Genomic DNA, 57,431 nt, shown 5'->3' with positions numbered 1-57,431 from the left:
GGCAGTGATGTTGATCGTCGCCGCGACCCGAATGTGCCCGATCTATTCCATCTTGGGCATCAAGACCTGCCGGACCTAAAAACATGGAAACGGCGTTCACACCTTTCGCGTCCCTTGGGGGCGGTCTGCTCATCGGCCTCGGGGCGGTTCTGCTGATGCTTGGCCTTGGCCGGATCTTTGGTGCCACCGGAATCCTCTCCGGCGCGGTATTCGTCGAAAACCGGGACGAGTTGACGTGGCGCCTCGCCTTGATCCTCGGCATGATCTTCGCCCCCGGGCTGATCTTTGCGGTCACGGGCGCGATGCCCGCGCTGACGGTCCCGGTTAGCCCCGCGATGATCATTGTCGGCGGCGTTATTGTCGGCCTTGGCGCAAGCCAGGGATCCGGCTGCACCTCCGGTCATGGGGTCTGCGGCCTATCGCGGCTGTCGCTTCGTTCGCTCGTGGCTGTACCGACTTTCATGGCGACCGCCACCATTACCGTTTTCCTGATCCGTCACGTGTTCGGAGCCTGAGATGAAGCACCTTTTTTCACTTCTGACCGGCCTTGTCTTTGGCACAGGTATTGCGATCTCTGGCATGATGGATCCGGCCAAGGTTCTGAACTTCTTTGATATTGCCGGGACATGGGACCCCAGCCTGATGTTTGTCATGGGCGGCGCGTTGGTTGTGACATTCTTCGGGTACCGGCTGGTGTGGCGTCGGTCCAAACCGCTGTTCGAACAGCGCTTTCAAGTGCCAACTTCGACGCTCATCGACACCAAACTCATCGGCGGATCGGCCCTGTTTGGCATCGGATGGGGCATCGCGGGCTTTTGCCCAGGCGCTGCCATCCCCGCACTCGGGACAGGCCGATGGGAAGTCGCCCTTTTTCTGATTGCCGTGACAGCAGGTTTCTACGTCCGCCGTCTGCTTCCCGCCGCGCCAGAAAAGGCCGCTACCTAGACACTAGACTTTGCTTTTGGAGGAAACAGCATGACGTACCCCGTCAATATGAGCATCAAACCTCAGGTTCAGGCCTTTTTCGACGAGGCCACGAACACGATCAGCTACATCGTGAAGGACCCATCATCGAACGCCTGCGCCATCGTCGATAGCGTCATGGACATCGATTATGCGGCTGGACGGATTACCTATGACCATGCGGACGAATTGATCGGACAGATTAAAGCGCAAGGTCTTAAACTGGAATGGATTATCGAGACCCATGTCCATGCCGACCACCTGAGTGCTGCCCCTTACATCCAAGACAAATTGGGCGGCAGGATCGGCATCGGATCAAAGATTATGATGGTTCAGGATACCTTCGGCAAAGTCTTCAACGAGGGCACCGAGTTCCAGCGTGACGGGTCGCAGTTTGATGCGCTATTTGAAGATGGCGACACCTACCAGATCGGCAATATGCAAGCCTTCGCGATGTACACACCGGGCCACACGCCCGCCTGCATGGTTCATGTGATGGGGGATGCGGCCTTTGTCGGCGATACGCTGTTTATGCCTGATGGCGGTTCTGCCCGCGCTGACTTTCCCGGAGGTGACGCGGGTGAGCTTTACGACAGCATCCAGAAAGTGCTCGCCCTGCCTGACGAGACGAGACTGTTCATGTGCCACGACTACGGCCCGAACGGGCGCGACATTCAGTGGGAAACCACGGTCGGCGAAGAAAAAGCGCACAACATCCACGTAGGCGGCGGCAAGACGAAGGAAGAGTTCGTTAAGTTCCGCACCGAACGCGATGCGCAGCTGGATATGCCAAAGCTGATCATCCCGTCCTTGCAAGTGAACATGCGCGCGGGCGAGGTGCCGACCGACAAGGACGGCAACCCGATGCTCAAAGTGCCCGTAAACGGACTGTGAGGAGCAAACAGATGGATTTCAAAACCCTCACAAACAAGACGTCAGTCACCCCGCAGATCACCGCCGACGATATGGCCGAGATCAAGGCTGCAGGATTCCGCGCCATTATTTGCAACCGCCCGGATGGCGAAGGCGCGGATCAGCCAAGTTTCGAAGAAATTGAGGCAGCTGCGAACGCCGCCGGAATCAAAGCGGCATACGTTCCTGTGCAATCGGGTATGGTGCAGGATGCCGATGTAGAAGCCTTTGGCACAGCGCTTTCGGTTCTGCCGCGTCCCGTCCTGGCCTATTGCCGGACCGGCACGCGCTCGGCCACGCTTTGGTCCTTTCATGAAAGCAAGAAGCGGCCCATGCCCGAAATCCTCGCGGCGACCAAAGCTGCAGGCTACGACATGAACGGTGTCGCGAGGCGCATTGCGAATGGGGGCAAAACCCCAACTGATACTGGCGACGCCCAGTATGACGTGGTGATCGTTGGCGGCGGTGCGGGCGGTGTCTCTATAGCAGCGAGCCTTCAGTCCCGTAAATCGAACCTTTCTATTGCCATCATCGACCCAGCGGACATTCACTATTACCAGCCCGGCTGGACGATGGTTGGCGGCGGCATCTTTGAGGCGTCTGAGACCGCGAAAACAATGGGCTCGCTCATTCCGCGTGGCGTGAAATGGATCAAGTCAGCGGTGGCTGCGTTTGAGCCTGAGAACAACGCGGTCATCCTCGACGGGTGCCGGGTCGTGAAATACGACCGGCTCGTCGTCTGTCCCGGTCTGAAGCTGGATTGGGAGGCGGTTGAGGGCTTGGAGGAAACTCTCGGCCGCAATGGCGTGACCTCGAATTACCGCTACGACCTTGCGCCTTACACCTGGCAGTTGGTTCGGGAGTTGAAAGAGGGCCGCGCGCTGTTCACCCAGCCGCCGATGCCGATCAAATGCGCCGGTGCGCCGCAAAAGGCGATGTATTTGTCCGGTGATGCATGGTTCCGCAACGGGGCACTCAAGAATATCGACATTCAGTTCATGAATGCAGGCGGTGTGCTGTTTGGGGTGAAAGACTACGTGCCAGCCTTGGAGAAATACGTCGAGAAATATGACGCCACCTTGAACTTTTTCCATAATCTGGTGGCCGTAGATGGCCCTGCCAAGACGGCGACGTTCAAGATCGCCAAGCCAGACACGGACCCCGAGACCGTCACGGTTGATTTCGACATGATGCATGTCTGCCCGCCGCAGGTCGCCCCAGACTTCATCCGCGTGTCGCCCCTTGCAGATGCGGCAGGCTGGGTTGATGTCGATCAGGCCACGCTGCGCCATAAAAGCTTCGACAACATCTGGTCGCTTGGCGATGTGATGAATGCACCCAATGCCAAAACGGCTGCTGCGGCGCGCAAGCAGGCACCCACGGTCGCAGACAACATCGTGGCTGATATCGCGGGCCGCTCCCCTACGGCAGCCTATGACGGATACGGGTCGTGCCCGCTAACAGTCGAGCGAGGTAAAATTGTGCTTGCGGAGTTTGGCTATGGCGGTGTGCTTAAGCCCAGCTTCCCATCCTTCCTTCTGGACGGAACAAAGCCGACACGATTGGCCTGGTTCCTGAAGGAAAAAATGCTGCCGCCGATCTATTGGAAGGCGATGCTGAAGGGCAAGGAATGGATGGCCAAGCCTGAAAAACTCAAAGTTGCGGCAGAGTAGGCTGCGAGGATATGGCGCGTGCTCGTTCCCGACCTGCAGCGCGCCTCTGGCGGGTGGGTCCTTATGCGAACAGATGAGCCCACCTGCCAAATTTGGATAGAACGATGACCCACCCTCTGCGCCGATATATGCCCGTTTTCGACTGGGGCCGGACCTACGACCGCAAAGCGTTTTCCAACGATATGATCGCGGCGGTGATCGTCACGATCATGCTGATTCCGCAAAGCCTCGCCTATGCACTCTTGGCAGGTCTGCCGCCCGAGGCTGGGATCTACGCCTCCATCGCGCCCATCGTGCTCTATGCGCTGTTCGGGACCAGCAGGGCGTTGGCAGTGGGGCCTGTTGCCGTCGTCTCGCTTCTGACGGCTTCAGCCATCGGTCAGGTCGCAGAACAAGGTACGGCGGGTTATGCGATTGCAGCCCTCACGCTCGCCTTTCTGTCGGGCGGTTTTCTGGTGTTGATGGGCGTGTTCCGGCTGGGGTTTCTGGCGAATTTCCTTAGCCATCCGGTGATTGCGGGGTTTATCACAGCCTCGGGCATTCTGATTGCGACCAGCCAGTTGAAACACATTCTTGGCGTCTCAGCTCATGGGCATACGCTGCCTGAGATACTGTTAGCCATCGGGGCTCATCTGAACGAGGTGAACTGGATCACGGTGATTATTGGCGCAACGGCGACGGCTTTCTTGTTTTGGGTTCGTAAGGGCCTGAAACCATTTTTAACGCGGCTTGGAGCCTCTGCAACGATGGCTGATATCGCGACGAAGGCGGGGCCTGTTGTCGCCGTCGTTGGCACGACTGTCGCAGTCTGGGCATTCGATCTGGCGGGGCAAGGGGTGAAGATCGTGGGCGAAGTCCCACAAAGCTTGCCCCCACTGACTTTGCCTGGGTTCTCTCTGGACCTCTTGCAAGCGCTCTTGGTGCCTGCGATCCTGATCTCGATCATCGGGTTTGTTGAATCTGTGTCGGTTGCCCAAACCCTTGCTGCGAAGAAACGCCAATGCATCAATCCCGATCAGGAGTTGATCGGTTTGGGTGCGGCGAACCTTGGGGCGGCGTTCACAGGCGGTTACCCAGTGACCGGTGGGTTCGCACGATCTGTTGTCAACTTCGACGCAGGCGCAGAAACACCAGCCGCCGGGGCCTTCACTGCTATTGGTCTTGCGATTGCAGCTGTCTCGCTCACACCCTTGGTCTTCTTCCTGCCGAACGCCACACTGGCCGCGACAATCATCGTGGCGGTGCTATCGTTGGTTGACCTGTCGATCCTCAAGAAAACATGGGCCTACAGCCGCGCCGATTTTACGGCCGTGGCCGCGACCATCGTGCTGACCCTCACGCTTGGCGTGGAGGTCGGCGTCGCGGCGGGGGTGATTACATCCGTCCTGCTGCACCTTTACAAGACGTCACGCCCCCATGTGGCCGAGGTCGGTCGTGTCCCCGGCAGTGAGCACTTTCGCAACATTTTGCGCCACGAGGTCGAGACCGATCCGCGCGTGCTTTGCCTGCGGGTGGACGAGAGCCTCTATTTCGTCAATGCGCGTTTTCTAGAAGATCTGATCCAGTCCCGCGTGATCGAAGGCTGCAGCATTGCACATGTCGTCCTGATGTTCTCTGCGGTTAATGAGGTGGATTATTCCGCCCTAGAAAGCCTGGAGGCAGTGAACGCGCGCCTTAAGGATATGGATGTCGGCTTGCATCTCTCCGAGGTCAAAGGCCCCGTGATGGATCGTTTGAAGCGGTCGCACCTGATCGATGATCTAAACGGCCAGATATTCCTGTCACAGAACGACGCATGGACCACCCTGGCAGATCACCCGCGCGCCGCAGCAGAGTAGATCTCAGCACATGACAAAATCATACGGAGGCCTATTTATGCGCCCTTTCATCCCACGCAAACTTGAGCATATCGCCTTCGGCTTTCTTTTGTCCTGCTTCATGTCGCTTCTGATTTCTGGCGTGGCAACATTTCTGGCAGTCGGCTTCGCACCAGGTTTTGTAATGAGTTGGCTATCCGCATGGCTATCATCCTGGGCCATTGCATTTCCTACAGTCCTCGTTATCGCACCTATAGTACGACGTATCCTGCATCGGTTCGTTGTAACGTCAGGTGCGTGATAGAGGGCGAGAGAGTGGCACTTTGCAAGAAGCAAGGCTGTGTGCATATAAGGTTGATTGGCCCCTCAGTCCGCGTCTTTCTTGATTAAACTGGTTGCGGCGAAAACTTAGGTTCGGTTTGGGTGAGAAAGCCCTACTCGAACGGCAGGTCTGGTGACATGCGCTGCACAGCAGCGATTTGGTTGCCTCAGTCGCGAAGAAAGGCTGCGTCAGCAATAGCCGCGCTTGCACGCGTCCGCTTCGTCCCGCATACTGTGAGCTCGCTTGCAACGGAATTTTGCATGCGCAGCGAATGACCGGTCCGACGGGCCGCACCGTAGGATGAGAGTCTCAGGCTGAACGGCATGTGTGGATGGCTCCTGCATTGCAAGAGATTTCTGTGATTGCGATGGTCTGTCAGTACAGTCGTGTGTCCGGCCTGTTTGCGCGGCAGTTGCCACTGGCCTTGATGAGTTCCGCAAGTGAGGTTCCTATCGGCTAAACGACCTCTTAGGCCATGCCGTTCGACGGAGTGTCCTTACTCTTGGTTGACTTCGTTTCGCATCATCACTTCATGCGTCTTGCATCTCGTAGCAGGATCAGACGATCGGCTGCCGGTATTCCTCTTGTTTGGTCAATAGCGCCCAGATGATCCGGGCGGATTTGTTGGCCATTGCCACAGTCGCCAGCCGGAAGGGTTTCTCGTCCAGTAGTTTAGCAGTCCAGGTGTCGGCTTTCTCAGGCTTATTCTTCGCCATCAGCGCTCGTGATGTCATTCAGACAATCAGTAGCTTTCGGATGTATCGGTCACCCTTCTTGGTGATCCTTCCGAGGCGTTCTTTACCGCCACTGGACTTGTTGAGCGGTATCAGCCAGGCGGCCAGATCACGACCCGTTTTGAACTGCTGAGCATCACCGATAGTGGCAACAACAGCAGAGGCCGTGATCGGTCCAATTCCGGGCATACGCATCAGGCGTCTTGCATCATTGTCCAGCCACGCGTGCTGTTCGATCAATTTGGTCAGACCATCGATCCGCGTATTTAGTCCACTTAGTTGGTGGCGCATCACGCCGAGAATGCCGTCTGCAATCTCGGGCATCTCCAATTGGTCTTCGGTGCCGTACTCTCTGGCAAACTTGGACACAGCCTCGATGCCCGTTGGCAGGATATGTCCAAACTCTCGGAGAATGCTGCGGATCATGTTTGCGATCTGAGTGCGTTGTCGGACGACCAGATCCCGCGCCCGGTGAATAGCAAGGACTGCCTGTTGATCTTCGGACTTGATCTCGACGAACCGCATGGTCGGGCGCCGCACTCACGCCACGCTTCGTCACCAATTCCAACGCTTCCTGCTTGAACTCGCGGCTGAACATCCTTCTCGTCATATATATCCTCCAGTTTCATAAACACCTTATCTCGGTGTCCACGAAACCGGCAGCAGACCATTGATCGGTTTCGCGTCCGAACTCAGAAACGTGGGCGTGTGGCGCATATTCCAGTGATGCCCGAGCTTCGGGAGTTGATCGATGAAACGCCTACGGATCGGCTTTTTTTGTTGGTCAATGACAGAGGGAAGCCGCTCCGGCCAACATCAGCCAGCCGAGCCATCACACGATACCGGGACCGCATAGCCGACAAGCTGAGCGATCCGACTCTAAGGCTCCAAGATACATGCGGCACGGCAGCCACAAGGCTTCTCCGGGCAGGTTTGGGCCTAAATCAAATCGCAAATCACATGGGGTGGTCGCTTCGCTACGCCGCCGCCGTGATCGAACATTATGCCGCCGTTTCGCCTGCTGAGAGCGCGGAAAGCAGCGATGCAAATCGTCCAAAACCTTGGCATCATCCTCTCGTTTGGTCCCGGCGAACGAGAAGCTGAGCTCAGTTTTTCTCAACTTTCCGATGCATGTGAACGTGGTTTCAGAGCCATATCCAGAGGTAAGAAAGGTCTTTGGATGGAGTTGGCGGAGATACAAGCGAGATCTGCAAGCCCCAATCCTGGCTTCTACACAGACTTTGGAATGTTTGCGAGATGGTGTGTGAGAGTATCCGAAGATAGCCGGTTCACGGTAGTCATTGACGAAATTACCCAATTTGCCTTTCAAAATTACGCCATGCGGAAAGATGAAGAGCTGTGTGGTCGTCTTTGTCCAGAGCGGAAATGGCATAATTGTAGTTCTGCCTCAATAGAGTATGGCGCATCTCCCTCGCGGATGTTTCGATTGCTCGAAGCATTGGACCTAGGTGTTAAAAGAAATGGAAAAAATAGGGTACTTCGCGTTGAAGATGGCGATACAGTCCTTCCGGACATCCTGAGGTGCATTCGTCGAATTGAATGCATCCGAAGACACAGTATCCATCACGACATGTTCGATAAGCTTGTTGCAAGTAATTTCATCAGACCCGCTTATAAAACACCAAAGGTTGCACCACTTTTTAATCCCGATGAGATCAACCTCTTTATGTCACAACTACAGAAAAAATCCCGGCCGGTTGTCACCGCTTCGGCCGGCATGTTGACATTACGATCGACATGCAACGCCGCGATATGCAACTTTGAAGAGTTACTACCGAAACTGCTATCGGGCGCGCTCAAAAAGACAGAATGGGTGAGCTCAGAAACTGGGCTTCGTGCACTTCGTTTCGATCTGGAAGATGCCCGTGACGCTTTAGAAGATGCACCGGCGGCTGGTTTTACCAAAGAGATGCTTCCGGCGACGCTGTGTGTGAATGGACCAACAGTGAAGATGCTCATCGATACGCAAAAATTAAAAGCACGAGACGTTAAACATCATCGAAGTCGCCGTCCTATGAAAGTCGTCGAAGAAGCAGAAGTTTACAGCTTTCTCGACATCTATGTATCTCTCGGTGAACTTGCCAAAAAAGCAAGGTATTCAGGCCAACTGGGTTGCAGCAAAGCTCGCAAGGGACAACATTCACCCCATTCCGATGCCTTCAAAATTTAGCAAACTTTATTTGCGATCAGATATTGAAGCATAGCCCTTTATGGCAAGCCCCAAACCTGAAACCGGCCCATTTTTTGGCCGGTTTCTTTTTATCCGACGTGAATGGACAGTAAAACTAATTCTAGTGGCCATATTGGCGATTCACTTTAATAGAAAATCAATAACTTAGGCTATTTGAGAGGCCAAATTGAGTGACTCATCACAGAAAACTGACGCCTGGTCGTTACGACAGGTCTTTGTTCTTTCGAGGACAGTTCCGACCCCAGAAGACAAAAGCCCGGACCATGCAAATTGAGATCATCCCGGGGGCTAATCACTCAATGCTGAAAAACATAGTCCTTGTGCCACTCGAAAAAAACTCGATGCTTTGTGTTCAACTTGATGGGCGCTGCAAAATGCAAATGTGATTGTGTCAACTCACTTAAGCGTCCCGAGAAAATCGGGATGCCCTCAGCATCAACGTCAAGGTCGGGACGCCGTTTTGCGGATTGTGCTATCCATGTCCTCCATCACGTGTTCAGTACAAATGGCCCGATCGGGATTATCTCCGGCTTGAGCGGTGGCGATTTGGGGAGGCGCGGCGGACATTTCAATCTCTTGACCAACGAACAGCCATTTCCCATTTCGCTCGCGAAAATAGCAAAACGACCAACTGCGAAAACTTATGAGATGCAAAGAGAAACCGTTTCGACATCGGTGAGTGTCGCCATCGCGCCAGCCCTTGCCGCAGTTGCGCTTTTGACCTTGGGACACGGACGACAAGGTACCTTGCTTGGCATCTGTGGTGGTCGTGAAGGCATGTCGGCGGGAGACATCGGCCTCGTCATGTCGGCTTGGCGCTTGGTCCAGTTGCGAGCGGCATGCTCATTGAGGCATTCGGTCCCAAGACCTTTTTTGCGGCCACGGCTGCCCTTCAATTAGGTTTCGCCGTCAATGTCATTTGGCGCCCGCTGACCGACAGCCGCCAGCCAGAGGGCGACAAGCAGGGCTTTGTTGCAATGCCCGCAAATGCCACGGGCCACATGGCGACAGAGTTGCATAAGCACGGGAACGCAGGAGAGAAAAAAATTGCCAGGCAGCCCTCTTGAAATCGTTTTTGGCCCAACAAATCTCTGCAGCGCGCGGGAGGATGGGCCTCCCATAACTCAAACAGGAGATACGCAAATGCGTCGTTTAGCAGTAGGAGCAACCGTTGCCGCTCTGTTGGCGGCACCCGCTTTCGCTTTTTCGGTGTCAGATGTCGACACGGATGGCGACAGCCTCATTTCTTTCACCGAGATGGCGGAGCTTTACCCCGATCTGACTGAAGAGACCTTTGCCGAGGTCGACACGGGCGGTGATGAATTCGTCGATGAAGGCGAACTGACGGCCGCACTTGAGGCTGGTCTGATCGAAAAACCCGCTGAGTAACCGGCGTTGTACAAACGTCAATCTGAAGCAGGAGGACACTGCACATGGCTTTGACTGAAAAGCTCCCAAAGCAGATCAACTGGAATATCTGGGGCGCAGTTGCCGTCGCCGCGATGATCATTCTTGGTGGCGCGGGATACTATTTCGACTGGTTTGGCTCCGGCGCGACAGAAGCCGTGGCTCCAGCCGTTGAAGAGGCGGCACCGGCTGGCGAATAAACGCCATGCCGCCGATGTCGAGGGCCCGGCGGACAAAACCGTCGGGCTCTTTTGTTTCTTGGTTATGGCGGTAGTGCCCGGACTGATTTCTCTTGAGTTTTTTTCCTACAGGTACGTTGCCTTTGGCGCGCCCCGTAATAAGGCAAGCTGAACAGTTATCCCATTTGTTCCATCTTTTCGATCTCATCTCGCCAACGTTTCACTGAAATTGGATGCGATTGAAGAAACTCATTGCAGTTCGGACGCTTATTGTCGGTGATATCGGCCACGCCTATATTCGGGGCGTAAACACGCGGAGGAAAACGGATGGTTCGCACCTTCATGCTTATGGCTGCTATGACCGCCTTTGTGGGGGTTGCCGGGCTTATGCTTGGCGGTGAGGCGGGGCTCATCATTGCGCTCGTCATCGCGGCGGGCATGAACTTTTTTGCCTACTGGAATTCCGACCAAGCTGTGCTGCGGATGCATGGCGCACGGCGCGTGGATCAAAGATCGGCACCCGAGCTTTGGAAGATGACGTCAAGCATGGCACGGCGGGCGGGGATGCCCATGCCGGCGCTCTACATCATCGAGACGGAGCAACCCAACGCTTTTGCCACGGGGCGAAACCCCGAAAACGCTGCTGTCGCCGTCACACGCGGACTCCTGCGCAATATGAGCCGGGAGGAGGTCGCGGGCGTCGTGGCCCATGAGCTGGCGCATATCAAGAACCGCGACACGCTCACAATGACGATCACCGCTACGCTGGCGGGCGCGGTGTCGCTGCTCGCCAACTTCGCCGTTTTCTTCGGCGGCGGGCGGGACCGCCCGCTCGGGATGATCGGCACGATCGCCATGATGATCCTGGCACCCCTCGCGGCTGCGATGGTGCAAATGGCGATCAGCCGGGTGCGCGAATACGAGGCGGACGCGGAGGGTGCCGCGATCTGCGGAAACCCGGAATGGCTGGCCTCTGCACTGAACAAACTAGGGGTTCTTTCAGGCCGGATCGACAACATCGCCGCCGAAAGAAACCCGGCCACTGCACATATGTTCATCGTCAACCCGCTGCACATGCAGGCCGTCGACAGCCTCTTTGCCACGCATCCGCCCATAGAGAAGCGGATCGCGGAACTGCGCAAACTCAACGGTGCATCCGTGCGTCGTGCACCGCGGGCACAGTCAAGCGGCGGTCCGTGGGGGTGAGCGACGCCCGTTGAAGGCCCCGCACGTGGTCCCCAAATCACCGCCACGCACGAAACCGGAGGAGAAAGCATGACCGAAGTTCTTGAGAAAGAGACCTTTTCTTTCCAGACCGAAGTAGGCCAGATTCTGCAGATTGTCGCGGGGTCGCTTTATTCCAACCGCGAGGTGTTCTTACGCGAGATTGTCTCTAACGCATCTGGCGCCTGTCACAGGCTCCGCGATGCGGCGCTGACCGATTCAAGCCGCGGCCTTATCGGCCAGTTTGGCTTGAGCTTCCATTCGGCGTTCATGGTGGCTTCACAGGTTGACGTGCTGACCCGCAAGGCCGGTGAGGACGAGGCCTGGGTCGGGTCCTCTGACGGCAAGGAATTCGCTGACACCGCCCGCATCCGCCAGATGATCAAAACCTGTTCGGAACATATCAGCTTTCCGGGTATACTCACGGTTGAGACCCTCAACCCGGCGCAAGCGCTTTGGACGAAGGCACCAAAAGACATCACCGAGGACCAGTACGCCCAGTTCTACAAACAAACGCACATGTCATCCGAGGGGCCGTGCGTGCCGATATCCACCTGTCTGACGGGCGCGTCTTGCCTGCACAACTTGTCGGGACAGCACCGCAGTTCGATCTCGCCGTGCTCCGGGTCGATCTTGATGGCACGTCTGCGCAACCGTTGGAAAACGGCAACAGCGCTGATCTGCGCGTCGGTCAAAGCGTTCTGGCGATCGGCAACCCCTTTGGGCTCGACTGGACGCTGACGACGGGGATCGTATCCGCGCTTGATCGCGATATCCCGATTGGGAACGGGGTGATCGAGGGGCTGATCCAGACTGATGCGGCGATCAATCCCGGGAATTCCGGCGGGCCGCTTCTTGACAGTTCAGGCCGGTTGATCGGCGTGAATACCGCGATCTTCAGCCCGTCCGGCGCAAGCTCCGGGATTGGATTTGCCGTTCCCGTGGATCTGGTAAAACGGGTTGTGCCGCAGCTGATCGCGACCGGTGTGTATCGCCCGCCCGTGCTTGGTATCCGGTTCGACCCTCGCATTGACACGTTGGCGCGCCGGAATGGCATCGAAGGGGCCGTCATATTATCCGTCGATCGTGGTGGCCCCGCTGATGTGGCGGGGCTCAGACCGGCCGAACGCAGCCCGAATGGCGGCATCGTGCCGGGAGATGTCATTCAACGCGTGGATGGCCGACGCATCACTTCGGGCACAGACCTTGGCGCGATCCTAGATCGCTATGAACCCGGAGACCGGATCACGCTGACCGTTTGGCGAGACGGTGAAACCCGTGAAGTGGCCGCGCAATTGGCCGCCCCATAGGCCACGATGTGAGCCGAAAGACACGGCTCCTTCGACGCCATCCCTGCGGCTTGACATGTGCGACACGTACGAACGCGGCGCTGCGTATCGAGGCAGCTTGACTGAGCGCTGCCATGACATCACTGCGCCAATTATGTGCAAAATATTGATTTTAATGTACTAAAAATTTTTCCAAAGCGTCTTGAAATCACAAAGCCTGCTTACGATCTACGTCTGGTTGGCACTCTGTCGACGTGAGTGCCAAAGGCATTGACACTTTAACGGAGGACCTTTGTACATGACGTTTACCCCTCTGCACGACCGCGTTCTGGTGCGCCGCGTTGACAGCGACGAAAAGACCGCCGGCGGGTTGATTATCCCCGATACTGCCAAGGAAAAGCCCGGTCGCGGTGAAGTCATCGCGGTTGGCCCAGGTGCGCGTGACGCGCATGGCAACCAAATCGACATGGCGGTGAAAGCAGGCGACCACATCCTGTTCGGCAAGTGGTCGGGCACCGAGATTACCCTCGATGGTGAGGAGATGCTGATCATGAAAGAGAGCGACATCCTCGGCATCATCGAAGACACGGAAATCGCAAAAGCCGCATAATTCAACAAGAGACACAGGAGAGATACGAAGATGTCTGCAAAGGACGTCAAATTCGATACCGCCGCCCGCTCCCGGATGCTGCGCGGCGTGAACACTTTGGCCGATGCGGTGAAAGTGACGCTCGGCCCCAAAGGCCGCAATGTGGTCATCGACAAGAGCTTCGGCGCACCCCGCATCACCAAGGACGGCGTGACCGTCGCCAAGGAGATCGAGCTTGAGGACAAGTTCGAAAACATGGGCGCGCAAATGGTCAAGGAAGTGGCCAGCCGCACCAACGATCAGGCCGGTGACGGCACCACGACGTCGACCGTTCTGGCGCAGGCCATTGTCAACGAAGGCATGAAGGCCGTGGCCGCGGGCATGAACCCGATGGACCTCAAGCGCGGCATCGATCTGGCCACATCGAAGGTCGTCGAAGCCATCAAGGCTGCTGCCCGTGACGTCAAAGACAGCGATGAAGTTGCGCAAGTCGGCACCATCTCGGCCAATGGCGAAGCGGAGATCGGGCGTCAGATCGCCGACGCCATGCAGAAAGTGGGCAATGACGGCGTGATCACCGTCGAAGAAAACAAGGGCCTTGAGACCGAGACCGAGGTCGTCGAAGGCATGCAGTTCGACCGCGGCTACCTGTCGCCTTACTTCGTGACCAACCCCGACAAGATGACAGCAGAGCTCGAGGATCCGTTCATCCTGATCCACGAGAAGAAACTGTCTTCGCTCCAGCCGCTTGTGCCACTGCTTGAGTCCATCATTCAGGCAGGCAAGCCGCTTCTGGTCATTGCCGAGGACGTGGAAGGCGAAGCGTTGGCGACGCTGGTAGTCAACAAGCTGCGCGGCGGCCTGAAGATCGCAGCCGTGAAAGCACCGGGCTTCGGTGATCGTCGCAAAGCCATGCTGCAGGACATCGCGATCCTGACAGGCGGCCAGGTGATCTCCGAAGACCTCGGCATGAAGCTAGAGAGTGTTACCATCGACATGCTCGGGACCGCGAAGAAAGTCGCGATAACCAAGGATGAAACCACTGTTGTAAATGGTGCCGGTGAGAAGGCCGAGATCGACGCGCGTGTCAGCCAAATCCGCACGCAGATCGAAGAGACCACCTCCGACTACGACCGCGAGAAGCTGCAGGAGCGTGTGGCCAAACTCGCAGGAGGCGTCGCCGTGATCCGTGTCGGCGGTATGACTGAGGTCGAGGTGAAGGAACGCAAGGATCGTGTCGACGACGCGCTCAACGCAACCCGCGCCGCTGTGCAGGAAGGCATTGTCGTCGGTGGTGGTGTCGCCTTGGTTCAAGGTGCCAAGGCACTCGATGGCTTGCAAGGCGCAAACCCCGACCAGAACGCAGGCATCGCCATCGTGCGCCGCGCGCTGGAAGCACCGTTGCGCCAGATTGCCGAGAACGCGGGCGTCGATGGTTCCGTGGTTGCTGGCAAGATCCGGGAAAGCGATGATGCCACCTTCGGCTTCAACGCGCAGACCGAAGAGTATGGCGATCTGTTTTCCTTCGGTGTGATCGATCCGGCAAAAGTTGTGCGCACGGCACTTGAAGACGCGTCATCCGTTGCGGGCCTGCTCATCACCACCGAGGCGATGGTAGCGGTCAAACCTGCCGGGAAAGGCGCTGCATCCCCCGCCATGCCTGACATGGGCGGCATGATGTAGGTCGAGTTCGCATCGCGATATCTGGCCAGCCCGCCAGTCGTTTTCGATCCAAAAACGGTGAGAGGGCATAGCCACAACCAGATAAAAACGGGTGACGCGGGCCCTGCCTGCGCCACCTCACGAGACCGTCCAGAAGAGGCGGCCCCGTGTTTCAGGGAGCACCTCCAAGTTCGGTCTGATCTCAACCGCTGGCGTGGCCGGTTCCGGGCACGCCGGCCCGAACTGGAGGCAAAGACCAATGACGACGCTTGTTGCAGCCCGCGGGCTGAAAAAGCGCTTCGGGGATATGACCGCCGTCGACGATGTTTCTCTGTCCGTTTCACGGGGAGAGGTTGTCGGGTTTCTAGGTCCGAACGGGGCGGGTAAATCCACCACGATGAAAATGATCACCGGGTTTCTCGAGCCCGACACCGGCACGGCTGAGGTCGGCGGCCACGATGTCTGGCGCGATCCGGCGGCGGCAAAGGCCAAGCTGGGCTACCTGCCGGAAGGCGCGCCCGCCTATGGCGACATGCCTGTTGCCGATTTTCTGAGCTTTGTCGGTAAGATGCGGGGCCTGCGCAAAGCCGAGCTGACCAACCGCCTTGCCGAAATGGCCGAGCGCGTGCGCCTGACGGAGGTCTGGTCGCGCCCCATCGAGGCGCTGTCAAAGGGCTACCGCCGACGCGTCGGCATCGCGCAGGCGTTGATCCACGATCCGGACGTGCTGATCCTCGACGAGCCGACAGACGGCCTTGACCCGAACCAGAAGCACGAAATGCGCAACCTCATCCGTGAGATCGCGCCCAACAAATCCATCATCGTCTCGACCCACATCCTCGAAGAGGTTGAGGCCGTGTGCTCCCGCGCCGTCATCATCGCGAGCGGCAAAATCGTCGCCGACGCCACACCACGCGATCTTGTCGGCTCGAAAGACGATGGGCGCGCCATCCAGATCCGCATTGGCTCGCCGGAAGAGGCCTCGGTCATCGAGAAGATCAAGCCACTGGCCGAGGGCGCAGAGCTTGAGGTAATGGAGCGAATGAATGGCTCGACCCGCGTACTGCTGCGCTACAATGACAAGCCAGAGGACACGCACGCGATCGAGACACGCCTGAAATCGGCGGATCTGCCCGTTGAGGATGTTGGCATCTATCGCCCGCGCCTAGAAGACGTGTTCCGCGATGTGACCACCCGTATTCACTAAGAGAGGACTTGACCCATGACTGCTTCGCTTTCTTCGGTGAGCGTCGTCTTTGGCCGTGAGTTCCGCGCCTATTTTGCGACGCCGCTTGCTGCGATTTTCCTTGTTGTGTTCCTCGCGCTTGCCGGGGCCATGACCTTCTTTGTCTCCGGCTTCTTTGCCCGGGGCAGCGCCGATATGGCGGCCTTCTTCACATGGATGCCATGGCTTTTTCTCGTGCTGCTTCCAGCCATTGGCATGCGCCTTTGGGCGGAGGAACGCCGCTCTGGCACCATCGAGCTCTTGATGACCATGCCGGTTGCGCCATGGACCATCGTGCTGGGCAAGTTCCTGGCAGGCTGGGCCTTTACCGGCGTTGCTCTCGTGCTGACCACGCCGCTTTGGGTCACGGTCAATTGGCTGGGGAGCCCCGATAACGGCGTCATCGCGGCGGGCTATCTGGGCACCTTCCTGATGGCTGGGGCCTTTCTGGCCATTGCCGCCTGCATCTCGACACTGACGAAGAACCAGGTGATCGCCTTCATCTCGGCCGCCATCGTGACCTTCCTTCTGGTCACCGCAGGGCTTGAGCTTGTGCTGGGCGCGATCCGCGGCTGGGCACCCTACTGGCTGACGGAAGCGGTCGCGGCCCTGTCGGTGCTCGAACACTTCCAGCGCATCACCCAAGGGCTGATCGAGGCGCCGACGCTGATCTTCTTCGGCTCGCTCATCGTCCTTGCACTCATGATCAACACGTTCCTCGTGGACCTGAAGAAGGCTCAATGACAATGGACCGTTTTACAAAACTCACAAATTGGATCGGCGGCCTGTCGCGCCGCCAGAGGGTCGGGACCTCCATCGCGCTTTGCGCCGTGCTGTTTGTCTCGATCAACATCTTCGCCGCCCGCGCCCTTGATGGATGGCGCGCGGATGTCACCGAAACCCAAGTCTGGACGCTGTCCGAAGGGACGGAGACTTTGCTCTCCGATCTCGCTGAGCCCCTGCACCTGCGGCTCTATCTGTCTGACGGTTTGACGGAGGCTGCACCGCAACTGGCCAGCTACGCCGACCGCGTGCGGGGCATGCTGCAATCCTACGCCGATCAAGCGGAGGGGCAGATCACGCTCGAAGTGATTGACCCTGAGCCCTTCTCGGATGCAGAGGACCGCGCCGTGGGCTTTGGCATCAACCGCATCGCACTGGCGGGCGCGCCTGAGCCAATGTTCTTCGGGCTTGCTGCCACGAATTCCACTGACGGGCGCTCCACGATCCCGGTCTTCTCGCCGGATCGCGAGGCTTGGCTGGAATACGATCTGACCCGGCTCGTGGCCGAGTTGGGCCAGCCCAAGAAGCCCAAGGTCGCGCTGCTCGATGGTATTGGCCTCTCTGGCAATCCGATGATGGGCGGGGCCGAGCAGCAGAGCCTTGCGATGCTGCGCGAGCTTTATGACGTCGAGATACTGTCGGGAGATGTGAACAGCTTCCCCGAAGGCACCGAAGTCGTCGCGGTCGTGCATCCGCAGGGGCTGACCGAGCCGACGCTCTATGCGCTCGATCAGTGGGTGATGGGTGGCGGCGCCCTGATGGCCTTCGTGGACCCCCATGCCGAGACGCAGATGGGCCCGCAAGGCATGCCCGCGCCGGATGCAGCGTCGGACTTCGCGGCGCTTTTTGAAGGCTGGGGCGTCGGTTTTGATGCCACGCAAGCTGTCGCCGATCCGACCTACGCGCTTGCCACGAACCGGCGCGTTCAGGGGCGGGACGTGAATGTCGGCAACCCGGCCTGGCTGCGGCTTGATGCAAGCGCGCTCGATCAGGACAGCCCTGCCCTTGCGCGGCTCTCGGCCATGGTCATGACAACGGCCGGTAGCTTCACGACTGACGAGGATGGTCCGACCCTCACCCCTCTGGCCACCATGTCCGATGCGGCTGTGCTGGCGAGTGCGGCGGATGCATCGAACCGCTTCGGCGATCCCCGCGATCTGCTCACCAGTGGTGAGACGGTTGATTCGGCCCCTGTCGTGATCGCCCGCCTCAGCGGTGCGGTGTCATCGGCTTTCCCGGATGGCAAACCCGAAGGCTCCGAATGGGAGGCCGATCATATTGCCAGCACCGAGGCCGCCAATGTGCTGCTCTCGGGCGACGCTGACATGCTGATGGACCGCAACTGGATCCAACAGCGCAGCATCTTCGGCGCGCAGATCCCGCAGGCCTTTGCCAACAACGGTGATTTCTTCCTGAACGCCGTTGAGCAGATGGCCGGTGGGGCAGCATTGGCCGACCTGCGCGGCCGGGCCGTGGATTGGCGTCCGCTCACCCGGATCGAGGCGATGGAACGCGCCGCGGAGGCCGAGTACCGCGCAACCGAGCAAGCCCTGCTCGACCGCATTTCCGAGACCGAAGCCGCGCTGCGTGACCTTGCGCCGCAGGAGGGTGAAGGGAACGGTCTCTTCAGCGCCGAGATGGTGGCTGAGGCGGAAAACCTGCGTGCCGACCTGCTCGCCGCCCGCGCAGAACTGCGTCAGGTTCAATACGACCTGCGCAGCGATGTGGAGGCGCTTCAGGCCAGTGTGACGACGCTGAACGTGGGCCTCGTGCCCTTCCTGGCAGCCGTCATTGCGCTGTTCTTCGCCCTGCGGCGTCCAAAGCGGACACTGCCGACCCGTTCTGCGGCATAAACAGACATTCAAAGGAGACATCTCATGAACCAGAAGTCTTTTCTGATGCTTGGCGGCGCCACAGCCCTGTCGCTGGTCGCCGCAGGCGCAACGCTCTTTGGGGGTGGCAACGCCCCCGCCTTTGCCGAAGCTGGCGAGCCCCTCTTCCCGGGACTTGCCGACGCCAGCGCCGATGTGGCGAGCTTGGAAATCCGGGAAGGTGATTTCGCCATCACCATCGAGTCCCGGGACGGCGTATTCGTCGACGCAGCCTCCGGTTTCCCAGTTGATCCTGAACCCTTGCGCGACCTTGTCAGCGGCATGACCATGGCCACCATTGCAGAGGCCAAGACCGCCGATCCGGCACGTCATGCTGATCTGCAACTTGCCTCCGTCGGGGCTAACGAAGGTGCCGGAAACGAAATCATCCTGCTGGACGGGGATGGCGACACCCTTGCCCATGTGATCGCCGGCCAAAGGGATTTCACCCTCGGCGGTGTCACCGGCGGTCAATACGTCCGGCGTGGCGATGAAGACGCGACGTGGCTCGTCCACGCGCGGCTTGACCCGCCAAGCTCACGCGCGGGCTGGTTCGACACGCGCTTGATGGAAGTGGACGCTGTCGAGCTCAGTGGCGCGACCCTCACCACAGAAGATGGCAGCGTGATTGCCATGTCGGGCGAAGACGGCACGCTGACCATCGACCCGCTGCTGATGACAGGGCGGGTTCCCGCAGAGAATCAGTTGAACCGGATCGTCCGGCTCTTCGAGACGCTCGACTTTGCGGATGTCCGCACGGGCATGGCGAGCGATAGCGAAGCGGCGGGGCCGTCCCTGCAAGCCAGCCTTGAGGACGGAACAACAATCACTCTATCTCAAGTCAGCGGGTCCGAGGGTGAGGATGAAACACGCTGGTTCCGCATCGACGCAAGCGGCGGCACCGAGATCTCCGAAGAACTCGCCGCGACAACCGCCGGATTTGAGTTTTCGATGTCGTCATCCGACGCCGAAGTCCTTAGCTGGACTTTGGAGGATCTGACCGAGGAAACCGCCAGCTGATTGGAAAGCCGCAGCCAAACGACTTGGCTGCGGCTCAATGTCTGAATTTCAGAGTTGCACACTGAGCAGCGTCCGGACCACGCATGTCGCGCGCTATCAGAAACTGGTTGACGATCCCATTCGAACCAAGGGCGCTGGAGGAGCGCCAAGCATCAGTGTCCCTCGCGCTGATGGGTAGCAGTTCAGGCGAAGCGAACGAGGGTCGCGCCTTGAGCCTCACCGGGCTTTAGAGTGCTGCGCCTTCTCAAGTCTGCATTGAACCCTAACTGACCGATGCTGGACCGAGCAGCAATGACCGCGCTGGCACCCAAGGTGGAAGCCACCAAAAGATAAACGAGGTTCTCCATGAGCTTATGAAAAAGGTCTCTTGCGCAGCAATGGGCTCTTTGACGCCAGCGAAAGAAAACGGCCATATTTTATGCCTGTACTCCCAGACGCGTTGTGCATCCCGACGCCACTGTTCGCAGCGTTGCTTTTACAAAAAGTTCACAAAACTGAAACACGGTTAACTTGAACCTGTATCATTTAAGTTCTCGTTCAACTGACAAAAGGTGCGCTGCCATGCAAAAGAAAGACATCATTCAAGATCCGGCATACGGCAATAAAGCCGAAGCCTTTGAAGCCTTTGACGACATCCCGACCAACCCACACCTCGGGAACACGATCGGTGATGTCATCCACCGTCGCTACGGCCGCCGCGATGTTCTGCGTGGAGCCCTTGGCGTCACCGCAACAACGGCGCTGTTTGGGACCTCTGCCCTGGTCGCGCCCAAGACCGCACAGGCAGCGACGGCCGCGGATAGCCGATACAGGTTTGACGAACTCCAGTGGGGTAATGACGCCTCGCACCATATCGCAGACGGCTATAACGCTGATATCCTCGTCCGCTGGGGTGATCCGATCACGGCAGATGCGCCTGAATTTGACGTGATGAACCAAACGCCTGAGGCTCAGTCCCAGCAGTTTGGCTACAACAACGATTATGTCGGATTTGCCGAAATTGAGCCGGGCCGTGGCATGCTCTGTGTCAATCACGAATACACGAACGAAGAGGTCATGTTCCCGGGTCTGGGACGGCAGGACCGCGCGGGGTTCGAGGGGATGACCGAAGACCTTGTGAACATCGAAATGGCTGCACACGGCGGCTCTGTTTTCGAGATCCAGAAAGACGCAACTGGAAAATGGTCGATCAACCGCAACAACCCGGCGAACCGCCGCATCACGGCCAACACCCCCATGACATTTGACGGCCCGGCCGCAGGCCACCCGCGCCTGCGCACCTCGGCTGATCCGGCGGGCATGACCGTTCTGGGCACCATCAACAACTGCGCAGGCGGCATGACGCCCTGGGGGACTTACCTGATGGCCGAAGAGAACTTTCACGGGTACTTCTGGTCCGACAAGCTGGACGCTGACGGCAAAGTCGATGTCTCGGAACAGCCAGAAGGCGAAAAGATGGCGCGCTACGGCGTGCCCGGGCGCTGGTATGCCTGGGGTCAGTACCATGACCGCTTCAACATCGATAAAGAGCCGAACGAGCCCAACCGTTTTGGTTACATTGTCGAGGTCGACCCAATGAACCCCAACGCAATGCCGATCAAACATACGGCCTTGGGGCGCTTCCGTCACGAAGGGGCTGAGACGACGGTAGCGTCTGATGGTCGTCTGGTGATCTACTCGGGCGACGACAACCGTTTTGACTATCAATACAAATGGGTGTCAGCGGAGCCAGTCACCGAGGCCAACAGCCATTTCGGGTCAAGCCTGTTGTCCGAAGGCACGCTCTTCGTGGCCCGGTTCAACGATGATGGTACGATTGATTGGTTGCCACTCGTCCACGGCGAGGGCCCGCTGACGGCCGAGAACGGGTTTGATAGCCAAGCTGATATCGCCATTGATACACGGCTTGCTGCAGATGCTCTTGGCGCCACCCCGATGGACCGTCCCGAAGACGCGCAACCCGGCCCGGATGGGACGGCCTACCTGATGCTGACCAACAACTCGCGCCGCAAGCTGGATCAGGTAGACGCGGCCAACCCGCGCCCCGAGAGCAACTTTGGCCATATCATAGAAATCAAGGAAGAGGGCCAGAACCATTCCGCGACCCGTGGCACTTGGTCCATTCTGGTACTGTGTGGCGATCCCACGATTGAAGAGGTCGGGGCGATGTGGAACCCGGAAACCTCCGAAAACGGTTGGTTCAGTTCGCCTGACAATTGCGCATTTGATGCATCCGGGCGTCTCTGGATCTCTACCGATCAGGGGTCGGGCTGGGGCCGCACCGGCAAGTCCGATGGTCTGTACGCGCTGGAAACCGAGGGCGACCTGCGGGGGCACTCAAAGCTGTTCTTCCGCTGCCCGGTGGGCGGGGAGCTGTGCGGGCCATATTTTGCGGATGAGAGCCGGACGCTGTTTCTCGCTGTGCAACACCCCGGCACAGATGGCACGAGGGACCTGAAGGGCTTTGAGCGCGACTCGACTTTCGAAGACCCAGCAACCCGGTGGCCCGACTTTGATGATGCCATGCCGCCGCGCCCATCTGTCGTTGTGGTAACCAAACAGAATGGCGGCGTTATTGCGGTGTGAAGGGAACATTCAAGACCCCAGCTCTCGCCGGGGTCTTGAGCCTGCGCGAGATTCATTGACTTCACCAGTCAAAAGCCAAACACGCCTCGGTTCGCTCTTGCTCGTATTCCAATTTCTACGAAAAGCTCCCGAAAACACGCGAGCAAAGCCGCTAAACCTTAGGTCCGCTCACGATCTTTCGTGACCGGCCCATGCCCGCCATTGAGCGCACCATGCCGCCGCTGCCCGTCAAACCAACCGTTCGCTGCGACCGCGAAAAATGAAAAAGCGCGAACTCACAGACTGCGGGACAAAACCGCCCGATGCTGGCGCAGCTAAAATGACTTTGACCAAACAGCCAAGCCGACACATTTGGTTTCGAGCTAGGCTTGCCCTACGATAATTTCGTTCTTGCGCTACCAAATCCCTGAACAAAGACTGGCTTTCCACAAGCAGAAAAATGCAGATAAAAAGTTGCAAGAGCCTTTTCTATGCCGCAATGCAGCATAGGTTAAAAATTTTCTATACTGCCAAACAATCGGGTCGTCGTCTTTGCCAAGCAAGAAAGTTGATATCGCACTGCAAGGGGGAGGCTCTCATGGTGGCTTCTCTTGGGGTGTTATTGACCGCCTACTTGAGCTTGAAGATATCGAGATCGTGGGAATTACGGGAACCAGCGCAGGCGCAATGAATGCTGTCGCACTGGCACAAGGCCTGACGCAGAACGGGCCACAGGGCGCGCGCGACCTGCTGCGACGGTATTGGACGAATGTGAGACGAGCCAGTCGGGTGAGCCCCTACAAAAGGACAATCTGGGATCGATTGCGGGGCACCTGGAGCTTCGAAAATTCTCCCGGTTTCATCATGTCGCAGTTCGCGCGACAACTCGCGTCGCCCTATCAGTTCAACCTGATGAACATAAATCCGCTGCGCGACATCGTCCGGGGCTGTTTTGATTTCGACGTGATCAACTCAGATGCAGGCCCCCGTGTGTTTCTGTCGGCAACAAATGTCAGAACGGGTCGGTCAAAAATTTTCCGCCAACCCGATCTAAGCGCCGATACGGTTATGGCGTCCGCCTGTCTTCCGCATGTTTTCAAAGCGGTTGAAATTGATGGGGAAGCCTATTGGGACGGCGGATACATGGGCAATCCACCACTCTTTCCGCTGGTCGACGAGACAGATGCGCTCGATACGATCTTCGTGCAGGTCAACCCGTTTGAGCGCTCAGATATCCCGACAACCCCGTATGAAATCGAAAACCGACTTAATGAGATCACGTTCAACGCAAGCCTGATGCGGGAATTGCGCGCGCTTGGGTATCTCTGGGAAGTCATCCAGCATGAGGGTCTTGACCGCGCCGCCTACAACGATGGTCACATGCATCGCATTCACGCAACCCAAGCGATGAGTGAGCTTCGCGTGTCCAGTAAAATGAACACTGAGATGGAATTTCTCGAGTGCCTTTTCGAGTTGGGCCGCGACACAACAGAAGAATGGATCAAAACGACCTGGTCAGATGTCGGCAAAAAAACGACATGGCGTGCAAAGGAGATATTCGAGGAAAGTGTAAGGCCCGCCCATTTGCGCGGTGGGGTCAGACAAAGGCCCGACCCATAATGGATATTTTCGCTGTTCTTTTCTGCCTCGGCCTATTGATGTTCCTCGCGTTTCGAGGCGTAACGCTCTTGATCCTGGCACCCGCGCTCGCAGTCTTGGCAGCGGCGCTGACTGGGGCATTGCCCCTGCTTGCCACGTTCACGCAAGTTTTCATGACCAGCACCGGCGACTTCATCGTATCGTTTTTCCCTCTTTTCTTCCTCGGCGCGATCTTCGGGAAATTGATGGATGACAGCGGGTCGGCCCGGTCGATTGCACAGTGGGTGATCGCAAGACTTGGGACGGACAAGGCAATCCTCGCCGTTGTGCTTTGCTGCGCGGTCCTGACCTATGGTGGCGTGTCGCTTTTCGTTGTGGCCTTTGCAATCTTTCCTATTGCTGCGGCCCTTTTTCGGGATGCAGACATCCCCAAACTGTTGATACCAGGGACATTGGCGCTTGGTGCATTTACATTTACGATGTCGGCCCTGCCCGGCACACCGGCAATCCAAAACGCGATCCCGATGCCCTTCTTTGGAACGACCGCCTTTGCTGCACCGGTTCTAGGGATCGTAGCTGGCATCGTGATGGCTGGATTGGGTATGGCATGGCTCAACCGTCGTGCATCGCAAGCAGCACGGGCCGGTGAAGGATACGGTGACCATGATGATGCGCCGAAGCCGGTTGACACCGAAACACACGCGCGGTCCCAAGGCGAGGGTTTCGATATCAACGAGATTGATTTCGCAATGGATGAGAAAACGGATTCGCCCGGTTTCGCCACAGCCATCGCACCGGTCATATTGGTTGTGGTGACGAATTTTCTGTTCTTACAAGTTGTCGTACCGCAGATGGAGACAGGCTATCTGGCCGAACCCCTCTTTGGTCAGATCACGATCGAAGCCGTACGCGGCATATGGTCGATTGTCTTTGCCCTCACCATGTCGATTCTGTTTCTGCTTGCTGTGAACTGGCGGCGCCTGAAGAGCATTAAAACGAGCCTGAACAAAGGCGCGGATGCAGCCGTTCTTCCGATCTTCAATACTGCAAGCCTTGTGGGGTTCGGAGCGGTCATTGCCGCTTTGCCCGTTTTTCAGTCCCTCACCGATGCGATGCTGGGGTTTGGCGAAGGCAATCCCCTCGTGGCTGTCGCTGTTTCGGTCACAACGCTGTCGGCGATCACTGGTTCGGCCTCGGGCGGCATGAGCATCGCGCTTGATGCTTTAGGGTCTCAGTTTGTCTCTCTGGCCGCGGCCACCAACACGTCACTTGAAGCGATTCACCGCGTGACATCCGTGGCGTCGGGGGCGCTTGACGCCCTGCCTCACAACGGTGCAGTCATTACCGTCCTGGGCATTTGCGGTCTGTCCCACAAGGAGGCGTATGGCGACATCTTTGTCGTGGCCGTGATTGTCCCTATGCTTGCCCTCGTGGCAGTAATCTTGCTGGCGACATTCTTAGGTGGAATTTGACACGGGCAAACAGAGAATGATCCGCCAATAACGAACCTTGCCAGCCTTGCCGAACTTGTCGCCGACATTGTCGACGCGGGCGTGATACTGCTTCTCACCGTAGGTCTGTTTAATCTTGTTGTGCGAACCGTCAGGCTAAAGATGGCCGGAGAAAGCCCGGCAGTCGTGTTCATAAGGTTCAGGATCAATCTCGGCCAACTGATTTTGCTTGCGCTTGAAATCCTTATCGTCTCGGATATTTTGCACAGCATTGCACATCGAACGTTGGAAGATCTCATCGTTCTTGGCGCGATCGTAGTCATCAGAATTCTGCTCGCCTATTTCCTCGACCGTGAACTGTCACGTCTGGATGCGCGAATATCCACGATCGCGAGCTTGCGCGAATGAGCAAACGACGGCCCTCTTGGGCTGTTGTTGCATGTGGCGACAAACTATAGGAAAATCTGTTCCAGCACATGGCATGTCGACGGGCATGCGGCTACAACAGGTAATCGTATCGTGTTGAGAAAAGCCCTTTTGGCGACCGCTCTTACCTGCGCCGGCTGCACCGATATCCCGGACCATGTGGCTTTTGGTGCGCCTTATGTGAATGCACGGATCGAGCAAATCTTTGTGACGGGTGGACGTGTACCGAGCGCGATAGAACCTGACCTAAGGCAAGACCGTAGTGCGGAGCCGCGCTCTGCGCGTTTCGATGTGTCGATTCCACCAACGCATTAACTGGGGCAGATCGAGTGGCCTGACGGGACGGCTGATACGGCGACCGATTTCGCGGTTGTGGCGCAACAGGATTTCTCCTCGACACAGACCTTTATTAGGACAATCGCGCAAAAGCCCGGTCGGGAAGTAGTCTTGTTCATACACGGCTACAACACGACCCCCTCAGAGGCACTTCACCGTTTTGCTCAGGTCAGCCATGACTTGCAGATTTCGATCCCAAAGCTGTTGTTCGCATGGCCCTCCGCCGGCATTGCCACGGGGTATGTCTACGACCGCGATAGCGTCTTGTTCTCGCGCGACGCACTGGCCGACCTGCTCACCGCGCTCAGTCGCGAAACAAATAAAGAAGTCCGACTGATTGCGCATTCCATGGGCGCACATCTGACGATGGAGGTCCTGCGTCAACTTGCGATTTCGGGGCGGCGCGATGTGCTCAACAAAATCAGTTCGCTTGCACTATTGGCACCAGACAGTGACCCTGACATCTTTCGCGCGCAAGCGCAGGCTACGATGCCACTGCCTGATCCTTTCGTTATCATGACGACACAGAATGATCGTGCGCTGAATGCCTCGGCCTTTATCAACATTGGTCGCCAAAAGGTCGGAGACCTCAGCCGGGCCGAAGATATCGAGGCGTTTGACATCACCATCTTTGATTTTACTGCGCTGGCTGACGGATCAAACCGCGATCATCTGGTACCCTTCACCTCGCCCGCGGCGATTTCGGTTCTGCGTAATCTCGTGCAATCCGGGGAACGCGGGCGTCCTGACCTGTCTCAGTTTACGCTTGGGGTAGACGGAATTTTCCGTGCAAAACCATCGGGCGCGCGCGGATAAATCCGCGCAGTCGACGCCGGCTTTTGTGTGTCATGCCATGCCGTCCGTTGTGTTTTGGACAAGAACAGATCAGGCGCTCTTTTCCTGGCGGCTGGTTGGCACCTCCTTGGACATCGGCGTATGCATCAGCAACGTATAGAGCACCGGCACGAAACCAAGGGTAAAGATCGTCCCGACAATCAGTCCAAAAGCAATGACGCTCGCCATCCCGTAGAAGAGGGCGCCCCCGAACAGGATCAGAGACACCAGCCCCAGCACCGTCGTAAGCGTGGTCATCAGAATAGGCCGCAGACGTGCAAGGCAGGCCCTTACCACTGCTTCGCGCGGGGGATGACCTGCTGCGTTCTCAATCTCGATCCGGTCGATCAGAACACTGCCGTTATTGATCAGAATGCCGGCGAGACTGAAAAAGCCCAACAGCACCATGAAACCGTAAGGTGCTCCCATGATGACAAGGCCCAGCGTCCCGCCGATCATGACAAGCGGAATCGTCGCAATGATGATCCCGCCGCGTCGGAACGAATTGAACTGCCCCACGAGAAGGATCACGATCCCCGCGAGTGCGATCGGCAATAAGCCGAACAGGTTTTCGTTGGCCTCGGCCTGATCCCGGATTTCACCTCCCACTTTCCACCTGTGCCCGGCAGGCAGGTTGAGCGCTTCCAGCGTGGGTTGCAACGCCTCTAACAATTCTGGAGCCGTCAGCGTTTAGTGGCGCGCTTCGACGGTGAGCGTCCGCTGCTGGTCAAGCCGTTTGATTCGGTTGGGCAGCCACTCCCCTTCGAAGGTCGCGACCTGACCAAGGCTCACGAAGTCGCCCGTTGCAGGCGCGTAGACCTGCGCCCGCTGCAAGGCCGCAATAGAAAACCGCATATCATCAACGCCGCGCAAGACGATTGGAATAACACGATCCCCTTCGCGGTAGGTGCTGACAACCGTGCCCGAGAATATGGTTTCAAGCGCACTGGCCACATCACTGGATGTCACGCCTGCACGCCTTGCACGGGCCTGATCTACATTGACCGACAAAGACAGAACTTCGTTTTCCCAATCCTGCTTGATGCCAACCGTGCGAGGGATGTCGTATAGGCCGTTCACGATGGTCTCGGCTGCCGATGTGAGAGCTTCGGCGTTTGGACCGATCACTTCGATTTCAATGATGCCCGGTTCGGTCGAGCCGAACCACATCCGTTTGGCGTCACCGACAGCGCCGGGAATGCTTGCATCCATGAAAGCGTTCACACGGTCACGAACGGGTCCAACGTCCTCTACGCTTTCTGTATTGATCAGCGCAAACGCCCGCTGCGGGTCTGGATCGACGGGGCTGATGGCCAAAAAGAACCGCGGACCGTCGTAACCGACGTAGGCAACATGTGAGGTGATTTCCGGGTTCTCCGCCGGGTCGGCCAGCCAGCGGGTGAGTTTCCTCAACTCGCGTTCGGTTTCGCGCTGGTCTGTCCCCGCCTCGAAGTCGAGGTAGACTAGGATCTGGTTCCGGTCGCCCAAGGGGAAGAACTCGGTCTTCACTGTTCCAAGCAACTGGATCGAACCCACGAAGGCGGCAATCGTTACCTCGACCACCGCAAGGCGTGCATTAAGCGTCAGCTCTAACAGGCGGCGATAAATCTTGTAGATCGCCCCATCAAAACGGCCGTCATCCGTCTGGTTCTGTTTTGGTTCCACCCTGAGAAACCAGGCACACATCGCGGGTGTCACGGTCATTGATAAAAACCAGGACCCCAGCGGAAGGATCGCGACGACCTGTGCCAGCGACCTTACAAAGTCGCCTGTCCCGCCCGGTGTCAACAACATGGGCAGAAAGGCAAAGATCGTTGTAAGAGAGGACGTCAAAAGCGGTACGGCAAGCGCCGCGACGGATTCGGAGACGGCCTTGACCCGGTCAACACCCTGTTCCAGCCGCACGCGGATATCCTCGGCAACAACGATCCCATTGTCCACCAGCAGGCCGAGGGCAACGATCATCGCGGCAATCGACATGCGTTGCAATTCGACGCCGGCAAAGCTCATGACAACCACGCCCAAAAGCATCGTGAGCGGCACGAATGAGCCGACGATCAGCCCGGTGCGCAGCCCCAGAAAAACCATGACAACGGCCAGAACGATTGCAAGCGTCTGATAGACGTTCGACACCGCCGATTGCACCGCCGCCTCGATCAGGTCTGGCTGGAAGGTTGCGTAATCAAGGACAAGACCGATGGGCAATTCTTGCTCTGCTTCATCAAGCAGGGCTGTCAGTTCAGGCCCTCTTCGTCGTTGACCGTTGGGCCACGCGTGCCTTCGGGCAGATTCGGGCGCAGATCATCGATCTTGTTGCGGATGTCCTGAAACACAGGCTCCAGATCGTTTACCTCGTCATGAATATCGACAAAAACCTTGACCGCTCCGGATTTTGACGTGGACCGGATTTCGTCAATCTCCGCGATTTCGCGCATCGCATTCTCAATTGGAACGGCGATAAGCTCTTCGGCTCGCGTTGCCGACATGCCCGGGAAAGATGCGTCAATACTGGCCGTGCGGATAGCGATGCTCGGGTCCTCAGAGCTGGGATAGTTTAGGAACATCGTGATCCCCATGGCCACAAGCAGGAAAATACCAATGATGGTGATGCGCGAGTTCTCGATCGCGATACGTGCAAAGTTCATGGCCTCATTCACCCAATAGCTTCACAGATTGCCCGTCGTGCAAAAAACTGACACCGGCGGACGCAACGACGTCCCCGGCTGAAACACCCTACACGATGCTCACCAGATTGTTTAACGCGGTGTCCGCGCCCCTTACCGGTGTTTTGCGAACTACGCGTGCGGCAGGATCAAAAATGAACACATAACCGGGGGCGTTTTCGTCACCCGGCGCGATGGCCGTCAGGGGCACCAGATAGCCGGTTTCACTTGAGGCGCTCTCCACTGTGATCTGTATTTCTGCGGACATACCGGGGATGAGCCCGGCGGGCCCATCCAAAAGGGCGGCGCGGATTTCCACCGCGTTTGCAGACCCAGATGCCTGTCCGATCTCAATGGCCCTTGCAGTGCATCCGCATCCCGCCACGGTTGGAACACTGACGTCAGCCGTCGTTCCAAGAAAAATGCGACTGACCATGGCGTCCGGCACAGATGCGACGATCTCAAGCGCGCCTTGTGCGTTTAGCTGAAACAACGCCTGCCCCGCTGGCACATCCTGAAATGGATCGACATCGCGGCTTGCGACCACACCGTCAAAGGGCGCGGTCAGAACCGCATTATTCAAATTGCGTTCTGCCGTACTCAGCCGTGATCTTGCGAGATCCAGCTGTGCATCCGCGCCTTCTGCGGCGGCAATCGCCTGATCCAGGGCCGCCTGCGCAACCCAGCCCCTTTCGAAAAGTGTGCTTTGACGGTCCAACTCCGCCTGTTTCTCTGCCCGACGCGCTTGTGCACTCACGAGTTCAGCCATGGCAGCGTCGCGATCAAACTCGAATGGACGATTATCCAGTGTCGCAAGGACGTCGCCGCGCAATACCTTTTCACCGGCTGTGACGTTCACACTTTCAACGGTGCCCGTAAGAGAGAAACTCAACGCAGATGTGTCGGAGGCGACGAGTGTGGCAGAGTAACTGCGCATGTCACCGCTCGCAGGTTCGGTCACGGTGTAAGTCTTGATGGCGCGCACACGTTCTTGGGTGACCTCGGTTTCGTTTTCCTCTTTGCAGCCCGAAAGAGCGAACGATACGATGGCCAAAAAAATATTGCGGACCATTTTTGGTCAACCTCCAGTTGGCCGCTCCTGCGGTCACTAACTCTGTTAATGCGGTCAACGGGCGTTCGGTCCACCACAGGTCTGTCTTGGCGTCCAAAAGCACGTGAATTCTCAGGGTGGCAGGTAACACAGCAGTGCAAAGTGGCAACGTTGGCGTAGGTTATTGGCAAGCTGAGGAGGGTAATCGTATCGAGGCCTTCTCTCGCGCATGATCGCTTGACCCCCTGAAACTGCAAAGATTTGCTGTTCGACGATGTTCTGTGGGTAGAGCAGGCGCGCAGGGACCATGCCGAGTTTGTTTCCAATATGCAGCAACGCGGCGTTGAAGTTCTCGATATACAAGATCTCTTGGCTGAGGCGCTGAACGACGCGAAAGCCCGGTCCTTCATGCTCGACCGGATCATTGCGCCAGAGACTGTCGGTATTGGCTTTGCCAAGCGCATGCGCCCGTGGCTGGACGAGATGGAGGCGGCGGATCTGGCGAGCCACATGTTGGGGGGCATCGTCTTTGCCGATCTGCCTGAGCAGATTATTCCCTCTCAATTCAGGCACATGATCCCGAATAATGACTTTGTCCTACCCGCCGTGCCAAATGCCCTGTTTCAAAGGGATCCATCATGCTGGATGTTTAATGGCGTTACCATGAACCCGATGTTCTGGCCTGCGCGAAAGCCTGAAACGCTCATCATGCGGACGGTGTACAGGTTTCACCCTATGTTCAAAGACGCCGAATTCGAGGTCTGGTGGGGTGACGAAGACAAAGACTACGCCAACGCGTCGATTGAGGGGGGTGACGTGCAGCCTGTCGGAAACGGTACTGTTTTCATCGGCATGGGGGAACGCACAACCCATAAAGCGGTGACGCTTGTCGCAAAATCTCTGTTAGCCAAGGGCGGCGCACAAAGGGTTGTCGCCTGTGCCATGCCAAAAAGCCGCGCAGCAATGTATCTCGATACTGTTTTTTTCGTGCCTTGCTTACGACAAAGTCACGGCATTCTCCGAAGTTGCGGACCAGGTGACATGCATTTCGCTACGCCCGGACGACAAAGGCGGTCTGGATGCGCGTGTAGAAGAAGGGCATCTCTTCGATGTTTACAAAGACGCCTTGAATTTGAAAGACCTATTGGTCATTCCCACGGGTGGAGACGCGTTTCAGGCGGAACGCGAGCAATGGGACGACGGTAACAACGTGGTCGCGATGGAGCCAGGCGTGGTCATCGGGTACCGCCGAAACACCTACACGAACAAGCTGATGCGCGATGCCGGCGTCGAAGTGATCGAAATTTCCGGGCAGGAACCGGGACGAGGTCGTGGCGGCGGACATTGTATGACCTGTCCTATTGAACGCGACCCCGCTTACTAAAACGCGCGTGTTCAGATTTTTTGTGACACGCGCGCGGCCAGGCTGCGGCGCTTTGGGAACACCAGGAAGCAGACCATGACAGACACCACGAGAGCAAACGCACAGTCGACTCCGTCTGCGCGCAAAATATCGCTTCCGGCGCTCACGGCTATGGTCGTTGGTTCAATGGTCGGGGCGGGTATTTTCAATCTGCCCGCCCGTTTCGGGTCTGCGACAGGTCCTTTCGGCGCAATCATCGCATGGATGATTGCCGGAACCGGAATGTACATGCTGGCGCGTGTGTTTCAGTTTCTGGCGCAGCGACGTCCCAATCTGGATTCGGGCGTTTTTGCTACGCCAAGGCGGGTTTTGGCAGCTATGTGGGCTTTTTATCTGCATCTGGCTATGGGGCCAGCGCGATGCTCGGCAACGTGTTTTACTGGGTGTTGATCAGTGCGACGTTAAGCCTTTTCTTCCCCGCCTTTGGTGACGGCGGTACAATTCTCGGGATTGTCGTTTCGCTCATCGGCATATGGACGTTCCACTTTATCATTCTGCGGGGCATCCAAGAAGCGGCTTTCATCAACACTGTTGTTTCAATCGCCAAACTTGTCCCGCTTTTCGTGGCGATAACCGCGATGGTTTTTGTGTTCAACTGGGACACATTCAGCGCAAATTTCTGGGGCGGGGCCGACATGCCCGAGAAGTCACTGCTCCTTCAGGTGCGGGATACGATGCTGATCACGGTCTTCGTTTTCATCGGCATTGAAGGCGCAAGTGTCTATTCACGGTATGCCAAAACACGTCGGGACGTCGGCAGCGCGACCATCTTGGGTTTTGTCGGCGTGTTGGGCATCATGGTCGCCATCACGCTTTTGCCCTATGGAATCATGCCCCAGTCCGCGGTGGCTGATCTGCGCAAGCCCTCCCTTGCAGGCGCTTTAGAGGCCACTGTGGGCGCGTTGGAAACCCTGTTCATCTCAATCGGAGTTCTGATTTCGGTTCTGGGCGCTTATCTTACCTGGTCGCTGCTGGTTGCCGAAGTGCCTTACGCCGCCGCGAAATCAAAGGATATGCCAAGCGTGTTCGGACGCGAGAACGCGCAAAATGTGCCGGCGAATTCACTGTGGCTCTCGAACAGTATCATATCAGTTTTTCTGATCTCGACCTATTGGTCCGCTGATGCGTTCAACTTCATGCTGGACATGGCGACCGTCGCATCTCTACTCCCATACTCGCTGGTCGCTGGCTACGGCATCCTTCTCACCCGTTCCAACGAGATTTATGGCGATGAACAGGGCAAACAGAAACGCGACAGTATTTTCGCATGGGTCGCCGCGGTCTATGTGGTGTTCATGTTCGTCGCTGCAGGGTTGAAATACATCATCCTGGTGGCGGTCATCTATGCGCCTCTGACCGTTCTCTACTTTTGGGCACGTAAGGAACAAAACCTGCCTTACTTCACAAAAGTGGAATTGATCGTTTTCGGCATCGTTCTTCTAGTGGCCGCTATCGGCGTCTATGGCCTTTTTTCGGGTGCTATCACTCCGTGAACACAGCAATGGTTCGGTAAGATGAACACCCTAGCATGCCAACCGATCCTTGTCGCACTTCGCCAATAAGCTGTTGTATCAAGAAGGACGACTGCCTTCAGGATGCGGGCTCGTGTATGACCTTTGACGCTTTTGACCTGCTCCCCTGAGACGTCCGGCATTTGGGGTTGGCCTGTTCTCCAACTAAGGAGATCGGAAATACCTCAACAACCGGATCGGAGCTGATGGTGCCGTGCTGAAACTGTTTCAGAGGTCGAAGCGGAGCTTTAGATAACTCGCAGCCGCAAGGAACACGCTTAAAAGCATCGCAACCCATCGCGCAATCAAGAAAGTTGAGCCGGCAGCCTGATAGGTGGTCGGCGCAACATTCCGGTACAAAGCGGACCCATGCAACAGGGCCGTTCAAACTCGTTAAAAGCGCGAAACTCAAACCATTTTTTTGCGGCAGCCAAAATATTTTTTCGAAGAACGGGACAGAGTTGCCTCTGACTTTTCCATCGTCGCCAATGCTGCGTGCACAAGCGGACATGACATGTGATGCGGCTTTCAATTCGCGCCGATCAAGACCCTTCCGGGCGGTCCAATGTCTTTTCGCACAGTTTATTCACGGCGCCATGTAGCAGGATCGTCAGAACTGCAAGCACGATCAGAGCGGCGAACATAAGGTCTGTTTTGGCCCGGCCATTGGCCAAAAGCATAAGATACCCCAAGCCCTTTGACGCACCGACCCATTCACCAATGATAGCACCGATGGGGGCGTAAACCGCCGCGAGCCTCAAGCCGGATGCAAATCCCGGTAAGGCTGCGGGAATCCTGATGTGCCACATAATGCGCGCAGGACTTGCGCCCATCACCTTGGCCAAACCGATCCAGTCGCGGTTCGTGCGCATCAGGGCGTCAAAAAAGGACGACGTGACGGGAAAGTAAATGATGATTATGGCCATCGTGACTTTGGACCAAAGGCCGAAGCCCAGCCAAAGGGTCAAGATCGGTGCCAGTGCAAACACCGGCACCGCTTGGCTGAACACCAGGATAGGACGTACCAGCGCGCGTGCCGTTGGGGACGCGACCAGCCCGATGGCGGACACGAACCCAAGTGCGGCACCCAGCACGAGGCCGATGAGCACTTCGGCCATCGTGACCAACGCATGCTCCGTCAGAAGGGCACGGCTTTCCCAGATTGTCTGCCCGACCAGCGCAGGGGGCGGCAGGATGAAACGGGCGACACCCGTGGCCCAGATCACCGTCTGCCAGAGCACCAAAACCAGACATGTCGCCGCCAGGCCTGCCCGCCATCCGGTCATTTTGCGACCGCAAAGCCGGCCCATGAGGCGTCAAAGAACGCACGCTCCAAACGCACCGCTTCAGTGAAGGTCGCAGTGACATCTTCGCGGGCGTCATCGTCAAGCGTCTCCCAAATTACATCCAGCTGATCGCGCAAATAGGCGACGACCTGCGCAAATCCATCGCCCGAATGCAGGGATATCCACTCCCCCAGCCAAAACGGCAGATCGTCTGCGCGGCCTTCAACCGGGGTGGCCCAATCGAGATAAATCCATTCGGCAACCACGAGAACCGACAGCATAATCTCATAGCGGCCCGAGCGGCGGGCTTGATCCATCAGGTTTTGAAACGCGATCGTCTCAGGTGCTGCCGGCGCACTCATCGAAATCTCCAAGGCCTGTGCAGATCGCAGGAAATAGGTGTTTTCCGGGCCACAGATCACACCCAGAAACTGCGCGCCGGGCACGGCGTCTTGCAGTGTGGGCGCATGAGCCACGGCGGATGCCAAAAGCCGCACAAACCCCTCGATGAATTGGTAGTCCTGTTGCAAGTATCCCGACATCTTTTCACGGCTCAGGCTCCCATCGGCCAAGGCATTGGTGAACGGATGATACGTGGCGGCGTGCCAGTCCTGCGCCACAAGTGATTGCAGATATTTTGTTGCGCTCATGTCGGCCTCCGAAGTTGATCAAACAGATCTGTTTGCGTGCGCACGACATCCGGTGCGTAGATGTCGCGCGGAATGGTGGTGCGCGGGGCAGCGACCTCGACAAGACCTGATGGGGTCATGATGAGGATTTTCTGGCCCAATCGCGCGGCTTCGTTCGGGTCATGTGTGACCAGCAACACTGTGCGGCCCGTCAAAAGCTCTGCTGTGAGTTCCTGCATCTGCGCACGGTTTAGCGCGTCGAGCGCTGAAAACGGTTCGTCCAGCAACACAACCGCGCGGTCCTCCATCAAGGTACGGGCCAACGCCACCCGTTGACGTTGGCCGCCTGACAAAGCCCGGGGCAGTTTGTCAGCATGATCCGCCAAGCCCACTTGAACAAGCCTGTCGCGGGCTCGGTCCTTGTCCGGACGCTCCCCCCGCAATCGCGCGCCAAGCATGACATTGTCCAACACGCTCAGCCAGGGCATCAACAAATCCTGCTGCGCCATCATGGCAACACGACCGGGATCGCTGAGGCTCCCGTCAAAGGTAACGCCCTCGGCCAGCCCCGCAAAGAGGCGCAGTACCGTGGATTTGCCAACGCCACTTGCTCCCAATAGGCAGGTCCAGCTCTGCGGTGTCAGAACCAAATCGAGCTGCGAAAAAATCGGCATGCCGTCGATTGTCGCGGATCCTGTCATTCGCAAGGGTTGGTTCACGGATCAAGTCCCATATCCCAAAACCCGACCTCCAGCTGTGTCGCCATCGCGAACCGCGCCTGAAGACTTGCCCAACGGGGGCTGGTTGCCGGATCATTTCCGATGCGTTGCGCGACTGCCCCATCCATCAGCTCGCCCACATCGTGGCAAACCTGCTGATACTCGGCACTGGCATAGGTGTTGATCCAGTCGGCGTAGGTGTCCGACGTCTTGGTGGCGGCCAAATGCGTGCCGATTTCACCGTAGCCCATGACACAAGGGGCCAAGGCCGCCAGCAAGTCCAACAGATCGCCGGAATGGCCCGCATCCAACACATAGCGGGTGTATGCCAGATTTTCCTGCCGTTCCTGCGTGGCAAACAGCGTCTCCTCATCAATCCCGGCCTCTGCGCAGATTTTGATATGCAGGGCGAGTTCCTCATTGATCAACCCGTTCACCGTACCAGCGGCCAAACGCATTTCCGCGACCGTATCCGCCTTGGTCACCGCCAGAGCCCAAGCGCGCGAAAAGTGGATCAGAAAGACGTAATCCTGTTTCAGATAATGCAGGAAGGCGGCGTGAGGCAGCGTACCGTCGCCCAAGCCCTGCACAAATGCATGACGGGTATAGGCGGGCCAGACAGGCGTGTTATCCCGCAAGGCCGCGAAGGTTTTACCGTAGGTCATTCTGCCCCCAGATCGACGGCAAGGGCCGAGACAGGGCGCGTGCCTTCAACCAGACCACTCTCGGCAAGAAACGCTTCGAACCGTGTGTAGCGCCCTTCATCCAGCGCTTCAGGGCGCAAGGCAAAACGGGGCAGCGTATCAACCCACGCCCTTGCGTTCAGTTCGTCGTCCAGCTCGGGCGCGTAGCCTTTGAACAGCTCCCATGATGCCTGCGGGTTGTTGACGATATATTGTGTTGCCAGTTCCGTCGCACGCAAAAAGCGGCGGACCTGATCGGTATCCATCCGGTCGGGATTCGCCACGTAGATCAATTCGTCATAGGTCGGCACGCCCTCTTCCTCGACGTAAAAACAGCGTCCCTCAACGCCCTCGATTTCCATCTGATTCAGCTCAAAATTGCGGTAGGCTCCGATGACTGCATCAACCTGACCCGACATCAACGACGGGCTGAGCGAGAAGTTCACATTGACCATCTCGACATCGTCCAGCGCGACACCATGGCGACCCAGCATCGCGCTTAGAACCGCCTCTTCGACGCCCGCCACGGAAAAGCCGATCCTGCGGCCCTTGAGCTGGCTGATCTCTGTGATGGGGCCGTCTTTCAGAACCAACAAGCAGTTGAGCGGCGTTGCCACCAAGGTGCCCACACGGATCAGCGGCAGACCTTCGGCAACGTGCAGATGTTGGCTCGGTTGATAGCTGACGGCGATGTCGCCTTGGCCAGCCGCCACGAGTTTCGGCGGGGCAGATGGATCAGCGGGGGGTATGATCTCGACCTCAAGGCCTTGATCAGCGAAATAGCCCAGTTCTTCGGCCACGATGATCGGACCGTGATCGGGGTTTATGAACCAATCCAGCAGCAGGGTCATCTTGTCTTGAGCGAAGGCTGGTGTCGCGACACATAGCGCCGCTGCGGTGATGATGTATTTCATGGGGGTTTCCTTATTCTCCGAGAGCGAGAAGTTTGATCTCGCCCTGCCAGTGTTGTGAAAGCCGGTCCGCCGCCTGCCAGGCACGCAGGCCAGAACGGCAGGCCAGAACGGCACGTTGGTTTGCGTCAGGTGTGGGGCCATGTGGCCCAAGATCGGACACGGCATGGCGCGTTGCCTGCGGTAGGATTGGCCCCTTTTCATCTTTCGCGCGCAGGTCGATCAGAAAATCAGTCGCGGCGATGTCGCGCGGGGCGATAAAGGCGGGATTGGGCGCAGGGTCTGATGCCGTGTCAAAGCGGAAGCCCCCAAACCGCATCCCGCCCGCGTCAAAGGTTACAAGCTGCCCCAAGACGTGCAGATCGCCCGTCAGGACTGCGATCGCCATCTGCGCCTGAAGGCTGCCGATCACACCGACACTTGGCCCCAGTACACCGTCTGTATCACAAGAGCCAAGCTGATCCGGCAGATCGGGAAAAACCGCACGCAACCCCGGTTTGCCGCCACAAAAGCCGCCGACATAACCGTCGCGCCCCACTACGCTGGCGCTGACAAGGGGCTGACCTGCCCCAAGACAATAATCAGACGCGATATAGCTGACCGCGAAACTGTCTGCACAGTCCAGGGTCAGTGTCATGCCCTCGCAAAGGGCTGCAATATTGGCCGGGTCGACGCGCTGGCGAATGGGTTCAATGCGCGTGTCAGGATTTAACGCAGCCATCGCCTTTGCGATCACATCGACTTTTGGCAAGCCGATATCAGCCTCGCGAAACAGCGTTTGGCGGTGCAGGTTGGACAGGCTTATGACATCTGCATCCGCAATTCGGATTTGGCCGACACCGGCACCGACGAGGTATTGCATCACGGGGGCGGCCAAACCGCCGCCACCGATCACAAGGACAGAGGACCCGGCCAGCTTATCCTGCGCGGCCTGTCCCAATACCGCAGTCTGGCGGGCATAGCGGCTCATCCGCAGACCTCCAGCCATTCCCTGACGCGGCTCTCCGGATCGTCGTGCAGCGCAATGTCCGTAACGGCCGAGACAACATCCGCGCCGGCATCAAATGCCGCCGCTGCGCGGTCCGTGCTCATCCCGCCGATGGCGACAAGAGGGATGTCGCCCACACGGTCTTTCCATTCGCTGAGCTTCTCAACGCCCTGCTGGTGCCATTTCATCTTTTTCAGGATCGTTGGATAGATCGGCCCCAATGCAACATAGTCTGGTTTCAACGCCAGCGCGCGTACCAGTTCGGCTTTGTCATGGGTCGAAATCCCAAGCTTCAGTCCGGCGGAACGGATCGCCGCCACATCCGCCGCATCAAGGTCTTCCTGACCCAAATGCACCCAGTCACAGCCCAGATCAATGGCCAGTTGCCAATGGTCATTGACCACCAGCAGTGCGCCATGGGCACGGCACAAATCGCGGCCTTCGGTCAGTTGGGCGCGCAGCACATCTTGCGGCTGGTCTTTGATGCGCAGCTGCACGAACTTCACCCCCAAGGGCAGCATGCGCCGCAGCCAGGCCACATCGTCAAAGATCGGGTAAAAGCGGGGCAGCGTCATAGCATGGCCTTTCCGAAGACGGGCGTGGAAGGCGCCGCCATGTCGCGTGCATCCATGGGATCGGCACCGGCGGCCAGCGCGCCGGCTTCGACCGCCAAAGCAAAGGCGTGCGCCATCGCCGCCGGATCGCCCGCTTTTGAAACGGCTGTGTTCAACAGAACCGCGTCATACCCCAACTCCATCGCTTGCGTCGCATGGGAGGGCAATCCAAGACCTGCATCCACGACCAGTGGCGTATCGGGAAAATGCGCACGCAAGCTGCGCAGACCGTAGATGTTGTTCAGCCCCAAGCCGGTGCCGATGGGTGCGCCCCATGGCATCAAAACCTTGCAACCGACCTCGACCAGCCGCTCGCACAGCACCAAGTCTTCGGTGCAATAAGGGAACACCTCAAACCCGTCCTCGGCCAGTTGTGCGGCTGCTTCGACGAGCCCGAAGGGATCAGGTTGCAATGTATCGGTGTGGCCGATGACCTCGAGCTTGATCCAGTTGGTGTCGAACAACTCGCGCGCCATCTGGGCAGTGGTCACGGCCTCGCGCACCGAATAACAGCCTGCGGTGTTGGGAAGCACGGCGACACCCAGATCCCGGATCAACCCCCAGAAATCCTGCCCCGCCTGATCACCACCCGCCTCGCGCCGCACTGAAACCGTGGCAATCCCTGCGTCCGAGCGGCGAAAAGCATCCGCCAAAATTGCGGGCGACGGGTATTGCGCGGTGCCCAGCATCAGCCGGGATGTCACTTCTGTGCCGTAAAAAATGGGCATTCTATCCTCCTTGTCGCGGGGCCACGATTTCGACGCGATCCCCCTCTTGCAAAGAATTCTCGGCGCGCTGATGCCTGGACACGAATGTCTCGTTCAGCGAGGTGGCCACCTTGGCCTCAGCCTTCCCAAGCTCTTCCAAGAGCGCGGCCAGTGTGGGCGCGCCTGTCTCAAGTGCTTCACCGTTCACGATGATCTTCATACCAAACCTCCGGTATCTTGCCCTTTTGCAACAGGTCCGCCGTCATCTGCGCTAGTGCAGGTGCAAGCAGAAATCCGTGCCGAAACAGACCGTTTACATAAATCACATCACCAATCCGCCGGATGCGCGGTTGGTTGTCTGGAAAGGCAGGGCGTGCATCCACGCCAATTTCCAACAGCTCTGCCTCACCAAAAGCGGGGTGCAGGGCGTAGGCCGCATTCATCAATTCCATAACAGACCGCAGCGTCGCGCGCCCGCGTTCGCCGGTTTCGATCTGGGTCGCACCCAACATGAAGACATTGTCGCCACGCGGCACGATATACAGTGGAAATCGCGGGTGAAGCAGCCGCACGGGGCGCGACAGCGTCGCATCGGGGCAGCGGACCACAAGCATCTCGCCCTTCACGCCGCGCAAATCCGTGAGGGTATCGCGCGCAGCAAACCCGCGGCAGTCGATTACCTGACCGTTGGTATTGCCGCCAAAGCCCACGCCTCTTTGCTCCAGCCGCGCATGCAATCCGGTCAGTGTTGCACGAGGGTCAAGATGTCCCTCATCTGCCAAGAACAGCGCCTTGGAAAAACGTTCCGCCAAAAGCGGCTCGTACTCGGCGATCTGCGTTTTTGTCAGCGATGTCGCGGTCGGCGCACGGCGCGCAAAAGTTGCCAGATCGCTTTGATCGCGATTAAGCGCAACAACGAGCGTGCCCTTGTGATTTACAATCCCGCCTTGGCTTTCCCACCACCCTGCCGCTTTGCGGCCTTGACGCATGATCTCGGGCTCAGCACTCACGCCTTCACAATCGGGCGCCAGCATGCCGCCGGCCCACCAAGAACAGGCATGATCGCCGGGCGCGCCCTTGGGATCAATGAGTGTGACCTGCGCGCCGCGTGACGACAATTCTGCCGCCACTGCCAACCCGCAAACGCCGCCACCCAGAATGGTGAATGGGCCGCTCATTTCCAAAACGCGTGAAAGTGATGAACGGGCCCATGGCCCTGCCCGACGTGCAAGTCATCGGCATGCAAAATCGCTTGATGTAGCCACCTGTGCGCACGCGATACCGCATCGCTCAACGCCATACCCTGCGCGAGACCCGCCGCGATCGCAGAGGAATAGGAACATCCCGTGCCGTGGGTGTTAGGTGTATTCACCCGTGGGGCCGAAAACTCTTGCGTTCCTGTTTGCGAGACAAGATGGTCGGTGCAGGTCTCTCCGTCTGCATGTCCGCCTTTCATCAGAACTGCACCGACGCCATGCTCCAGAAGGGCGGCCGCCTGCGACTGCGTGCTGCCCGCGCCAACCAGTTTCGCCGCTTCAGGCAGGTTAGGTGTCAGCAGGGTCGCGCGTCCGAAAAGTGAAGATTTCAGCGCATTTATCGCATGATCGGCCAGCAGCGTATCACCTGATTTAGCAACCATCACAGGATCAAGCACAACCGGCCCATCATAGCCGGCCAGCGCATCCGCTACGGCTGCGATCAGCGACGGTGTGCCCAGCATCCCGATCTTGATCGCGTCTATATCGATATCATTCAGAACGGCTTTGATCTGCGCAGCGACGACCCCGTCCGGGATAGGATGAATGGCTGTAACGGCTGTGGTGTTCTGTGCGGTAACCGCCGTCACAACGGAGGCGGCATAAACCCCCATAGCCGAAAAAGCCTTGAGGTCGGCCTGAATACCAGCCCCGCCACCAGAGTCGGAACCAGCAATCGTTAACGCCCTTGCTACCATGTCGTAGCCCTCGGTTTAGGGGTCAGGAAGCTGAAGGGAGCAGGACAAAACGGATGCGAGTTCCGCAAGCTGTTCCCTCCGCCGGTCCTAACCGGTTCAGGTTCAATGGGTTTGCAGCTTGTGCATCTCAGCCCGGTTATGGGCACCCCAACAGATATGAGTGCACCTCTAAATTGATCGCGCAGAAGCGTCAAACGGATAAATGACCTCGCGAGGATTGTTCTGAATGTTTACGAAATTGGGCTTCGGAAAAGAAAATTGGTCACGACTATGAATTTTCTACCACGCGACGCCCACCCGCCATGGATATCGCCATTTCCCGCCGACCCGGATGTAAGTCGCGTCCACGTGCCATTTGTCGTTCGGCTTGGGGCGGACGCGCCGGATGCAGGCGGTAAAATCTGCGCCAAATCAATTGACGCAGAGTGGAATGGTTTCCGGCTCACGATGATATGCCGTTCCGCGCAAATGTCTTTGACTGCACTACTCAAAGCAAACCGATGGTATGCCCAGACCGCGTAGGCAATGACCTCACGAAGGGAGCAAAAACCCTTCAGGCGCGGCGGGCGGGATGGAATGTTAACTTGCCACCTGTAGCCGTCTTCGAAACGCTCGCAACTTGGCAATACCGCTCTGGCAGATTACGACAGATGGCAAGACATCACTCATGGCGCCCGTGTAGCTTTGTGAGGCGGCGGGCCAGCCAGCTGTGGGTTTGACCTTAGCACCCTGTCGGAAAGTTATATGCCGGTTCTGAACACGCGGATCACTGCCTTGCAGATAGACAATGCCATCAGGATCGAGGACCGCCGTCATCCTGTCCGCATGCGATTTAAAAATCATCCGCACCGCTATGAACGCGATGCGGCACCAAGTTGGCGTGAGCACAGCCGCCGACACCTCAGATCAACAGTCAAGGAAAGCCGCCACGTCTGTCTGATCTGGCATACGACCCCCGGGCATCGTCACTTTTGCAGCCGCCGCTGCGTTACCAAATTTTGCCGCCGCAACCGCAGTTTCGCCGCGCGCAAGGGCGAGCGTGAAAGCCCCATGCCACACGTCACCCGCGCCCAGAGTATCCACAGCATCCACCTTACAAGGCAAGACCTGCGTCAAGGTTACACCATCATGGCACAAGACCGGGCGCGCCCCGCGGGTAACTGCAACCCAGACACCCAGTTCATGGGCGACATCTGACAGGGCTGCCGCGTCGCAGGCCCCGGCATAATCGCTCAAGCCCTGTTCGGAAAAAATGATGTGGCTCGCCAATGGCAGAGCTTCGTGACACAGGCGCACCGGGCTTTCGGCATCAATCACACCCAATTTTCCGGCCATCCGCGCCGCTCGCAAGATACGAACGGCAGCGCCGGGCCAGCGGGTATCGACCAGGGCGGCATCATGATCAAATTGGATGTCAGGCGTTTCAGGAAACAGTGCTTGCGCGCGGTGGTTGATGATTGTGCGCTCACCGGCATCGCTGACGATCACGGCGGATCGCGCTGTACCCGTGCCCGCTATCGTTTGTAGGTGGTCCGTGCCAATGCCCCGTGCGCAAAGGGTTTCCCGCACATGCGCGCCTAACGCGTCATCGCCGACGCAGCCTTTTAGATCCACACGTCCACCAAGCTTTGCAATCGCAGAGGCTGCCAGCAACGCACCACCGCCGGGCATCATACGCGACATCCGCGCCTGGTGCTTGTTTCCCTCGACTGGGAAACCATCTGTCTCAAATGTAAAATCAACGGTAATCAGACCGGCGCAGAGGATATGGGGCACTGCAAGACCTAAGTGACTATTTTCAACAACAGTCTAACATGTTAGCTTGACAGTCAACGCGCAGCTGGTGAACTTATCAGTATTTACACGGGGGAAAAATGGCCGACATCGGGATTTCAGTGGCACTTTTGACGCCGTTCACTGCTGCCGGTCCAATTGATACTGCTCTTATGGCGCGCCATGCTGCGGATGTGATGGCCGCCGGCGCGCGCGGCGTCACCCTGTTCGGCACCACTGGCGAAGGCGCATCCATTGCGCTATCCGAACGTCCGGCTGTGTTTGGCGCCATGACCAACGCAGGCATCCCGGCAGAGCAGATTTTTGCTGGCATTTGCGCAACATCGACCGGCGACGCCCTAGCGCAAATTGATCAGGCCGCCGCGTATGGAATCAATACATTTCTGCTTCTGCCACCGTTTTACTTTCCCGCGCCCGGCGATGCAGGTCTGCGCGAGTGGCATGCACATGTTTTCGCGCAGGCCGATCCACGGGCCAAGTTCATTCTGTATCATATTCCGCAACTGACCCACGTTCCGTTGTCTTTTGATCTGGTCATCGGGTTGCGCACCGCGCATCCCGACCGGGTGATCGCAATAAAGGACAGCTCTGGTGACTGGGACAACACCGAACGCTTGTTGAAACACGGAAACGTGCCGGTGTTAGTCGGGGATGAACGCCTGTTGCACCGGGCTGTTGCGCTTGGGGCAGCGGGGTCGATCTGCGGTATGTCCAACCTTTACCCCGCCCGGTTGAACACTCTGTTTGCGACAGGACAGGAGGACGCAGCATTGTCGCGCGAGGTGAATGCAGTGGTGGCCGGGCCGGTCGTTCCTGCGCTAAAGACACTGATGGCTGCGCATTCGGGCAATGCCGCGTGGGGCAATTTGCGCGCTCCTTTGTCGCCGCTGCCCGATCCGGACCGCGCCACTCTTTTGTCCCGCTGTAAAACGGCGCAAACTGATGAGTAACAGCTCAGAAAACCGGGCGCGCGATCACGCCTATTCCAGCTTTACCCAAAAACTTCTGTCGCAGGACATCGCACCCGGTCAGATCGTTTCCCAGCGCGAGTTGGTGGAACTGACAGGCATGCCCTTGGGTGCGATCCGAGAGATGATACCACGGCTGGAGGCGGACGGGTTGATCAAGACTGTGCCCAAGCGCGGGCTCCAGGTGTTGAACATCGACCTTGATCTGGTGCGTAACGCTTTTCAACTGCGCCGCATGATAGAAGGGGAGGCAATCGCGCTTTTCTGTGCGCAAGCCAGCACGGCGCAAATCGCCCAAATCGCCACAGATCACCGCACCATTCGCGCACAAGCGGTGGGCGGCTTGCCCGAGGATCTACTGGCAGAAGCGCAAAAGATGGATTGGGCGTTCCACGATCTGGTGGTCGATGCCATGGGCAACCAGATTATTTCTGACATCTACCGGGTCAATGCGATCAAAATCCGCTTGATCCGCAATTCTGATACGCGAATGTTGCCCGAACTGGCCGTGTCGGTCATGGATGAACATCTTGCTGTGGTCGACGCGCTTTTGGCGCGGGACACTGAAGCCGCCGTGACTGCCATGCACGCCCATATCGACAGCGCCAAACGCCGGGCACTTGGCGTATGACCGAATTCTCGCAGGGCTAACCTGCGGAGTACGCGGAAACCACCGCACACCAGAGGAGGAAACTACATGACCCTGAAATTGACCCGCCGCACCTTGATGGCGCTAAGCGTAGCGGCACTGGCCACACCTGCCTTTGCGCAGGATAAGATCACTCTACGCATGTCCACGCCGGCATCCGAGACTGACCAGCGCAGCGTTGCATTGGCAGAGGTTTTCGCGCCTGCCGTGGCCGGCTTTGCGACCTACCAGCCCCATTATAACGCATCGCTGATTGCCCAGAATTCAGAGCTTGAGGCAATCGCATCAGGGGATCTCGAGATGTCGATCGCATCGGCGCAGGAACTGGCGCAGTTCTTCCCCGAATTCTCGATCTTTGCCACCGGTTACGTGCACCAAAGCGCAGAACATCAGGTAGCAGTGTTCAACGATCCACTGATGGATCCGTTCAAGAAAACCGTCGAGGATGAACTGGGCATAAAGCTGCTTTCCGTAATGTATCTGGGCCAGCGCCATGTGAACCTGCGCCAGACCAAAGAAGAACTGACGGTCACCACACCGGCCGATCTGGCTGGCGTGAACCTGCGCATGCCCGGCACCGATGCCTGGCAGTTCCTCGGCAAGGCGCTTGGGGCTAACCCTACGCCAATGGCCTTCACTGAAATCTATACCGCACTGCAAACCGGCAGTGTTGACGGTCAGGATAATCCACTGCCCACGGTCGTCGATGCCAAGTTCTACGAAGTGACAAATCAGGTGGCGTTGACCGGGCATCTGGTTGACCTCAACTACATCGCATTTTCCAAGGCTGTTTGGGACGGTTTGTCGCCCGAGCAGCAAGAAATCGTGCAGACCGCTGCTGATGCTGCCGCGCAAAGCGGGCGGGAAAAGCAGTTGGCCAAGGAACAGGAGCTTGTGTCCTTCCTTGAGGAACAGGGCATGGAAATTTATGCCCCCGATCTCGACGCCTTCCGCACCCATGTGCAGGAGCAATATGTAGGCTCCGAGTTTGCAGCATCCTGGCCCGAAGGCGTGTTGGATAAAATCAACGCCTTGGGCAACTGATTTGAAACAGCGGGGAGAGGCAGTGCGGCTGCCTTTCCCCTTTCCCTGCGGACCTTGCCCATGACGCCCCTTCCTTTTTTGCGCAGCTTTGCCAATGCGGTTGCAGCAGCCATGATGGCGCTGATGTTCCTGACGTTCATACTTCAGATCGCCGTTCGCTATTCTGCACGGGTGGAGGGGATCGCTGCGACCTTTCCACTGCTGGACCCTTCGCTTTATGGCTGGACACTGGAATTCTGCCTTTTGCTCTGGGTATGGCTGATCTTCTGGGGTAATGCTTTTGTGGTACAAAACCGCGACCATGTAACCTTTGACATCCTTTACCTGAACGCCCCACCACCCGTGCGGCGCGGGTTCACCATAGTCGCAGGACTGGCCATTTGCATCGGTTTGCTGGCTTCCATCGGACCCACGATGGAGAAGTTCCACATTCTCCGGCTCAAGAAAACAGCGACGCTCTCGAATTTGCTAGGGGATTGGGTGCGCATGCGCGACATCTATTCAATCTATATCGTCTTTCTTGTCGCGGTTGGAGCGCGCTATGGATACGTCGTCTACCGCGCCGTGCGCTATGGCGTCGATGAACCAAGGCATCCCGAATGAGCCTGGAGTTCGCAATCTGCCTGATCGTTCTATTCGGGCTGGCCGGGATCGGCGCACCCATCGCCTATGCCATCCTTATCTCGTCCTTTGCCTATCTGGCCGTGGCGGGACAGGGCATCGGCATTTCCGGCAAAGTGCTGATGGACGGGCTTTACAACAGCTTCATTTTGCTGGCGGTACCGCTTTTCATCGTGGCGGCCAATATCATGAACGCGGGCACGATTTCGGACCGCCTGCTTGGCTTCTGCGTGGCAGTCGTGGGTCGGTTTCGCGGCGGCTTGGGTCATGTGAACGTTGTGGCGTCCCTGATTTTTTCGGGGATGTCCGGCTCTGCCGTGGCGGATGCAGCCGGAATCGGCAAGATTATCATTCAAATGATGACCAAGTCAGGCCAGTACCCGCGGGGGTATGCCGCCGCGATCACGGCCGCCTCAGCGACCATCGGGCCAGTCATACCACCCAGTATCCCGATGGTGCTTTACGCATTGGTCTCGAATACATCCATCGGCTACCTCTTTCTTGGGGGGATTCTGCCGGGTGTTCTGATGGGGTTGGTGCTGATGGGTATGAACACCTGGTTGGCACATCGACGGGGGCTTGCACTGGAAACACCGGTGCCTTTATCCGAACTACCTGGCCGGACCATCAACGCCTTTCCGGCGTTGTTGATGCCCGCGATCCTGCTTTACGGCATCTACGGAGGTGTAACGACGCCCACAGAGGCCGCCGCAGTGGCCGCGTTTTATGCTTTGGTCTTGTCGGCACTGTTTTACCGCGCGCTCAGCCCGTCCGCCTTGTTCCGTATTCTGGTGGAAAGCGCACGGTCCTCAGCGGCGGTGGGCCTCGTCATCGGCGGCGCGTTGATTCTCAATTACGTGGTCGCGTCAGAGAACATTCCAAGCCTTCTTGCTGCGCACCTCACGGGGCTGAACATTTCACCACAAGCCTTCATGCTCGGGGTGATGTTGCTCTTGTTGCTCCTGGGCTGCGTGCTGGATGCGACCACGATCATTCTGGTCATCATCCCGCTGTTCTTGCCCACCTGCCGAGAGCTGGGCATCGATCTGGTACACTTCGGCGTGGTGGCCGTCATCAACTGCATGATCGGCATGATAACCCCACCCTACGGAATATTACTCTTCGTGATCAACGCAGTAACACAAATCCCTCTGTCAGAGATCATCGGTGCCGTCTGGCCTTTCCTGCTGGTGCTACTGGCCGCTCTTTTGTGGTTGGCACTGGCCCCCGGCGTCGTCCTGTGGTTGCCGCGCCTCTTTGGATACCCAGCCTGAAAACGGTGCAACACGCTCGTGCGGGGTTCCGCACAGTGCGGGCAAGTGATCCGCCATCCTTGCAATTCACTCCACGGGATTGGCAGCAAACCAATGTCGGTGCCAAATACAGGCATCCGGACCTCAGCCAAGCTGTCGGTGATCTGTTCGGTCCCGCTTTCGATCGCGATGCCCGGGACGTGCCAAAGAGACAAAACAATTCACCATAAAACCGCCGTTCTCCGGGGCGGCTTACCATTTCCGTGGCCAAGACCGACGCCTCCAGAACCCCGGACCGGCGATCAAGATGTGGCGGATGCTGATCACGGAAGCGTTGCATGATGATGGCCTTGCCCATCCCGCTGTCGCCATGCCCCGCGATGGGTGCCATGCGGCGCCTTCCGAATGATGAAGGCGCGCCGCTAGACAATGGATGGCTTGGTTCGCGCGAGGGTAGCGTGACAGATGCGCCGCAGCGATTGATCCTGACGCGCAGGGACTTAGCTTGAACAATTATGAGAAAACGTAAGCTTGAAACCCATCTCGAAGCATGGCGGCACGACCCGCGCGCAGAAGGCCTTGAGCGACTGCTGCGCGCAGCGTTCAGCCCACCCCCGGGGCGCGCACGTATTGCGACGGCGCTGGCCATGGGGCTCGCCACACATCTGAGTTTTGCGGCGGCGGTACTGGCGATGATCGTTTCGATGTTCTTTGGCCTGAGCACGAGCCTTGGGCAAGTACCACACCCGTGGAGCTGGATCGCAAATATGGCCCTGATCCTGCAGTTTCCGCTGCTGCATTCTCTGCTGCTTACAAAGCGCGGTATGCGGGTTTTGTCGCGTATGATCCCCGGGGCCCACGGCGTGACACTCGCGACCTCGACCTACGCGCTGATCGCGTCTGCTCAGCTGCTGATGCTGTTCACCCTCTGGACACCATCGGGGGTTGTCTGGTGGCGTGCTGAAGGCTGGATCTTTGGCGTGAGTTGCGCCGCCTATGGGGCGTCGTGGCTGCTGTTGCTCAAGGCCAGCTTTGACGCCGGAGCCGAAGTTCAATCGGGCGCGCTGGGATGGATGACCTTGCTGGGAAAAATCAAGCTGCGCTTTCCCGACATGCCGACGCGCGGACTGTTCCGGGTGATCCGCCAACCGATCTACGTCGCATTCACCCTGACGCTCTGGACGGTGCCGGTCTGGACGCCCGATCAACTGCTCCTGGCAGCCTGCCTCACGGCTTATTGTCTGCTGGCACCGCTCTTGAAGGAGCGCCGCTTTGCCGCGCGCTACGGGGCGCGATTTGTACATTACCGTGACAACACCCCATATGTCTTACCGAGGATTGCCCGCCATGACCCGCAATGATCTGACGATTTATGACGACGTCGCGGCGCAGTGGTGGTCGGACGACATCCGCTGGGTACGCACCCTCAAGGCAATGGTGCCCGGTCGGCTGGCATTTTTTGACCGCAAGATTGACTGGCGCGACAAGCGCGTTCTGGATCTGGGATGTGCCGGCGGGTTCATGGCCGAGGCCCTGTGCGAGCGCGGCGCAATCGTGACCGGGATCGACCCGGCAGCACAGGCCATTGATGCCGCGCGCGAGCACGCTGAACTTGACGGTCACGACATACGCTATGATGTCGGCAAAGGTGAGACATTGCCCTACGCCGACGATAGCTTTGACGCAGTGGTTTGCGTTGACGTTCTGGAGCACGTGGAAGACCTTGATCTGGTACTCAGCGAGGTCGCCCGGACACTGGTGCCGGGTGGTATGTTTTTTTTCGACACAATCAATCGCAACCCGCTGGCACGGTTTGCCACCATCACAATGGCCGAGGACATTCTGCGGCTGTTGCCAAAGGGCACCCACGATCCGGATATGTTCATCAAACCGGGCGAGTTGCACGCGGCGCTAGGCAGGGCGGGTTTTGTGCCAGGGCGATGACAGGCCTTGGTCCGCGCGGGGTGAGCCTGCGGGGGGATCTGCGGTTCGGACGTTTGCCGCTGACGACAATCATTTACATGGGAACGGCACAGAACGGGGGGGCACATAGATGATGACTGCGGCACTTTTGATGACGGCGCTGCTCTTCGGGGGCATGATACTCTATTCCTTTGGCTTTGCGGCTTTTCTCTTCTCGGCCTTACCCGCAGAAGTGGCAGGCCCAACGCTGCGCAAGGCCTTTCCGCATTTTTACCTCTTTGTAATTGCAGGGGCCACGTCCGCCGCCGTTCTGACGTATTTTGTCAGCCTGCCTTTGGCGTTGGTTCTGGGTGGGATTGCGCTCACGACTGTGCCCGCGCGCCAGATCCTGATGCCCGCGATCAACCGTGCGACCGATACCGGCGCAAAGTCATCGTTCAAGTGGCTTCATGGGCTGTCTGTACTGCTGACGCTTGCACATATCGTAATGGCAGGTGTGGTAGTGTCGCTGCTTCCGGGTTCGGTGTAGCGATGTGGGTCCTGAATTTCGAGGTGGGTTTGGCTGCAGGGCAGAGCGCACAGCGAATGGCCGCTCAACCCGACGTGGCTCACAATAGCAAGTTACAAGATGTCAGGTTGGTGGAGATTTGGCTTTCAGGGCTCGGAATATAAATCTAACACTCCGGCTTGCGCCCTGTCTTTCCCCAACACCGCCGGGTGATTGAACGTATCCGACCTCGGACCAGACCCAAATCGTGGAGCGCTTCTGATGCGAGCCAATGCAATTTGAAGGTGCCGAAGGGGTCACGCGCACTGAAGCGTATTGCCTGTCGATACATTGCAATCGAGCGTGCACAATTGGCCCGCAAGGCTCTCAAACCGCAGGATCAGATTTATCACCATACCGCGTCAAATGATCCTCTATGTACATGGCGAGGCAAGTCCGCACCGCGAATTGCCACTTCCTTGGAAACCAGGGATGAATTTTCGCCATCAGGGACTTTGGGACAGGCGGCTGTCTGATATGAGATGCAGTCAGGTCGAAAGATCGCTTCCTGTTTCAGGACACCAACGTTTTTGGCATGCCGCAAGGCCTCGTGAATTGGGCAATCGAAACATTGTTTGCCGATTGGATACGTTGCGGTGCGCGCGCGATCAGATTGGTCAGATCATTGGCACCCATCCAGATTAAATGGTCTTCCTCGGTCACCTGTTGATCCGCGTCCAACCAACTTCCGTGGTCACAATGATTGTACCCGTAGCGCAAATGGGCCCCTTTCGCGGCCAATCTTTGGGGAACAAGCGCAAAGACAAATGCCGGGTTCCATGCGCCAACCATGATCTCAAGCAAAATGCGCGACAGCATGGACGTCGCACCTTGGCTTCGCGGACCGCCGAGGCCGCTGGCACGAAGCCAGAATTCGCCATGATAACAGACTTTTCCAGTGATCGTCTGCAGTGCTTCCGGACCTGAATAGAACGTGCAATCCGGGTCAGGCGTGGAGCCGGGTGTGATATACTTGTGGCGGTGTGTTTTCAGGTGCTGATCGAGTGAAATACCTTCAAGATCGAGAAGGCGCACGGCCTGTGTATGGATCAACTCCCCATCCGGGTTGAAACCGCAGACCCAGAAGCCATTGCCTTGGTCGATATACGAACTGGCGACATCGAACATGGGATAAATCGGGCCGCGATTTGACAGTTGGCTCCTCAGACTGCGGAATTTGGCGAAATCATCCCCAATTTCCACACGGATTCCCATCTGTTCCAGATCGCTGAAGATTCCACGTAGGTTCGTTATCAGTTCAAATAGTTTACTCGGTAACATCTGCATCAGACTGACTCTCTCTCTTCTCTGATTGGCCATTAACCTTGTAATCGCTGGTTAGTTCCGCTTAAGTGTCGCTTTTTGCGCGCCCGATATCGGTCGAGCTTATGAACCTTTTTCCCGCAATTCAGGCTGCTTCTTTTCGAAACGGTGAACTGATTTTCAAAACACCGGTGCGCCAGCGCGCCACATGCCTTCGAGCGTCTCTCGACATCTGAGGTACAGTCCGCGCAACATGATTTGACGTCGCTGCCATCCTTGCTTCAAAACACGTTCATTACTTTCTCTTCATATTTCGAAAAACTTTAAACAAATACGGTAAGATTTGTTTTTAGTTAACTGCACGACTTCGTCGATTGGCTGAAAGCTCACGGACTACAGCTCCTAAAATACATGTTCGGGGCAGTATTTTTTCGCAATTGATCAACGCGGAATTGTTGGCGAACATGGAGCGAAAACAGTCGGAGTCTTAAGCGGTATGCGCAACCTTTGTGCTCGGCCGATACGGGATCATATGCGTTAACCGAAGTGCTGTTCGACGCAACCTTGATCTCACGGATGAAAAACTGTCGTCTCTTTGTGCTTTTCGGGCTGGACGCTCGGGCGTGCATTGACATGAGCGTAAGGAACGGTTGGGTTGGCGGTTACAGCCTCCACCTATGCGGCTCCGCCTTTACGGTTCTCGATCCAAAAGTCCGGAGATGGATATGGCTGAGTGACGAGTGGACCTTGCTCTCGAAGACTTGCCAAAAGCTGCGCTGCCCCGAGCGGTGTGTGGAAGTTCCTTGTTTGGCAGTCACCGGCCCAGCCCTTCTCCAGCGCGGGCAATGCCAAATAGAGGTGAGTGGGTGTCCAAGCCGCCAGATGATGCGAGGAGGTGGTCAGTGTCCTGAAGACCACGCCAGGTTCGTGCCTATTCAGGTCATGAAGGGCTGGTTGAGGTGCGGTATCAGCGGAAAGAGGTTCGTTCGGTGGTCCGCTTTCCTGAAAGCGCTGCATCTCTTTCAGTGCTTGGCTTTCTGACGCAATGCGGGTCTTTTCTGCAATTTCCACCCCAACGCCATGTAACGAGGATGACCGCAACCAAATTAACAGAAAAAAATGCGATCGGATTCTACATCTGAAGGGGCCGGATCAGGGAGCTGTGTTACCGTCTTTACCAATAGGGATGAAATCACCGAAAGCGTGGAAGGCGTTTGGGAATCTTAAAGCGCCATGCAAACATCTGAATTATGTAACGCTGCCTGAAATCAAAGATTTCAAAGCGTTACGTGGTGCATGATGTTTCAGGTATTTCGTCAGATGCTCTGGGTCACTGGCCAGGTCACTTGAACTTTGAAAGTTCGTTATGGCTGTATCCTCCTTGGACATAGTAAACTGCCAAGATCACGAGTAAGTTGGCGGGTCATACGTATCGTTTTTCAATGGGCGCACGCGCTTCGACCATTTGCATGAACATATGTGCAAAAGCGTGCCCTATGCACATCATGTATTTTTCGGGGGAATTTGCTTGCATCGTCGAGAGATACATAACAGAGGTTTTATTAGGTTTGGCGGTGACCTACTCTCCCACGTCTTAAGACGCAGTACCATCGGCGCTAAGGCACTTAACGGCTGGGTTCGGGATGGGACCAGGTGCTTTGCTCTCGCTATAACCACCAAACCATATAAAACCTCTGTGTCCAAGTCACGTACAACAATGTATGTGTATGCTTTCGAACCGAATAGAAGTCTTACTTCTACTGGATCAAATCAAGCCTATCGAGCAATTAGTACCAGTCAACTGAACGCATTGCTGCGCTTACATCTCTGGCCTATCGACGAGGTGGTCTACCTCGGCTCTCAGGGATACCTTGTTTTGAGGGGGGCTTCCCGCTTAGATGCCTTCAGCGGTTATCCTTTCCGATCATAGCTACCCAGCACTGCTATTGGCATAACAACTGGTCCACCAGTGGATCGTTCACCCCGGTCCTCTCGTACTAGGGGCAACTCCTCTCAAGTATCCTACACCCACGGAAGATAGGGACCGAACTGTCTCACGACGTTCTAAACCCAGCTCACGTACCTCTTTAAACGGCGAACAGCCGTACCCTTGGGACCTGCTCCAGCCCCAGGATGAGATGAGCCGACATCGAGGTGCCAAACACTGCCGTCGATATGGACTCTTGGGCAGTATCAGCCTGTTATCCCCGGCGTACCTTTTATCCGTTGAGCGATGGCCCTCCCACTTGGGACCACCGGATCACTATGGCCGTCTTTCGACTCTGCTCGACTTGTCAGTCTTGCAGTCAGGCTGGCTTCTGCCATTGCACTCAACGAGCGATTTCCGACCGCTCTGAGCCAACCTTCGCGCGCCTCCGTTACGCTTTAGGAGGCGACCGCCCCAGTCAAACTACCCACCACACAAGGTCCCGGATCCGGATAACGGACCGCGGTTAGACATCAAGCAGAACAAGGGTGGTATCTCAAGGGAGGCTCCACGCAGACTGGCGTCCACGCTTCAAAGCCCACCACCTATCCTGCACATGTTCGGCCTAATGCCAGTGTGAAGTTGTAGTAAAGGTGCACGGGGTCTTTCCGTCTAACCGCGGGAAACCTGCATCTTGACAGGTAATTCAATTTCGCTGAGTCTATGTTGGAGACAGCGGGGAAGTCGTTACGCCATTCGTGCAGGTCGGAACTTACCCGACAAGGAATTTCGCTACCTTAGGACCGTTATAGTTACGGCCGCCGTTTACCTGGGCTTCAATTCAGAGCTCTCACCCCTCCTTTTAACCTTCAGGCACCGGGCAGGCGTCAGACCCTATACGTCGTCTTGCGACTTCGCAGAGCCCTGTGTTTTTAATAAACAGTCGCCACCCCCTGGTTTGTGCCCCCAGCCAATACTTGCGTAGAAACTGGGCCTCCTTCTCGCGAACTTACGGAGGTATTTTGCCGAGTTCCTTCAACATAGTTCTCTCAAGCGCCTTGGTATTCTCTACCAGTCCACCTGTGTCGGTTTAGGGTACGATCTAGCGATGGAGCTATTTCCAGGAACCCCTTAGCCGCCCATTCAATCCGATAAGGATGAACGACCTTCGGGATCCGTCACTTCCATCTGGCCCAGGAATATTAACCTGGTTCCCATCGACTACGCCTTTCGGCCTCGCCTTAGGGGTCGGCTTACCCTGCTCAGATTAGCTTTAAGCAGGAACCCTTGGACTTTCGGCGAGAGTGTCTCTCACACTCTTTGTCGCTACTCATGTCATCATTCTCACTAGTGATCTCTCCACCGGATCGCTCACGCGCCGGCTTCACAGAAAACTCCACGTCTCCAATTTCCCCGAGGGGATCAAGGAGACATGGAATTATGTCACACTACGCTCTGCTACCATGCAATAAATGCATCCTAAGCTTCGGCTCATGGCTTGAGCCCCGTTACATCTTCGCCGCAGGACAACTTATTTAGACCAGTGAGCTGTTACGCTATCTTTAAAGGATGGCTGCTTCTAAGCCAACCTCCTGGTTGTTTTGGTCGTCCCACCTGCTTTCCCACTTAGCCATGAATTAGGGGCCTTAGCTGTAGGTCAGGGTTGTTTCCCTCTCCACGACGGACGTTAGCATTCGCCGTGTGTCTGCCATCTAGTACTCCTCGGTATTCGGAGTTTGGTTAGGATCAGTAAGCCTGTGGGGCCCCATTACCCATCCAGTGCTCTACCCCCGAGGGTATTCGGATGACGCTCTACCTAAATAGATTTCGCAGAGAACCAGCTATCTCCGAGTTTGATTGGCCTTTCACCCCTAGGCACAGCTCATCCCGATCCTTTTCAACGGATGTGGGTTCGGTCCTCCAGTAAGTGTTACCTTACCTTCAACCTGGCCATGCCTAGATCACTCGGTTTCGGGTCTGATCCCACGAACTCGACGCCCTATTAAGACTCGCTTTCGCTGCGCCTACACCTAACGGCTTAAGCTTGCTCGTGAGACCAAGTCGATGACCCATTATACAAAAGGTACGCTGTCAGGGCGTAAAGCCCCTCCAACTGATTGTAGGCGTTCGGTTTCAGGTACTGTTTCACTCCCCTCGTCGGGGTGCTTTTCACCTTTCCCTCACGGTACTGGTTCACTATCGGTCAGTAAGGAGTACTTAGCCTTCGAAGGTGGTCCTCCGATCTTCAGACAGAATTTCACGTGTTCCGCCCTACTTAATACGTCCAATCATGCTTCTTATACGGGACTATCACCCACTCTGGTTGCGCATTCCAACGCATTCTAACCACACTCATGGCTCGGCTGGTCCCCGTTCGCTCGCCGCTACTAGGGGAGTATCAATTGATTTCCTTTCCTCCGGGTACTTAGATGTTTCAGTTCCCCGGGTTTGCCTTTATAACCCTATGTATTCAGGTTACAAATACCTGTTTTACCTCATTATTAGCTGCACCGAAGTCCAATAATAACAAAGTATCAGGTGGGTTGCCCCATTCAGAAATCCATGGATCAAAGGTTATTCTCACCTCCCCATGGCTTATCGCAGAGTATCACGTCTTTCATCGCCTCTTACTGCCAAGGCATTCACCAAACGCCCTTTTCGCGCTTGATTTGATCCAGAAAAAGAAAGACTGTCGTCTATCGCGGCCGTCTCAGCTGGTAACTAAAAGATGGCCTTTATTCTGAACCAAAAGCATACTTTTTCCCGCCTGGTTCATTCGAACCAGACAAAGAGTAACGTATATAGCAAACCATCCGTGCAGGAGGTAAGCATCGTTACTCGGGTTAGTGTACTTGACTTGGACAACACGTTCGTTTCAGCAGGGATATCCGTAACGCAGCGAGGAAGCACCGGGTCACAAACCTTCCACCGGAGTGGAACCAACTGAGTTCTTAGCCATACTCGGCAAGAACAAACTGTGTTGTTTGTTACTTCAAGATTACTCTTAAAGTAACTGTATCTCTCTTTACGATGTCAATTCCGTTCAATCCGGTGGATTGTCACGGAGACGTCCGATTGGACGGCTAAACACTCTGAAGTGCTTAGCGATCTAATCGAGTGTTATGGTGGAGCCTAGCGGGATCGAACCGCTGACCTCCTGAATGCAAATCAGGCGCTCTCCCAGCTGAGCTAAGGCCCCATAATATCCCG

The 57,431-nt window shown here is 57.2% G+C and carries 52 protein-coding genes, 1 tRNA gene, 2 rRNA genes, 5 pseudogenes and 1 riboswitch (1 of these 61 running past the window's edge); of the genes and pseudogenes, 36 read left to right on the top strand and 24 right to left on the bottom strand.

The annotated features are described in order from the left end of the window. The 7 genes from RD1_RS03610 to RD1_RS20625 all read left to right on the top strand — a co-directional run. Positions 1-79 carry the final stretch of a YgaP family membrane protein gene (locus RD1_RS03610; RefSeq protein WP_011567089.1) on the top strand. The gene continues 134 nt to the left of window position 1, outside the view, so only the last 79 of its 213 coding nucleotides appear in the window; its start codon lies beyond the left edge, outside the window; its stop codon occupies positions 77-79. Between the two features lie 4 nt (positions 80-83). Beyond that, positions 84-515 carry a YeeE/YedE family protein gene (locus RD1_RS03605; protein ID WP_011567088.1) on the top strand — a complete coding sequence of 144 codons (432 nt, stop codon included), beginning with the start codon at positions 84-86 and terminating at the stop codon, positions 513-515. A 1-nt stretch (position 516) separates the two neighbouring features. Then, positions 517-945, top strand: coding sequence for a DUF6691 family protein (locus tag RD1_RS03600; protein WP_011567087.1), 429 nt, complete (start codon positions 517-519; stop codon positions 943-945). Between the two features lie 30 nt (positions 946-975). Continuing rightward, complete coding sequence (locus tag RD1_RS03595; RefSeq protein WP_011567086.1) at positions 976-1,857, top strand: MBL fold metallo-hydrolase; 882 nt, start codon at positions 976-978, stop codon at positions 1,855-1,857. 11 nt (positions 1,858-1,868) lie between these two features. Further along, on the top strand, positions 1,869-3,548 hold the full coding sequence (locus tag RD1_RS03590; protein WP_011567085.1) for a bifunctional protein tyrosine phosphatase family protein/NAD(P)/FAD-dependent oxidoreductase: 1,680 nt from the start codon (positions 1,869-1,871) through the stop codon (positions 3,546-3,548). A 104-nt stretch (positions 3,549-3,652) separates the two neighbouring features. Beyond that, the gene (locus RD1_RS03585) at positions 3,653-5,386 is read left to right on the top strand and encodes a SulP family inorganic anion transporter (RefSeq protein WP_044032922.1); all 1,734 of its coding nucleotides are present in this window, start codon (positions 3,653-3,655) and stop codon (positions 5,384-5,386) included. A 10-nt stretch (positions 5,387-5,396) separates the two neighbouring features. Beyond that, entirely contained in the window at positions 5,397-5,666 is a 270-nt protein-coding gene (locus tag RD1_RS20625; RefSeq protein WP_342751901.1) for a DUF2798 domain-containing protein, read from the top strand. Between the two features lie 578 nt (positions 5,667-6,244). On the opposite strand, the gene RD1_RS21260 is transcribed toward RD1_RS20625, so the two are convergent. Further along, positions 6,245-6,403 carry a hypothetical protein gene (locus tag RD1_RS21260; RefSeq protein WP_245897183.1) on the bottom strand — a complete coding sequence of 53 codons (159 nt, stop codon included), beginning with the start codon at positions 6,401-6,403 and terminating at the stop codon, positions 6,245-6,247. Positions 6,404-6,421: 18 nt separating this feature from the next. Then, positions 6,422-6,946, bottom strand: a complete 525-nt coding sequence (locus RD1_RS03580; RefSeq protein ID WP_245897182.1) for an IS110 family transposase — start codon at positions 6,944-6,946, stop codon at positions 6,422-6,424. 517 nt (positions 6,947-7,463) lie between these two features. Here RD1_RS03580 and RD1_RS20910 point away from each other — a divergent pair. From RD1_RS20910 to RD1_RS20410, 18 genes and pseudogenes are all read left to right on the top strand, one after another. Continuing rightward, positions 7,464-8,612, top strand: a complete 1,149-nt coding sequence (locus RD1_RS20910; RefSeq protein ID WP_143090242.1) for a hypothetical protein — start codon at positions 7,464-7,466, stop codon at positions 8,610-8,612. Between the two features lie 860 nt (positions 8,613-9,472). After that, entirely contained in the window at positions 9,473-9,700 is a 228-nt protein-coding gene (locus RD1_RS03570) for a hypothetical protein (RefSeq protein ID WP_044032920.1), read from the top strand. 76 nt (positions 9,701-9,776) lie between these two features. Further along, positions 9,777-10,022, top strand: coding sequence for a hypothetical protein (locus RD1_RS03565; protein ID WP_011567080.1), 246 nt, complete (start codon positions 9,777-9,779; stop codon positions 10,020-10,022). 44 nt (positions 10,023-10,066) lie between these two features. Then, positions 10,067-10,240: a hypothetical protein gene (locus tag RD1_RS21115; protein ID WP_011567079.1), complete on the top strand. Its 174-nt coding sequence runs from the start codon at positions 10,067-10,069 to the stop codon at positions 10,238-10,240. A gap of 306 nt (positions 10,241-10,546) precedes the next feature. Then, on the top strand, positions 10,547-11,425 hold the full coding sequence (gene htpX, locus RD1_RS03560; protein ID WP_011567078.1) for a zinc metalloprotease HtpX: 879 nt from the start codon (positions 10,547-10,549) through the stop codon (positions 11,423-11,425). A gap of 69 nt (positions 11,426-11,494) precedes the next feature. After that, a pseudogene (locus RD1_RS21435) lies at positions 11,495-11,926 on the top strand (molecular chaperone HtpG); the annotation flags it as partial. A 53-nt stretch (positions 11,927-11,979) separates the two neighbouring features. Continuing rightward, positions 11,980-12,753, top strand: coding sequence for a S1C family serine protease (locus RD1_RS03555; protein WP_245897181.1), 774 nt, complete (start codon positions 11,980-11,982; stop codon positions 12,751-12,753). A 277-nt stretch (positions 12,754-13,030) separates the two neighbouring features. Further along, the gene (locus RD1_RS03550) at positions 13,031-13,342 is read left to right on the top strand and encodes a co-chaperone GroES (protein ID WP_011567076.1); all 312 of its coding nucleotides are present in this window, start codon (positions 13,031-13,033) and stop codon (positions 13,340-13,342) included. Positions 13,343-13,372: 30 nt separating this feature from the next. Then, on the top strand, positions 13,373-15,004 hold the full coding sequence (gene groL / locus RD1_RS03545) for a chaperonin GroEL (RefSeq protein WP_011567075.1): 1,632 nt from the start codon (positions 13,373-13,375) through the stop codon (positions 15,002-15,004). Positions 15,005-15,242: 238 nt separating this feature from the next. Then, positions 15,243-16,190: an ABC transporter ATP-binding protein gene (locus RD1_RS03540; protein WP_011567074.1), complete on the top strand. Its 948-nt coding sequence runs from the start codon at positions 15,243-15,245 to the stop codon at positions 16,188-16,190. 15 nt (positions 16,191-16,205) lie between these two features. Next, on the top strand, positions 16,206-16,952 hold the full coding sequence (locus RD1_RS03535) for an ABC transporter permease (protein ID WP_011567073.1): 747 nt from the start codon (positions 16,206-16,208) through the stop codon (positions 16,950-16,952). Between the two features lie 2 nt (positions 16,953-16,954). After that, complete coding sequence (locus RD1_RS03530) at positions 16,955-18,844, top strand: GldG family protein (RefSeq protein ID WP_044032919.1); 1,890 nt, start codon at positions 16,955-16,957, stop codon at positions 18,842-18,844. 24 nt (positions 18,845-18,868) lie between these two features. Beyond that, positions 18,869-19,882: a DUF4340 domain-containing protein gene (locus tag RD1_RS03525; RefSeq protein ID WP_011567071.1), complete on the top strand. Its 1,014-nt coding sequence runs from the start codon at positions 18,869-18,871 to the stop codon at positions 19,880-19,882. A 561-nt stretch (positions 19,883-20,443) separates the two neighbouring features. Beyond that, entirely contained in the window at positions 20,444-22,468 is a 2,025-nt protein-coding gene (locus RD1_RS03520; RefSeq protein WP_011567070.1) for a PhoX family protein, read from the top strand. Positions 22,469-22,999: 531 nt separating this feature from the next. Next, positions 23,000-24,067, top strand: coding sequence for a patatin-like phospholipase family protein (locus RD1_RS03515; protein ID WP_011567069.1), 1,068 nt, complete (start codon positions 23,000-23,002; stop codon positions 24,065-24,067). Beyond that, on the top strand, positions 24,067-25,518 hold the full coding sequence (locus RD1_RS03510; protein WP_011567068.1) for a GntP family permease: 1,452 nt from the start codon (positions 24,067-24,069) through the stop codon (positions 25,516-25,518). Before RD1_RS03515 ends, RD1_RS03510 begins: the two co-directional genes overlap by 1 nt. Positions 25,519-25,659: 141 nt before the next feature. Beyond that, the gene (locus RD1_RS20415) at positions 25,660-25,905 is read left to right on the top strand and encodes a DUF1622 domain-containing protein (protein WP_050759050.1); all 246 of its coding nucleotides are present in this window, start codon (positions 25,660-25,662) and stop codon (positions 25,903-25,905) included. Positions 25,906-26,370: 465 nt separating this feature from the next. Further along, positions 26,371-27,075, top strand: a complete 705-nt coding sequence (locus RD1_RS20410) for an alpha/beta hydrolase (RefSeq protein WP_245897180.1) — start codon at positions 26,371-26,373, stop codon at positions 27,073-27,075. A 69-nt stretch (positions 27,076-27,144) separates the two neighbouring features. Here RD1_RS20410 and RD1_RS03490 read toward each other — a convergent pair. The 3 genes and pseudogenes from RD1_RS03490 to RD1_RS03480 form a co-directional block, all read right to left on the bottom strand. Next, a pseudogene (locus RD1_RS03490) lies at positions 27,145-29,298 on the bottom strand (efflux RND transporter permease subunit). A gap of 29 nt (positions 29,299-29,327) precedes the next feature. Then, positions 29,328-29,738: an efflux RND transporter permease subunit gene (locus tag RD1_RS03485; protein ID WP_044032916.1), complete on the bottom strand. Its 411-nt coding sequence runs from the start codon at positions 29,736-29,738 to the stop codon at positions 29,328-29,330. A gap of 88 nt (positions 29,739-29,826) precedes the next feature. Then, on the bottom strand, positions 29,827-30,828 hold the full coding sequence (locus RD1_RS03480; protein WP_011567065.1) for an efflux RND transporter periplasmic adaptor subunit: 1,002 nt from the start codon (positions 30,826-30,828) through the stop codon (positions 29,827-29,829). Positions 30,829-31,068: 240 nt separating this feature from the next. Between RD1_RS03480 and RD1_RS21250 the strand changes: the two are divergent. The 3 genes and pseudogenes from RD1_RS21250 to RD1_RS03470 all read left to right on the top strand — a co-directional run. Beyond that, positions 31,069-31,731, top strand: a pseudogene (locus RD1_RS21250) (arginine deiminase family protein); the annotation flags it as partial. A 13-nt stretch (positions 31,732-31,744) separates the two neighbouring features. Beyond that, entirely contained in the window at positions 31,745-32,191 is a 447-nt protein-coding gene (locus RD1_RS21245) for an arginine deiminase family protein (protein ID WP_011567064.1), read from the top strand. A 239-nt stretch (positions 32,192-32,430) separates the two neighbouring features. After that, the gene (locus RD1_RS03470; protein ID WP_011567063.1) at positions 32,431-33,723 is read left to right on the top strand and encodes an amino acid permease; all 1,293 of its coding nucleotides are present in this window, start codon (positions 32,431-32,433) and stop codon (positions 33,721-33,723) included. A 560-nt stretch (positions 33,724-34,283) separates the two neighbouring features. On the opposite strand, the gene RD1_RS03465 is transcribed toward RD1_RS03470, so the two are convergent. The 13 genes and pseudogenes from RD1_RS03465 to RD1_RS03410 all read right to left on the bottom strand — a co-directional run bounded on the left by RD1_RS03465 (position 34,284) and on the right by RD1_RS03410 (position 44,008). Beyond that, the gene (locus RD1_RS03465) at positions 34,284-35,027 is read right to left on the bottom strand and encodes an ABC transporter permease (protein ID WP_011567062.1); all 744 of its coding nucleotides are present in this window, start codon (positions 35,025-35,027) and stop codon (positions 34,284-34,286) included. Continuing rightward, positions 35,024-35,677 (bottom strand): TenA family protein, encoded by a 654-nt coding sequence (locus tag RD1_RS03460; protein ID WP_011567061.1) that lies wholly within the window; start codon positions 35,675-35,677, stop codon positions 35,024-35,026. Before RD1_RS03460 ends, RD1_RS03465 begins: the two co-directional genes overlap by 4 nt. After that, entirely contained in the window at positions 35,674-36,375 is a 702-nt protein-coding gene (locus RD1_RS03455; protein WP_085978941.1) for an ABC transporter ATP-binding protein, read from the bottom strand. Before RD1_RS03455 ends, RD1_RS03460 begins: the two co-directional genes overlap by 4 nt. Then, positions 36,372-37,040 (bottom strand): thiaminase II, encoded by a 669-nt coding sequence (gene tenA / locus RD1_RS03450; RefSeq protein WP_011567059.1) that lies wholly within the window; start codon positions 37,038-37,040, stop codon positions 36,372-36,374. The genes RD1_RS03455 and tenA overlap by 4 nt, the downstream gene beginning before the upstream one ends. Continuing rightward, the gene (locus tag RD1_RS03445; protein ID WP_011567058.1) at positions 37,037-37,972 is read right to left on the bottom strand and encodes an ABC transporter substrate-binding protein; all 936 of its coding nucleotides are present in this window, start codon (positions 37,970-37,972) and stop codon (positions 37,037-37,039) included. The genes tenA and RD1_RS03445 overlap by 4 nt, the downstream gene beginning before the upstream one ends. Positions 37,973-37,982: 10 nt before the next feature. Beyond that, on the bottom strand, positions 37,983-38,939 hold the full coding sequence (locus tag RD1_RS03440; protein WP_011567057.1) for a HesA/MoeB/ThiF family protein: 957 nt from the start codon (positions 38,937-38,939) through the stop codon (positions 37,983-37,985). After that, complete coding sequence (locus RD1_RS03435) at positions 38,936-39,532, bottom strand: thiamine phosphate synthase (RefSeq protein ID WP_011567056.1); 597 nt, start codon at positions 39,530-39,532, stop codon at positions 38,936-38,938. Before RD1_RS03435 ends, RD1_RS03440 begins: the two co-directional genes overlap by 4 nt. Further along, on the bottom strand, positions 39,529-40,299 hold the full coding sequence (locus tag RD1_RS03430) for a thiazole synthase (RefSeq protein WP_011567055.1): 771 nt from the start codon (positions 40,297-40,299) through the stop codon (positions 39,529-39,531). The genes RD1_RS03435 and RD1_RS03430 overlap by 4 nt, the downstream gene beginning before the upstream one ends. A 1-nt stretch (position 40,300) precedes the next feature. Continuing rightward, the gene (gene thiS / locus RD1_RS03425; protein WP_011567054.1) at positions 40,301-40,498 is read right to left on the bottom strand and encodes a sulfur carrier protein ThiS; all 198 of its coding nucleotides are present in this window, start codon (positions 40,496-40,498) and stop codon (positions 40,301-40,303) included. Continuing rightward, a complete protein-coding gene (locus RD1_RS03420) occupies positions 40,476-41,456 on the bottom strand; it encodes an FAD-dependent oxidoreductase (RefSeq protein WP_011567053.1) in 981 nt (326 codons plus the stop codon). Before RD1_RS03420 ends, thiS begins: the two co-directional genes overlap by 23 nt. Then, positions 41,453-42,232 carry a bifunctional hydroxymethylpyrimidine kinase/phosphomethylpyrimidine kinase gene (gene thiD / locus RD1_RS03415; protein ID WP_011567052.1) on the bottom strand — a complete coding sequence of 260 codons (780 nt, stop codon included), beginning with the start codon at positions 42,230-42,232 and terminating at the stop codon, positions 41,453-41,455. The genes RD1_RS03420 and thiD overlap by 4 nt, the downstream gene beginning before the upstream one ends. Before the next feature lie 56 nt (positions 42,233-42,288). Beyond that, a riboswitch (TPP riboswitch) is annotated at positions 42,289-42,392 on the bottom strand. 182 nt (positions 42,393-42,574) lie between these two features. Then, positions 42,575-42,858, bottom strand: a pseudogene (locus RD1_RS21240) (hypothetical protein); the annotation flags it as partial. Between the two features lie 280 nt (positions 42,859-43,138). Next, positions 43,139-44,008, bottom strand: coding sequence for a PfkB family carbohydrate kinase (locus RD1_RS03410; RefSeq protein WP_011567051.1), 870 nt, complete (start codon positions 44,006-44,008; stop codon positions 43,139-43,141). Positions 44,009-44,106: 98 nt separating this feature from the next. On the opposite strand from RD1_RS03410, the gene RD1_RS03405 reads away from it, so the two are divergent. From RD1_RS03405 to RD1_RS03385, 5 genes are all read left to right on the top strand, one after another. Further along, positions 44,107-44,976, top strand: coding sequence for a dihydrodipicolinate synthase family protein (locus tag RD1_RS03405; protein ID WP_011567050.1), 870 nt, complete (start codon positions 44,107-44,109; stop codon positions 44,974-44,976). Further along, complete coding sequence (locus tag RD1_RS03400) at positions 44,969-45,625, top strand: GntR family transcriptional regulator (protein WP_011567049.1); 657 nt, start codon at positions 44,969-44,971, stop codon at positions 45,623-45,625. The genes RD1_RS03405 and RD1_RS03400 overlap by 8 nt, the downstream gene beginning before the upstream one ends. Before the next feature lie 66 nt (positions 45,626-45,691). Further along, positions 45,692-46,687 (top strand): TRAP transporter substrate-binding protein DctP, encoded by a 996-nt coding sequence (gene dctP / locus RD1_RS03395; protein WP_011567048.1) that lies wholly within the window; start codon positions 45,692-45,694, stop codon positions 46,685-46,687. Between the two features lie 60 nt (positions 46,688-46,747). Beyond that, positions 46,748-47,290: a TRAP transporter small permease gene (locus tag RD1_RS03390; RefSeq protein ID WP_011567047.1), complete on the top strand. Its 543-nt coding sequence runs from the start codon at positions 46,748-46,750 to the stop codon at positions 47,288-47,290. After that, positions 47,287-48,582, top strand: a complete 1,296-nt coding sequence (locus RD1_RS03385) for a TRAP transporter large permease (protein ID WP_011567046.1) — start codon at positions 47,287-47,289, stop codon at positions 48,580-48,582. Before RD1_RS03390 ends, RD1_RS03385 begins: the two co-directional genes overlap by 4 nt. Here the strand turns inward: RD1_RS03385 and RD1_RS21430 are convergent. Continuing rightward, complete coding sequence (locus tag RD1_RS21430; RefSeq protein ID WP_367682876.1) at positions 48,470-48,901, bottom strand: hypothetical protein; 432 nt, start codon at positions 48,899-48,901, stop codon at positions 48,470-48,472. The genes RD1_RS03385 and RD1_RS21430 overlap by 113 nt on opposite strands. A 307-nt stretch (positions 48,902-49,208) precedes the next feature. Between RD1_RS21430 and RD1_RS03380 the strand changes: the two genes are divergently transcribed. From RD1_RS03380 to RD1_RS03370, 3 genes and pseudogenes are all read left to right on the top strand, one after another. After that, on the top strand, positions 49,209-49,922 hold the full coding sequence (locus RD1_RS03380) for an isoprenylcysteine carboxylmethyltransferase family protein (RefSeq protein WP_245897350.1): 714 nt from the start codon (positions 49,209-49,211) through the stop codon (positions 49,920-49,922). Next, a pseudogene (ubiG, locus tag RD1_RS03375) lies at positions 49,909-50,618 on the top strand (bifunctional 2-polyprenyl-6-hydroxyphenol methylase/3-demethylubiquinol 3-O-methyltransferase UbiG). Before RD1_RS03380 ends, ubiG begins: the two are co-directional and overlap by 14 nt. Continuing rightward, entirely contained in the window at positions 50,615-51,013 is a 399-nt protein-coding gene (locus tag RD1_RS03370) for a DUF4149 domain-containing protein (protein WP_011567042.1), read from the top strand. The pseudogene ubiG and the gene RD1_RS03370 overlap by 4 nt, the downstream one beginning before the upstream one ends. A 531-nt stretch (positions 51,014-51,544) precedes the next feature. Here the strand turns inward: RD1_RS03370 and RD1_RS03365 are convergent. The 5 genes from RD1_RS03365 to RD1_RS03345 all read right to left on the bottom strand — a co-directional run bounded on the left by RD1_RS03365 (position 51,545) and on the right by RD1_RS03345 (position 57,420). Next, entirely contained in the window at positions 51,545-52,351 is an 807-nt protein-coding gene (locus tag RD1_RS03365; protein ID WP_245897179.1) for a hypothetical protein, read from the bottom strand. A 618-nt stretch (positions 52,352-52,969) separates the two neighbouring features. Continuing rightward, positions 52,970-53,365 carry a hypothetical protein gene (locus tag RD1_RS20895; protein ID WP_143090241.1) on the bottom strand — a complete coding sequence of 132 codons (396 nt, stop codon included), beginning with the start codon at positions 53,363-53,365 and terminating at the stop codon, positions 52,970-52,972. Between the two features lie 495 nt (positions 53,366-53,860). Further along, positions 53,861-53,975 (bottom strand): 5S ribosomal RNA (gene rrf, locus RD1_RS03355). An 85-nt stretch (positions 53,976-54,060) separates the two neighbouring features. Then, positions 54,061-56,891, bottom strand: a 23S ribosomal RNA gene (locus tag RD1_RS03350). 453 nt (positions 56,892-57,344) lie between these two features. Beyond that, a tRNA-Ala gene (locus RD1_RS03345) sits at positions 57,345-57,420 on the bottom strand. Positions 57,421-57,431: the final 11 nt, after the last annotated feature.

Origin of the sequence: Roseobacter denitrificans OCh 114 (assembly GCF_000014045.1) — a bacterium.
Classification (GTDB): Bacteria; Pseudomonadota; Alphaproteobacteria; order Rhodobacterales; family Rhodobacteraceae; genus Roseobacter; species Roseobacter denitrificans.
The sequence above is the reverse complement of the archived record's forward strand: the minus strand, read 5'-3'. Positions and strand labels throughout refer to the sequence as shown.

What these genes read in the sequence shown, in the direction of transcription:
- RD1_RS21430 (WP_367682876.1), bottom strand. Translation starts at nt 48,901, where the DNA reads ATGCAACGCTTCCGTGATCAGCATCCGCCACATCTTGATCGCCGGTCC.
- RD1_RS03470 (WP_011567063.1), top strand. Translation starts at nt 32,431, where the DNA reads ATGGATGATTGCCGGAACCGGAATGTACATGCTGGCGCGTGTGTTTCA.
- RD1_RS03510 (WP_011567068.1), top strand. Translation starts at nt 24,067, where the DNA reads ATGGATATTTTCGCTGTTCTTTTCTGCCTCGGCCTATTGATGTTCCTC.
- RD1_RS03445 (WP_011567058.1), bottom strand. Translation starts at nt 37,972, where the DNA reads ATGAAATACATCATCACCGCAGCGGCGCTATGTGTCGCGACACCAGCC.
- RD1_RS03370 (WP_011567042.1), top strand. Translation starts at nt 50,615, where the DNA reads ATGATGACTGCGGCACTTTTGATGACGGCGCTGCTCTTCGGGGGCATG.
- RD1_RS20625 (WP_342751901.1), top strand. Translation starts at nt 5,397, where the DNA reads ATGACAAAATCATACGGAGGCCTATTTATGCGCCCTTTCATCCCACGC.
- RD1_RS03390 (WP_011567047.1), top strand. Translation starts at nt 46,748, where the DNA reads ATGACGCCCCTTCCTTTTTTGCGCAGCTTTGCCAATGCGGTTGCAGCA.
- thiD (WP_011567052.1), bottom strand. Translation starts at nt 42,232, where the DNA reads ATGGTAGCAAGGGCGTTAACGATTGCTGGTTCCGACTCTGGTGGCGGG.
- RD1_RS03485 (WP_044032916.1), bottom strand. Translation starts at nt 29,738, where the DNA reads ATGAACTTTGCACGTATCGCGATCGAGAACTCGCGCATCACCATCATT.
- RD1_RS03385 (WP_011567046.1), top strand. Translation starts at nt 47,287, where the DNA reads ATGAGCCTGGAGTTCGCAATCTGCCTGATCGTTCTATTCGGGCTGGCC.
- RD1_RS03520 (WP_011567070.1), top strand. Translation starts at nt 20,444, where the DNA reads ATGCAAAAGAAAGACATCATTCAAGATCCGGCATACGGCAATAAAGCC.
- RD1_RS03595 (WP_011567086.1), top strand. Translation starts at nt 976, where the DNA reads ATGACGTACCCCGTCAATATGAGCATCAAACCTCAGGTTCAGGCCTTT.
- RD1_RS03605 (WP_011567088.1), top strand. Translation starts at nt 84, where the DNA reads ATGGAAACGGCGTTCACACCTTTCGCGTCCCTTGGGGGCGGTCTGCTC.
- RD1_RS03480 (WP_011567065.1), bottom strand. Translation starts at nt 30,828, where the DNA reads ATGGTCCGCAATATTTTTTTGGCCATCGTATCGTTCGCTCTTTCGGGC.
- htpX (WP_011567078.1), top strand. Translation starts at nt 10,547, where the DNA reads ATGGTTCGCACCTTCATGCTTATGGCTGCTATGACCGCCTTTGTGGGG.
- RD1_RS03600 (WP_011567087.1), top strand. Translation starts at nt 517, where the DNA reads ATGAAGCACCTTTTTTCACTTCTGACCGGCCTTGTCTTTGGCACAGGT.
- RD1_RS03525 (WP_011567071.1), top strand. Translation starts at nt 18,869, where the DNA reads ATGAACCAGAAGTCTTTTCTGATGCTTGGCGGCGCCACAGCCCTGTCG.
- dctP (WP_011567048.1), top strand. Translation starts at nt 45,692, where the DNA reads ATGACCCTGAAATTGACCCGCCGCACCTTGATGGCGCTAAGCGTAGCG.
- RD1_RS03400 (WP_011567049.1), top strand. Translation starts at nt 44,969, where the DNA reads ATGAGTAACAGCTCAGAAAACCGGGCGCGCGATCACGCCTATTCCAGC.
- groL (WP_011567075.1), top strand. Translation starts at nt 13,373, where the DNA reads ATGTCTGCAAAGGACGTCAAATTCGATACCGCCGCCCGCTCCCGGATG.
- RD1_RS03420 (WP_011567053.1), bottom strand. Translation starts at nt 41,456, where the DNA reads ATGAGCGGCCCATTCACCATTCTGGGTGGCGGCGTTTGCGGGTTGGCA.
- RD1_RS03530 (WP_044032919.1), top strand. Translation starts at nt 16,955, where the DNA reads ATGGACCGTTTTACAAAACTCACAAATTGGATCGGCGGCCTGTCGCGC.
- RD1_RS03580 (WP_245897182.1), bottom strand. Translation starts at nt 6,946, where the DNA reads ATGCGGTTCGTCGAGATCAAGTCCGAAGATCAACAGGCAGTCCTTGCT.
- RD1_RS03550 (WP_011567076.1), top strand. Translation starts at nt 13,031, where the DNA reads ATGACGTTTACCCCTCTGCACGACCGCGTTCTGGTGCGCCGCGTTGAC.
- RD1_RS03430 (WP_011567055.1), bottom strand. Translation starts at nt 40,299, where the DNA reads ATGCCCATTTTTTACGGCACAGAAGTGACATCCCGGCTGATGCTGGGC.
- RD1_RS03440 (WP_011567057.1), bottom strand. Translation starts at nt 38,939, where the DNA reads ATGAGCCGCTATGCCCGCCAGACTGCGGTATTGGGACAGGCCGCGCAG.
- RD1_RS03380 (WP_245897350.1), top strand. Translation starts at nt 49,209, where the DNA reads ATGGGGCTCGCCACACATCTGAGTTTTGCGGCGGCGGTACTGGCGATG.
- RD1_RS03585 (WP_044032922.1), top strand. Translation starts at nt 3,653, where the DNA reads ATGACCCACCCTCTGCGCCGATATATGCCCGTTTTCGACTGGGGCCGG.
- RD1_RS21260 (WP_245897183.1), bottom strand. Translation starts at nt 6,403, where the DNA reads ATGGCGAAGAATAAGCCTGAGAAAGCCGACACCTGGACTGCTAAACTA.
- RD1_RS03590 (WP_011567085.1), top strand. Translation starts at nt 1,869, where the DNA reads ATGGATTTCAAAACCCTCACAAACAAGACGTCAGTCACCCCGCAGATC.
- RD1_RS20415 (WP_050759050.1), top strand. Translation starts at nt 25,660, where the DNA reads ATGGCCGGAGAAAGCCCGGCAGTCGTGTTCATAAGGTTCAGGATCAAT.
- tenA (WP_011567059.1), bottom strand. Translation starts at nt 37,040, where the DNA reads ATGACCTACGGTAAAACCTTCGCGGCCTTGCGGGATAACACGCCTGTC.
- RD1_RS03570 (WP_044032920.1), top strand. Translation starts at nt 9,473, where the DNA reads ATGCTCATTGAGGCATTCGGTCCCAAGACCTTTTTTGCGGCCACGGCT.
- RD1_RS03435 (WP_011567056.1), bottom strand. Translation starts at nt 39,532, where the DNA reads ATGACGCTGCCCCGCTTTTACCCGATCTTTGACGATGTGGCCTGGCTG.
- RD1_RS03465 (WP_011567062.1), bottom strand. Translation starts at nt 35,027, where the DNA reads ATGACCGGATGGCGGGCAGGCCTGGCGGCGACATGTCTGGTTTTGGTG.
- RD1_RS20910 (WP_143090242.1), top strand. Translation starts at nt 7,464, where the DNA reads ATGCAAATCGTCCAAAACCTTGGCATCATCCTCTCGTTTGGTCCCGGC.
- RD1_RS03405 (WP_011567050.1), top strand. Translation starts at nt 44,107, where the DNA reads ATGGCCGACATCGGGATTTCAGTGGCACTTTTGACGCCGTTCACTGCT.
- RD1_RS03565 (WP_011567080.1), top strand. Translation starts at nt 9,777, where the DNA reads ATGCGTCGTTTAGCAGTAGGAGCAACCGTTGCCGCTCTGTTGGCGGCA.
- RD1_RS03365 (WP_245897179.1), bottom strand. Translation starts at nt 52,351, where the DNA reads ATGGCCAATCAGAGAAGAGAGAGAGTCAGTCTGATGCAGATGTTACCG.
- RD1_RS03535 (WP_011567073.1), top strand. Translation starts at nt 16,206, where the DNA reads ATGACTGCTTCGCTTTCTTCGGTGAGCGTCGTCTTTGGCCGTGAGTTC.
- thiS (WP_011567054.1), bottom strand. Translation starts at nt 40,498, where the DNA reads ATGAAGATCATCGTGAACGGTGAAGCACTTGAGACAGGCGCGCCCACA.
- RD1_RS03540 (WP_011567074.1), top strand. Translation starts at nt 15,243, where the DNA reads ATGACGACGCTTGTTGCAGCCCGCGGGCTGAAAAAGCGCTTCGGGGAT.
- RD1_RS21115 (WP_011567079.1), top strand. Translation starts at nt 10,067, where the DNA reads ATGGCTTTGACTGAAAAGCTCCCAAAGCAGATCAACTGGAATATCTGG.
- RD1_RS03460 (WP_011567061.1), bottom strand. Translation starts at nt 35,677, where the DNA reads ATGAGCGCAACAAAATATCTGCAATCACTTGTGGCGCAGGACTGGCAC.